The 57,671-nt window shown below is 46.4% G+C and carries 60 protein-coding genes, 3 pseudogenes and 1 riboswitch (2 of these 64 only partly in view); of the genes and pseudogenes, 47 read left to right on the forward strand and 16 right to left on the reverse strand.

What is annotated here, in order from left to right; all coding sequences use genetic code 11:
- The 6 genes from NYE62_RS02180 to NYE62_RS02205 all read left to right on the forward strand — a co-directional run.
- On the forward strand, window positions 1-155 hold the end of the coding sequence (locus NYE62_RS02180) for a putative hydro-lyase (RefSeq protein ID WP_144664508.1). The gene continues 640 nt to the left of window position 1, outside the view; 155 of the gene's 795 nt are visible here — the last part of the coding sequence; its start codon lies off the left edge, out of view; the stop codon is at window positions 153-155.
- Between the two features lie 29 nt (window positions 156-184).
- Window positions 185-916: a 5-oxoprolinase subunit PxpB gene (gene pxpB, locus NYE62_RS02185; RefSeq protein ID WP_033575070.1), complete on the forward strand. Its 732-nt coding sequence runs from the start codon at window positions 185-187 to the stop codon at window positions 914-916.
- Window positions 917-918: 2 nt separating this feature from the next.
- A complete protein-coding gene (locus tag NYE62_RS02190) occupies window positions 919-1,926 on the forward strand; it encodes a biotin-dependent carboxyltransferase family protein (RefSeq protein WP_108702424.1) in 1,008 nt (335 codons plus the stop codon).
- Between the two features lie 17 nt (window positions 1,927-1,943).
- Entirely contained in the window at window positions 1,944-2,693 is a 750-nt protein-coding gene (locus NYE62_RS02195; protein ID WP_076425692.1) for an IclR family transcriptional regulator, read from the forward strand.
- A 64-nt stretch (window positions 2,694-2,757) separates the two neighbouring features.
- Window positions 2,758-3,399, forward strand: coding sequence for a GDSL-type esterase/lipase family protein (locus NYE62_RS02200; protein ID WP_342497199.1), 642 nt, complete (start codon window positions 2,758-2,760; stop codon window positions 3,397-3,399).
- A gap of 165 nt (window positions 3,400-3,564) precedes the next feature.
- A complete protein-coding gene (locus tag NYE62_RS02205) occupies window positions 3,565-3,810 on the forward strand; it encodes a YczI family protein (RefSeq protein WP_003156283.1) in 246 nt (81 codons plus the stop codon).
- Here NYE62_RS02205 and NYE62_RS02210 read toward each other — a convergent pair.
- The gene (locus NYE62_RS02210; RefSeq protein ID WP_144664510.1) at window positions 3,781-4,101 is read right to left on the reverse strand and encodes an antibiotic biosynthesis monooxygenase; all 321 of its coding nucleotides are present in this window, start codon (window positions 4,099-4,101) and stop codon (window positions 3,781-3,783) included. The genes NYE62_RS02205 and NYE62_RS02210 overlap by 30 nt on opposite strands.
- A gap of 156 nt (window positions 4,102-4,257) precedes the next feature.
- Between NYE62_RS02210 and NYE62_RS02215 the strand changes: the two genes are divergently transcribed.
- The 10 genes from NYE62_RS02215 to NYE62_RS02260 all read left to right on the forward strand — a co-directional run bounded on the left by NYE62_RS02215 (window position 4,258) and on the right by NYE62_RS02260 (window position 16,650).
- Window positions 4,258-6,261, forward strand: coding sequence for a penicillin-binding transpeptidase domain-containing protein (locus tag NYE62_RS02215; protein ID WP_025284246.1), 2,004 nt, complete (start codon window positions 4,258-4,260; stop codon window positions 6,259-6,261).
- Window positions 6,262-6,374: 113 nt separating this feature from the next.
- Window positions 6,375-7,277 carry an aldo/keto reductase family oxidoreductase gene (locus NYE62_RS02220; protein ID WP_144664512.1) on the forward strand — a complete coding sequence of 301 codons (903 nt, stop codon included), beginning with the start codon at window positions 6,375-6,377 and terminating at the stop codon, window positions 7,275-7,277.
- Between the two features lie 299 nt (window positions 7,278-7,576).
- Window positions 7,577-9,661 carry a transcription antiterminator gene (locus NYE62_RS02225; RefSeq protein WP_265451323.1) on the forward strand — a complete coding sequence of 695 codons (2,085 nt, stop codon included), beginning with the start codon at window positions 7,577-7,579 and terminating at the stop codon, window positions 9,659-9,661.
- Between the two features lie 222 nt (window positions 9,662-9,883).
- Window positions 9,884-11,398, forward strand: a complete 1,515-nt coding sequence (locus NYE62_RS02230) for a class I adenylate-forming enzyme family protein (RefSeq protein WP_039252750.1) — start codon at window positions 9,884-9,886, stop codon at window positions 11,396-11,398.
- 158 nt (window positions 11,399-11,556) lie between these two features.
- Window positions 11,557-12,417: an SDR family oxidoreductase gene (locus NYE62_RS02235; RefSeq protein WP_265451324.1), complete on the forward strand. Its 861-nt coding sequence runs from the start codon at window positions 11,557-11,559 to the stop codon at window positions 12,415-12,417.
- Window positions 12,418-12,429: 12 nt separating this feature from the next.
- The gene (locus tag NYE62_RS02240; RefSeq protein ID WP_342497200.1) at window positions 12,430-12,933 is read left to right on the forward strand and encodes a D-lyxose/D-mannose family sugar isomerase; all 504 of its coding nucleotides are present in this window, start codon (window positions 12,430-12,432) and stop codon (window positions 12,931-12,933) included.
- An 88-nt stretch (window positions 12,934-13,021) separates the two neighbouring features.
- On the forward strand, window positions 13,022-13,645 hold the full coding sequence (locus NYE62_RS02245) for a GNAT family protein (protein WP_342497201.1): 624 nt from the start codon (window positions 13,022-13,024) through the stop codon (window positions 13,643-13,645).
- Window positions 13,646-13,651: 6 nt separating this feature from the next.
- Complete coding sequence (locus tag NYE62_RS02250) at window positions 13,652-14,074, forward strand: pyridoxamine 5'-phosphate oxidase family protein (protein ID WP_003156270.1); 423 nt, start codon at window positions 13,652-13,654, stop codon at window positions 14,072-14,074.
- A 497-nt stretch (window positions 14,075-14,571) separates the two neighbouring features.
- Complete coding sequence (locus NYE62_RS02255) at window positions 14,572-15,381, forward strand: lipid II flippase Amj family protein (protein ID WP_012116831.1); 810 nt, start codon at window positions 14,572-14,574, stop codon at window positions 15,379-15,381.
- Window positions 15,382-15,499: 118 nt separating this feature from the next.
- Window positions 15,500-16,650, forward strand: a protein-coding gene (locus tag NYE62_RS02260; RefSeq protein ID WP_342497024.1) for an IS3 family transposase whose coding sequence is annotated in 2 segments (ribosomal slippage) — window positions 15,500-15,773 and window positions 15,773-16,650 — 1,152 coding nt in all. Because the reading frame shifts where the segments join, the coding sequence is not laid out codon by codon here.
- Between the two features lie 57 nt (window positions 16,651-16,707).
- Here NYE62_RS02260 and NYE62_RS02265 read toward each other — a convergent pair.
- A complete protein-coding gene (locus tag NYE62_RS02265) occupies window positions 16,708-16,998 on the reverse strand; it encodes a DUF3817 domain-containing protein (RefSeq protein ID WP_003156265.1) in 291 nt (96 codons plus the stop codon).
- A 176-nt stretch (window positions 16,999-17,174) separates the two neighbouring features.
- Between NYE62_RS02265 and NYE62_RS02270 the strand changes: the two genes are divergently transcribed.
- From NYE62_RS02270 to NYE62_RS02345, 16 genes and pseudogenes are all read left to right on the forward strand, one after another.
- Window positions 17,175-17,609: an Lrp/AsnC family transcriptional regulator gene (locus tag NYE62_RS02270; RefSeq protein ID WP_094032328.1), complete on the forward strand. Its 435-nt coding sequence runs from the start codon at window positions 17,175-17,177 to the stop codon at window positions 17,607-17,609.
- Window positions 17,610-17,672: 63 nt separating this feature from the next.
- Window positions 17,673-19,859 (forward strand): DNA topoisomerase III, encoded by a 2,187-nt coding sequence (locus tag NYE62_RS02275; protein WP_094032335.1) that lies wholly within the window; start codon window positions 17,673-17,675, stop codon window positions 19,857-19,859.
- 233 nt (window positions 19,860-20,092) lie between these two features.
- Window positions 20,093-21,178: a lipoprotein YdaJ gene (locus NYE62_RS02280; protein WP_199022349.1), complete on the forward strand. Its 1,086-nt coding sequence runs from the start codon at window positions 20,093-20,095 to the stop codon at window positions 21,176-21,178.
- Window positions 21,159-22,007 carry a diguanylate cyclase gene (locus tag NYE62_RS02285; RefSeq protein WP_032866907.1) on the forward strand — a complete coding sequence of 283 codons (849 nt, stop codon included), beginning with the start codon at window positions 21,159-21,161 and terminating at the stop codon, window positions 22,005-22,007. The genes NYE62_RS02280 and NYE62_RS02285 overlap by 20 nt, the downstream gene beginning before the upstream one ends.
- Window positions 21,997-23,724: a DUF2334 domain-containing protein gene (locus NYE62_RS02290; RefSeq protein ID WP_342497202.1), complete on the forward strand. Its 1,728-nt coding sequence runs from the start codon at window positions 21,997-21,999 to the stop codon at window positions 23,722-23,724. Before NYE62_RS02285 ends, NYE62_RS02290 begins: the two co-directional genes overlap by 11 nt.
- Entirely contained in the window at window positions 23,717-24,979 is a 1,263-nt protein-coding gene (locus NYE62_RS02295) for a glycosyltransferase (protein ID WP_342497203.1), read from the forward strand. The genes NYE62_RS02290 and NYE62_RS02295 overlap by 8 nt, the downstream gene beginning before the upstream one ends.
- Window positions 24,980-24,984: 5 nt before the next feature.
- Entirely contained in the window at window positions 24,985-27,090 is a 2,106-nt protein-coding gene (locus tag NYE62_RS02300; RefSeq protein WP_265451278.1) for a cellulose biosynthesis cyclic di-GMP-binding regulatory protein BcsB, read from the forward strand.
- A 134-nt stretch (window positions 27,091-27,224) separates the two neighbouring features.
- Window positions 27,225-27,371: riboswitch (cyclic di-AMP (ydaO/yuaA leader) on the forward strand.
- 156 nt (window positions 27,372-27,527) lie between these two features.
- Entirely contained in the window at window positions 27,528-29,348 is a 1,821-nt protein-coding gene (locus NYE62_RS02305; RefSeq protein ID WP_342497204.1) for an APC family permease, read from the forward strand.
- A gap of 53 nt (window positions 29,349-29,401) precedes the next feature.
- The gene (locus tag NYE62_RS02310; RefSeq protein WP_342497205.1) at window positions 29,402-29,848 is read left to right on the forward strand and encodes an NUDIX hydrolase; all 447 of its coding nucleotides are present in this window, start codon (window positions 29,402-29,404) and stop codon (window positions 29,846-29,848) included.
- A 57-nt stretch (window positions 29,849-29,905) separates the two neighbouring features.
- On the forward strand, window positions 29,906-31,627 hold the full coding sequence (locus tag NYE62_RS02315) for a pyruvate oxidase (protein ID WP_014304370.1): 1,722 nt from the start codon (window positions 29,906-29,908) through the stop codon (window positions 31,625-31,627).
- Window positions 31,628-31,836: 209 nt separating this feature from the next.
- Window positions 31,837-32,289, forward strand: a pseudogene (locus NYE62_RS02320) (peptidoglycan-binding protein); the annotation flags it as partial.
- A gap of 421 nt (window positions 32,290-32,710) precedes the next feature.
- Entirely contained in the window at window positions 32,711-33,478 is a 768-nt protein-coding gene (locus NYE62_RS02325) for a YiiX/YebB-like N1pC/P60 family cysteine hydrolase (RefSeq protein WP_080760371.1), read from the forward strand.
- A 62-nt stretch (window positions 33,479-33,540) separates the two neighbouring features.
- Window positions 33,541-34,674 (forward strand): hypothetical protein, encoded by a 1,134-nt coding sequence (locus NYE62_RS02330; protein ID WP_341475271.1) that lies wholly within the window; start codon window positions 33,541-33,543, stop codon window positions 34,672-34,674.
- Between the two features lie 75 nt (window positions 34,675-34,749).
- Window positions 34,750-34,953 carry a DUF2651 family protein gene (locus tag NYE62_RS02335; protein WP_228767510.1) on the forward strand — a complete coding sequence of 68 codons (204 nt, stop codon included), beginning with the start codon at window positions 34,750-34,752 and terminating at the stop codon, window positions 34,951-34,953.
- 136 nt (window positions 34,954-35,089) lie between these two features.
- Window positions 35,090-36,220 carry a Rap family tetratricopeptide repeat protein gene (locus tag NYE62_RS02340; RefSeq protein WP_039062639.1) on the forward strand — a complete coding sequence of 377 codons (1,131 nt, stop codon included), beginning with the start codon at window positions 35,090-35,092 and terminating at the stop codon, window positions 36,218-36,220.
- Window positions 36,220-36,354 (forward strand): hypothetical protein, encoded by a 135-nt coding sequence (locus NYE62_RS02345; RefSeq protein WP_254922222.1) that lies wholly within the window; start codon window positions 36,220-36,222, stop codon window positions 36,352-36,354. Before NYE62_RS02340 ends, NYE62_RS02345 begins: the two co-directional genes overlap by 1 nt.
- Before the next feature lie 359 nt (window positions 36,355-36,713).
- Here NYE62_RS02345 and NYE62_RS02350 read toward each other — a convergent pair whose 3' ends face one another.
- The 6 genes from NYE62_RS02350 to NYE62_RS02375 form a co-directional block, all read right to left on the reverse strand.
- Entirely contained in the window at window positions 36,714-36,944 is a 231-nt protein-coding gene (locus tag NYE62_RS02350) for a hypothetical protein (protein WP_094032125.1), read from the reverse strand.
- A 187-nt stretch (window positions 36,945-37,131) separates the two neighbouring features.
- Window positions 37,132-37,311: a hypothetical protein gene (locus NYE62_RS02355; RefSeq protein WP_020955348.1), complete on the reverse strand. Its 180-nt coding sequence runs from the start codon at window positions 37,309-37,311 to the stop codon at window positions 37,132-37,134.
- Between the two features lie 13 nt (window positions 37,312-37,324).
- Window positions 37,325-37,882, reverse strand: coding sequence for a hypothetical protein (locus tag NYE62_RS02360; RefSeq protein ID WP_342497206.1), 558 nt, complete (start codon window positions 37,880-37,882; stop codon window positions 37,325-37,327).
- Window positions 37,883-37,978: 96 nt separating this feature from the next.
- Window positions 37,979-38,557 (reverse strand): hypothetical protein, encoded by a 579-nt coding sequence (locus NYE62_RS02365; RefSeq protein WP_169510081.1) that lies wholly within the window; start codon window positions 38,555-38,557, stop codon window positions 37,979-37,981.
- Between the two features lie 225 nt (window positions 38,558-38,782).
- Window positions 38,783-39,049, reverse strand: a complete 267-nt coding sequence (locus NYE62_RS02370; protein ID WP_007609521.1) for a hypothetical protein — start codon at window positions 39,047-39,049, stop codon at window positions 38,783-38,785.
- A gap of 104 nt (window positions 39,050-39,153) precedes the next feature.
- Window positions 39,154-40,431: an Nramp family divalent metal transporter gene (locus tag NYE62_RS02375; protein ID WP_088005335.1), complete on the reverse strand. Its 1,278-nt coding sequence runs from the start codon at window positions 40,429-40,431 to the stop codon at window positions 39,154-39,156.
- A 656-nt stretch (window positions 40,432-41,087) separates the two neighbouring features.
- Between NYE62_RS02375 and NYE62_RS02380 the strand changes: the two genes are divergently transcribed.
- Window positions 41,088-41,441 (forward strand): hypothetical protein, encoded by a 354-nt coding sequence (locus tag NYE62_RS02380; protein WP_007410203.1) that lies wholly within the window; start codon window positions 41,088-41,090, stop codon window positions 41,439-41,441.
- 58 nt (window positions 41,442-41,499) lie between these two features.
- Here the strand turns inward: NYE62_RS02380 and NYE62_RS02385 are convergent.
- The 3 genes and pseudogenes from NYE62_RS02385 to NYE62_RS02395 all read right to left on the reverse strand — a co-directional run.
- Window positions 41,500-41,715, reverse strand: a pseudogene (locus tag NYE62_RS02385) (DUF2188 domain-containing protein); the annotation flags it as partial.
- 57 nt (window positions 41,716-41,772) lie between these two features.
- Window positions 41,773-42,180: a DUF5360 family protein gene (locus NYE62_RS02390; protein ID WP_080130819.1), complete on the reverse strand. Its 408-nt coding sequence runs from the start codon at window positions 42,178-42,180 to the stop codon at window positions 41,773-41,775.
- Entirely contained in the window at window positions 42,177-42,542 is a 366-nt protein-coding gene (locus NYE62_RS02395; protein ID WP_094032123.1) for a multidrug efflux SMR transporter, read from the reverse strand. The genes NYE62_RS02390 and NYE62_RS02395 overlap by 4 nt, the downstream gene beginning before the upstream one ends.
- Window positions 42,543-42,708: 166 nt before the next feature.
- On the opposite strand from NYE62_RS02395, the gene NYE62_RS02400 reads away from it, so the two are divergent.
- The 4 genes and pseudogenes from NYE62_RS02400 to NYE62_RS02415 all read left to right on the forward strand — a co-directional run bounded on the left by NYE62_RS02400 (window position 42,709) and on the right by NYE62_RS02415 (window position 44,813).
- A complete protein-coding gene (locus NYE62_RS02400) occupies window positions 42,709-43,515 on the forward strand; it encodes an EcsC family protein (RefSeq protein WP_265451279.1) in 807 nt (268 codons plus the stop codon).
- Window positions 43,516-43,615: 100 nt separating this feature from the next.
- Window positions 43,616-43,987: a glucose starvation-inducible protein GsiB gene (gene gsiB, locus NYE62_RS02405; protein ID WP_015416859.1), complete on the forward strand. Its 372-nt coding sequence runs from the start codon at window positions 43,616-43,618 to the stop codon at window positions 43,985-43,987.
- 134 nt (window positions 43,988-44,121) lie between these two features.
- Window positions 44,122-44,479 (forward strand): annotated as a pseudogene (locus tag NYE62_RS02410) (cupin domain-containing protein).
- Window positions 44,454-44,813: a DUF4937 domain-containing protein gene (locus tag NYE62_RS02415; protein ID WP_342497207.1), complete on the forward strand. Its 360-nt coding sequence runs from the start codon at window positions 44,454-44,456 to the stop codon at window positions 44,811-44,813. The pseudogene NYE62_RS02410 and the gene NYE62_RS02415 overlap by 26 nt, the downstream one beginning before the upstream one ends.
- 36 nt (window positions 44,814-44,849) lie before the next feature.
- Here NYE62_RS02415 and NYE62_RS02420 read toward each other — a convergent pair whose 3' ends face one another.
- Together NYE62_RS02420 and NYE62_RS02425 are read right to left on the reverse strand one after the other, a co-directional pair.
- A complete protein-coding gene (locus tag NYE62_RS02420; RefSeq protein ID WP_012116856.1) occupies window positions 44,850-45,671 on the reverse strand; it encodes a manganese catalase family protein in 822 nt (273 codons plus the stop codon).
- Window positions 45,672-45,755: 84 nt separating this feature from the next.
- Window positions 45,756-46,808: a TRAP transporter substrate-binding protein gene (locus NYE62_RS02425; RefSeq protein ID WP_039252664.1), complete on the reverse strand. Its 1,053-nt coding sequence runs from the start codon at window positions 46,806-46,808 to the stop codon at window positions 45,756-45,758.
- Between the two features lie 80 nt (window positions 46,809-46,888).
- On the opposite strand from NYE62_RS02425, the gene NYE62_RS02430 reads away from it, so the two are divergent.
- The 8 genes from NYE62_RS02430 to NYE62_RS02465 all read left to right on the forward strand — a co-directional run bounded on the left by NYE62_RS02430 (window position 46,889) and on the right by NYE62_RS02465 (window position 55,236).
- Window positions 46,889-48,511 (forward strand): sensor histidine kinase, encoded by a 1,623-nt coding sequence (locus NYE62_RS02430; RefSeq protein WP_039252661.1) that lies wholly within the window; start codon window positions 46,889-46,891, stop codon window positions 48,509-48,511.
- The gene (locus NYE62_RS02435; RefSeq protein WP_003156219.1) at window positions 48,486-49,157 is read left to right on the forward strand and encodes a response regulator; all 672 of its coding nucleotides are present in this window, start codon (window positions 48,486-48,488) and stop codon (window positions 49,155-49,157) included. The genes NYE62_RS02430 and NYE62_RS02435 overlap by 26 nt, the downstream gene beginning before the upstream one ends.
- Before the next feature lie 108 nt (window positions 49,158-49,265).
- Window positions 49,266-50,522, forward strand: coding sequence for a C4-dicarboxylate transporter DctP (gene dctP / locus NYE62_RS02440; protein WP_012116859.1), 1,257 nt, complete (start codon window positions 49,266-49,268; stop codon window positions 50,520-50,522).
- A 185-nt stretch (window positions 50,523-50,707) separates the two neighbouring features.
- Window positions 50,708-51,757, forward strand: a complete 1,050-nt coding sequence (locus tag NYE62_RS02445; RefSeq protein WP_007410215.1) for an AI-2E family transporter — start codon at window positions 50,708-50,710, stop codon at window positions 51,755-51,757.
- Between the two features lie 101 nt (window positions 51,758-51,858).
- Window positions 51,859-52,785, forward strand: a complete 927-nt coding sequence (locus NYE62_RS02450) for an ABC transporter ATP-binding protein (RefSeq protein ID WP_342497208.1) — start codon at window positions 51,859-51,861, stop codon at window positions 52,783-52,785.
- On the forward strand, window positions 52,778-53,545 hold the full coding sequence (locus NYE62_RS02455; RefSeq protein WP_007410217.1) for an ABC transporter permease: 768 nt from the start codon (window positions 52,778-52,780) through the stop codon (window positions 53,543-53,545). Before NYE62_RS02450 ends, NYE62_RS02455 begins: the two co-directional genes overlap by 8 nt.
- A gap of 94 nt (window positions 53,546-53,639) precedes the next feature.
- Window positions 53,640-53,975, forward strand: a complete 336-nt coding sequence (locus NYE62_RS02460; RefSeq protein ID WP_007410218.1) for a hypothetical protein — start codon at window positions 53,640-53,642, stop codon at window positions 53,973-53,975.
- Window positions 53,976-54,090: 115 nt separating this feature from the next.
- Window positions 54,091-55,236: an acyl-CoA dehydrogenase family protein gene (locus NYE62_RS02465; RefSeq protein WP_342497209.1), complete on the forward strand. Its 1,146-nt coding sequence runs from the start codon at window positions 54,091-54,093 to the stop codon at window positions 55,234-55,236.
- Between the two features lie 25 nt (window positions 55,237-55,261).
- On the opposite strand, the gene fbpB is transcribed toward NYE62_RS02465, so the two are convergent.
- Entirely contained in the window at window positions 55,262-55,408 is a 147-nt protein-coding gene (gene fbpB, locus NYE62_RS02470) for a Fur-regulated basic protein FbpB (protein WP_241457911.1), read from the reverse strand.
- A complete protein-coding gene (locus NYE62_RS02475) occupies window positions 55,395-55,574 on the reverse strand; it encodes a Fur-regulated basic protein FbpA (RefSeq protein ID WP_003156203.1) in 180 nt (59 codons plus the stop codon). The genes fbpB and NYE62_RS02475 overlap by 14 nt, the downstream gene beginning before the upstream one ends.
- A gap of 213 nt (window positions 55,575-55,787) precedes the next feature.
- Between NYE62_RS02475 and NYE62_RS02480 the strand changes: the two genes are divergently transcribed.
- On the forward strand, window positions 55,788-56,681 hold the full coding sequence (locus NYE62_RS02480) for a cation diffusion facilitator family transporter (protein WP_342497210.1): 894 nt from the start codon (window positions 55,788-55,790) through the stop codon (window positions 56,679-56,681).
- On the opposite strand, the gene NYE62_RS02485 is transcribed toward NYE62_RS02480, so the two are convergent.
- Window positions 56,678-56,995 (reverse strand): thioredoxin family protein, encoded by a 318-nt coding sequence (locus tag NYE62_RS02485; protein WP_003156200.1) that lies wholly within the window; start codon window positions 56,993-56,995, stop codon window positions 56,678-56,680. The genes NYE62_RS02480 and NYE62_RS02485 overlap by 4 nt on opposite strands.
- A 153-nt stretch (window positions 56,996-57,148) precedes the next feature.
- Here NYE62_RS02485 and NYE62_RS02490 point away from each other — a divergent pair, with 153 nt between their 5' ends.
- Window positions 57,149-57,671, forward strand: partial view of a D-alanine--D-alanine ligase gene (locus tag NYE62_RS02490; protein ID WP_003156199.1) — the start only. Its footprint extends 563 nt past the window's final position; 523 of the gene's 1,086 nt are visible here — the first part of the coding sequence; its start codon is at window positions 57,149-57,151; its stop codon lies off the right edge, out of view.

The following is a 57,671-nucleotide window of genomic DNA, read 5'->3' on the forward strand; positions in this document are numbered from 1 at the left end:
TAACGGTGCGGGAAGGCGAAGTTCCCGTATTCTGGGCTTGCGGCGTTACGCCCCAGGCGGTGATCATGGAAGCAAAGCCTGACATCGTAATAACACATTCACCGGGGCACATGCTGATCACCGATATACGAAATGAATCGCTTGCTGTCCTGTAAGTGAGAAAGAATACAACGAGGTGATGACAATGATGCAGTATAGCGGAAATACAGCGCTTGATATACAGCCGTACGGTGATTCCGCCGTTATCATCCGCTTTGGCGGGCACATCAGCGAAGAGGTCAACGGCCGGGTGCATGCGGCGGCAGCCTGTATGGAAGAACGGCCGTTTCCGGGCTTCGTTGAATGTATTCCGGCATTCACAAGCTTAACGATCTTTTATGATGTGTATGCCGTCTCAAACATAAAAAAAGGCGTCTCTCCTTTTGCCCTGGTCAAGAAAGAGGTGACAGAACGTCTCAGCCATATAATGACCGGCCGCAAAGAAGAGCGCCGGGTGATGGAAATCCCCGTTTGCTACGGCGGTGATTTCGGTCCCGATTTAGAAGAGGTCGCTGAGATGAACGATCTGACCCCGGAAGACGTCATCCGCATTCATACTGAAGGCGAATATCTCGTTTATATGCTCGGATTTGCGCCGGGATTTCCGTTTTTAGGAGGAATGTCTGAGCGGATCAGAGCGCCGAGAAAGGCGTCGCCAAGGCCGTCCATCCCGGCCGGTTCAGTAGGAATCGCGGGAATGCAGACCGGTGTGTATCCGATATCCACTCCCGGCGGCTGGCAGCTGATCGGCAGCACCCCGCTCCGGCTTTTCAGGCCGGAAGAACATCCGCCGAGTCTTTTGAGAGCGGGCGATACGGTGAAATTCGTCCGGATCACAGCAGAGGAGTACAGCCGCATCAAGGAGGGAGCCGAATGAGTATGAAAGTGGTAAAGCCCGGTCTCTTGACGACGGTTCAGGACACGGGGCGGACGGGATATCAGAAATACGGTGTGCTGGGAAGCGGCGCAATGGATACGATCTCACTGCGCATCGCCAATCTTCTTGCCGGAAATCAAGAAAAAGAGGCGGGACTGGAAATTACGCTCATGGGGCCCGGGCCTTCCTTTGAATTTTCAGAACCTGCGGTTATTGCCGTCACGGGAGCTGATTTCGCCTTTCATATTAATGGGGAGCCCGCTCCTCTGTGGAAACCGGTTTTGATAAAGGAAAACAGCGTTGTCTCATTCGGGCCATGCAAGATGGGGAGCCGCGCTTATCTCGCCGTCGCGGGGGGATTTGACGTGCCCGCCGTCATGGAAAGCAAAAGCACATATGTCAGAGCGGGGATCGGCGGCTTTTGCGGAAGAGCGCTGCAAAAAGATGATGAGCTGCCGCTCGGCCGTATGACGCCATGTTCGGAATCAATCGCGTACCGTCTGAGCGATTCTTTCGGACAGCATGGTTTCTCAGCGCCTGATTGGTCTGTCAGCAGCAGAGGATTTCTGCCGCTGAAAAAAAATCCGGTCATACGAGTGCTTGAAGGCGCTCAATTTCACGCTTTTACAGAAGAAGCAAAATTGCGTTTTTATCACGAGTCATATATGGTCACGCCTCAATCCGACCGAATGGGCTACCGGCTGAAGGGCGCTCCGCTTGAATTGAGGGAGCCGCTGGAAATGGTATCTGAGGCCGTGACGTTCGGAACGGTGCAGGTGCCGCCGGACGGCAATCCGATTATTCTGCTGGCTGACAGACAGACGACGGGGGGCTATCCGCGGATGGCGCATATCATATCCGCCGATCTTCCTCTCGTCGCCCAAACGATGCCGGGGGAACATATCACGTTCCGGGCCGTTTCGCTGGAGGAAGCGGAAATGCTGCTTTTAGAGAAGGAACAGCAGCTGAAGGAGCTGAAAGCAAGGCTCAAAATGGAATGGCTGATCTGACAAAGGGGCTAAAGACCATGGAAAACAAAAACAAAACCGTCATCAAATCAATGGAACTGCTTCATTTATTTCTGACTGAACCGAGCCTGAGCTTAAATGAGCTGGTTTCTCTATCGGAAATGCCGAAGACCTCGGTTCACCGGATGGCAAGCTCACTGGAGGAAACGGGATTTCTCACCCGGGCAGCGGACGGCCGTTATCAGCTTGGTCTGATCTTTTTACAATTCGGCCAGCTCGTCTCTGAACGTCTGGACATCAGGAAAATAGCCAAACCGATTATGGAAGAGCTGTGCGGCGAAGTGGATGAGGCCGTTCAGCTGATCATGAGGGACGGAGATGAAGCCATTTACGTCGAAAAAATTGAAGGCACTCAAACCGTCCGCCTGTATACGGCAATCGGCCGCCGGTCGCCGCTGTACGCGGGAGCGTGCGCCAGAAGCATTCTATCGTTTCTGCCAAAAGAGGAGATTGACACATACATTCAGAAGACAAAGCTTGCCGCAATCGCCTCAGGCACGATGACGGATCGGGCTGAACTGCTTCACTCCATTGAAAGATCCTTACAATCAGGTTATACGATCAGCTATTCGGAATTAGAAGATTACACGGCGGCGATCGGGGCGCCGATTTTCAACCACGAAGGTAAGGTGGCTGCCGGAATCAGCATCGCCGGCTTCGAAGCCCGGTTTTCAGAGGACAGGCTGCCGTATTTAACCGAAAAGGTCAAAACTGCTGCACAGCATATTTCTGAGAAATTGGGTTATTGACCGAGCCAATTTTTCTTCACTCGCGTACATTACAATATCGATAGTAACGAGTGGAGGAAAGTAAATGGGACTTGTTTATACGGCGCTGGGGGATTCTTTGACGACGGGGAGGGGATCCGGGCCGTTTTCCGCCGGTTTTGTCCAGCGGTTCGGGCGTATGATGGCAGAAGATTTACAGACAAGAACCGACGTATCCATCTTTGCCAAATCAGGCCTTGAGACGGGAGAAATTCTCGGGCTTATGTCCTTGCCGTACATTCAGAGGCGGATTCAGGCTGCTGATATGATTACGATTACAGGCTGCGGCAACGATTTGATCGATTCGGTTCAGGCATATCAGCAAACATCGGACGCTTCGGTGTTCACCGGCGTGTCCGGTCACTGCCATGAGAACTTTGAAAAGATGATTGCCAAGATCGCCGCCTTAAAAGGGCCGCACCCGTCTCCTTATGAGATCCGCGTCTTCAATTTATACAATCCTTTCCCGGGAATCTCCATTGCAGAAAAATGGATATCCTCTTATAATGCGCACCTCAGCACACTCGCATCGGCGCCGTACGTCAAAATCGCCGACGTCCACAGCGCTTTCAAAGGAAAAATGAATGAATATCTCTCTCATGACCGCGTACACCCCAAGAGCAAGGGATATGAAGTCATGGCATGCGTCCTGCGGGGGCTCGGATACGGAAGCCTCGCCCGCTCATAACCGCGCGCTCCTTTTCATCGGGAGCGCGCTTTTCGTGCTCCTTAAAACAAACTTAAAATTGTCCGACTTTCGTTCTATCCGCGCAAAAAATACGCTAGAATAATGGGGGATAAAGACAGAAATAGAATTGTGTTCAAAAAATGATAACAGAAAGGATGGATTGCTTTGCTGCGCGCCTTAAAACTGTCACTCGCGATGCTGATTATTATACTTGCGGCCGCCGCATTTACGTATGCGGAACATACCTCTGTCATACAGCCGGTTATGCTCGTGTTTCTCGGTGCGGTCATGTTCATTCAGGGGCTGGAGGAAAAACGGAAAGAAAACGACGGCTCCGGGAAATTCAATATCTATACCGCCGTTTTTGTATGGTCGATCTCCTTAATCGGTTTTACGCTTCACGCGATCTGAGTCTGATAGATCCTGAAAATGCTCCACAACGGGAAATGGTGAATAAAAACGGTGCAGTAAGGCTTTCCATTCCTGATATTCCGGCGATCCGCGAAAGCCTTTTGTATGATCTTCTAATGTCTCCCATTCCACAAGCAGCAAATATTTATGCGTCTTTTCCATACATTTGGACAAGGAATGGGACAGATAACCTTTCATGCCCTTGATAATCGGCTCCGCCCGGCGGAATGCCTCTTCGAATTCCCCCTCAAGACCTTCTTTTACATACAGCATGGCTGCTTCTCTGATCATCTGAAATTCCCCCTTTTTTTAATAGATACATTGTATAAGAATATGGCCCGTGACGGCAGGAAAAACAAAAAAATTTTAAACAATATGAGAAAAAAATCCTTGCCAGCCTGATTTGGTTTAGGAGAAAATAACAGTTGGAAGGCAGGGGAATAGACAGTGAAAAAAGGGTTATACCTATTACTTTTACTCGCAGGAATCATAGGTTTGATCGGCTGCTCGAAAACGGAATCGGCCGAAGACAGAATGAAAGATTTCGTAAAAGACTGGAACGGCGGTCACTACGATAAGATGTACCAAAGCCTCACCCAGGATGAAAAGAAAAAACGATCCAAAAAGGATTTTGTAAAGCGATATGAAACCGTTTATGAACAAGCAGGGGTCAAAAATCTGAAAGTCACTGCCGAAAAACAGGACGAAGACGACAAGAAAAAAGATGACCTCCAGCACATCGATTATAAAGTCAGCATGGATACAAAAGCAGGGAAGGTCGCTTTTGAAAATACGGCCGTCCTGAAAAAAGAAAAAACAGACGATGGAGAATCATGGAACATCGACTGGAATCCTTCTTTTATTTTCAAACAGCTTTCCGATGACAAAACCGTGCAGATCGCAAATGAAGAACCGAAGCGCGGACAAATTTACGACAAAGACGGAAAAGGTCTCGCCGTGAATACCGAGGTGCCGGAAATCGGCATTATCCCTGGAAAACTCGGCAAGGATAAAGACAGCGTGATCAAAAAACTGTCTGAAAAACTGGACCTTTCTGAAGACGATATCAAAAGCAAACTGAACCAGGGCTGGGTAAAAGACGACTCCTATGTCCCGCTTCAAAAAATCAGACCGGATGATGAAAGCAAGGTCAAAAGCCTGCTCGCATTAGACGGCGTGACGAAAACGAAAGTCAGCTCCCGCTACTATCCGTACGGCGAAAAAGCAGCCCATCTGACCGGCTATATTAAAACCATCACAGCGGAGCAGCTGAAAAAAGCGAAAGACGGCCAATACAGCGATACTTCCAAAATCGGCATCGCCGGCCTTGAGAATGTATATGAAGACAAGCTGCGCGGCACGACCGGCTGGAAAATTTACGTCCCGCAAACAGGTGAGGTCATTGCTGAAAAGAAAGCCGAAAGCGGACAGGATATTCATGTAACGATTGACATGAAAACGCAGACGAAGCTGTATGATTCTATGAAAGATGACAGCGGAGCGGCAGTCGCCCTCGAACCGCAAACGGGAGAGACACTCGCGCTCGTCAGCGCACCGTCTTATGACCCGAACGGCTTTATTTTCGGCTGGGGCGGGAAAGAATGGAAAAAACTAAATGAAGATAAAAACAATCCGTTTTCAGCGAAATTCAACAAACTTTATGCGCCGGGATCAACGATTAAACCGATTGCCGCGGCAGTCGGCCTGACAAACGGCACATTGAAAGCGTCAGAAAAGAAAAAAATCACCGGAAAAGAGTGGCAGAAAGATTCAAGCTGGGGCGGTTACCATGTCACACGCGTATCAGAGCGCCTGAATGAAGTGGATCTCGAAAACGCGCTGATCACATCTGACAACATCTACTTTGCGCAAAATGCCATAGATGCCGGAGCGGACGCGTTTACAAAAGGATTAAAAACATTTGGGTTTGATGAAGAGATTCCGTACCAATTTCCGATTGAAAAGTCTTCAATCGCTAACGGCAAGCTTGATTCCGAGATCCTTCTCGGAGATACGGGCTACGGCCAGGGGCAGATGCTGATGTCTCCGCTGCACTTAGCGGCTGACTATACCGCATTTGTAACAGACGGAAATCTCGTCAAACCGACATTGATCAAAGACGGAGAAAAAACACCGCAAATCTGGCATAAGCAAGTGGTATCGAAAGCCAATGCCGAAGAAATCACAAAAGGGCTGAGAGGCGTCGTTGAAGATCCGCGCGGCTCTGCATATCAGCCGGCCGTAAGCGGCATTACCGTAGCCGGAAAAACCGGTACAGCCGAGCTGAAAACGTCTAAAGAAGATAAAGACGGCAAAGAAAACGGCTGGTTTGTCGGTTACGATTATAAAAAGAAAGACCTCTTGATCGCGATGATGATTCAAGACGTCAAAAAACGCGGCGGAAGCCATTACGTCGTTGAAAAAGCGAAAAAGCAGTTTCAGAATCATTAAATGACGATTTTCGCGGGCTGAAAGGAAAATCGGCCGCCGAAGCAGAATGAAACAGCATGGGCAATTCCTGAAAACAGAGATACAAGAGGCTCTAAGAAAAAGGGGGATTTCACATGCAGCGCATTCAATTGGCTGAAGACCTGGAATTTTCAAGAGTGATACACGGGCTTTGGCGTCTGAACGAATGGAATGTTTCAGACGGAGAGCTGCTGAATTTGATTGAATGGTGTATCAGCCAAGGCATCACCACCTTCGACCATGCCGATATATATGGCGGTTATACGTGTGAAAAGCTGTTCGGCGGCGCTTTGTCCCTTTCGCCTTCAATAAGGGAGCGAATCGAAATCGTCACAAAATGCGGGATTGTCATTGAATCACCGGAACGGCCCGGAAACAAGTCGCATCATTATAATACGTCGAAGTCTCACATTTTAGCGTCGGCGGAGCAGTCGCTCTTGAATCTGAATACGGATTATCTGGATGTGCTGCTCATTCACAGACCGGACCCGCTTATGGAACCAGAGGCGGTGGCTGAAGCGTTTCATGCGCTGAAAAGCTCGGGAAAGGTCAGATATTTCGGAGTATCGAACTTTAAAGCGCACCAGTACAGAATGCTCGAATCCTATTTGGATGATCCGCTCATCACAAACCAAATTGAAATCTCGGCGTACGAGCTGGAAAATATTCATGACGGCACGCTGGATTTCTGTCAGGAAAAACGCATTCCGCCGATGGCGTGGTCACCGCTTGCGGGCGGGAGCGTCTTTACCGGACAATCAGATAAGGACGTCCGTATCCGTGCCGCGCTTCGTTCCGTACAGGAAGAAATCGGTGCCGCTTCCATTGACGAAGTCATGTACGCATGGCTGTTCACCCACCCGGCAGACATCATGCCGATTGTCGGCAGCGGAAAAGAGAACCGCATTTCCGCCGCGGTGCGTGCATCCGCGTACAAAATCAGCCATGATCAGTGGTTCCGGATTTATACCGGTGTCCAAGGCTGCGATATTCCATAAACAGAACAAACGCCCGGAAGCTATCTTCCGGGCGTTTGTTTATGTGGTGTGCAATGTCTAAAAACAAGTAAGGTCACTTTGAAGTATAGCCGTGCGGATCAAGAGTAACAAGCGTCATGGCATATTATCTGACACATTTTTCTTTTTCAATACTGTCACACGGCCCAGTGCCAAATTGCCATTTGAAAATGGTTGAATAATCATTGAAAGCGTTTTATATTATAACTTACACCACTTTCCCCGGCAGCACTCCCCATATGCCATACTTCTCACAACTAGAAAATCTGGAGGCGCGTTTCATGTATATGACAGCGAGAGAACAAAAATTAATGAAACATCTATTACTGCAGAACCGGTACGATACAGTGCATGAACTGGCGGAAGCTTTACAAGTCAGCACAAGAACCGTTCACCGCGAGTTAAAAACAATCAAACCGATAATGGAATCATTCGGTCTGGCACTTGATAAACAGCCCGGCAAAGGACTGAAAGCGGTAGGAAACCCGGAGGACAAACAAAAACTCCTGTCAGACCTGTCTTATGAACAGCATGAATACAGCGCTGAGGAGCGGAAACTTTTAATTCTATGTTCACTATTAGAGTCTCAAGAGCCGATCAAGCTCTACAGTCTGGCGAACGAACTGCAAGTGACAAACGCGACGATCAGCTATGACCTGGATGAGCTGGAGACTTGGATTGCGCCCTTCGGCTTGACGCTGATCCGAAAAAGGGGCTTCGGCATTCAGCTGACGGGGCCGGAAAATGCGAAACGGAAAATCGTCGGCAATCTCATCGTCAACCGCCTTGATATTCAAAGCTTTTTGGAAGCGGTTGAATTGAATATTAAAGGAAAACCGGACGATGCTGAAAAAATGTTCGGCGTCGTAAATAAAGCGGAACTTTTGAAAATGGACCGGCTCTTAATTCAGCTCAAGGAAAAAATCGCGATCGCCTTATCTGACAGCTCATACATGGCGCTTGCGGTTCATTTAACCTTTGCGATGGACCGGATCAGGCTCGGAGAAACCATCACGATGGAGGCTTCGGAACTAAAAGCGCTGCAGCAGACGAAGGAGTACGGCTCTGCGCTGGAAATGGCAAAAGAGCTTGAAAAAGCGTTCGGTGTTTCAATTCCGGAAGCTGAGATCGGATATATCACCATTCATTTGCGGAGCGCCAACCGCAAATACAAAACGGAATTCAAACCGGAAGACATAGAGGTTGAAACGGCCTTGCAAACGAAGCAGCTGATCGGCTTCATTTCTGAAAAAATTAAAATTGATCTGACGGAAAACGGTTCTTTATACGACGGTTTAATCGCCCATCTGGAGCCTGCGATCAACCGGGTAAAAGAAAATATCGACATGTACAACCCGATGACCGAGCAAATTAAACGCGACTACTTCCTGCTGTACATGGCCGTAGAAGAAGGAATGGAAAAATTCTTTCCGGGGCTTCTTTTCTCTGATAATGAGATCGCTTTCATCGTTCTTCACTTCGGCTCTGCTTTGGAAATCAAACGGGAAGAAGCGAAGATCAAAGCGCTGATCGTCTGTTCAAGCGGCATCGGGTCGTCCAAAATGCTCGCATCCAGGCTGAAAAAAGAGCTTTCGGAAATCCGTTCCTTTGATATGTCTTCCCTCATCGAACTGAAGGATCGAGACATCACCGCGTATGACATGATCGTATCCACCGTTCCGATCCCGTATGAAAACATTGATTACGTCATGGTCAGTCCGCTTTTAAACGAAGAAGACGCTGATCAGGTCAAGCAGTACATCAAAAGAAAAATTCCGCTGATTCTTGACAAAAAAAGAAACGGTAAAAGAGAGGAGAAGCAGCCGGAGACGCCTGATATGCTGGAAGCGGCCGGCCGTATGGCGCATTACGCGGCGGTTATCCAAAGCGTGCTGCGGAACTTTTCGATCAAATCCATTGATTCAAACACGGCGTATGAGCTGTTTTTGAACCGTATGTTTGACATGCTGGAGCAAGAAGGATTGGTTCATAATGCCCAAAAAACCGCACAGCGCCTTGCTGAGCGTGAACGACAGGGCGGACTCGGCATTCCGGGAACGGCGATGGCGCTGTACCATCTCAAAAATGAAGAAATTGTCACGCCTTTTTTCAAAATTTATGATTTGACAGCTCCATGCAGTGTCAAAGGCATGGACGGAAATTCCCTGACCGTCGACCGCGGTTTGGTGATGATGGCGCCGGCTGATATGCCCGCTGAAGGATCGGAAATACTAAGTGCGGTCAGCTCGGCCATCATCGAGTCCGAAGACAGTATAAAAGCCTTCCAGACTGAGGATGAGGCCGATTTATACAAACGTTTAAACAAGCTGTTTTATCATTTCATTCAGGAGAAAGGACAGCGGTAAACAGGAAGCGCACACCTCATGTGGGGTGTGTTTTTTTGTGCATGTATGAGGGTAAGGGGAAGGGAAGAAACTAAAAACACGGGACTATTGTATCATTCACTGATGGAATAGTTCTAAAACAAAATAGTTTTACAAGTTATATTTTTTGGTTTAAAATGGGTTGCGTGAGAAAGAAAATCTGACAGAGTTTTTTTGTGATTTATCATTATGGGAGATGAAAATATGGAGACATTACAGCATCTGATTCTGCATGACATTTCAAATAGCGAAGAGATCGAAGCTGTAAAAAGCGGTGCGTATACCCTGACCTACGCGGAATATCGAAAACGAATCAACCAGCTTGCACAAGCGCTTCTTGATAAAGGAATAAAAAAAGGCGACAGAGTGGCGATGCTTTGCAAAAACGGCCACGCGGCATCCATTGTCATGTTTGCGGCACTCGAAATCGGCGCGGTGGTTGTGCCCGTCAGCTGGCAATTAACACCTTACGAAATGAAAGGCATTTTAGCAGCCTGTGAACCGAAAGCTGTTTTTTACGGCACTGAATTTAAAGAGATCATGGAAGAAGTGCTTCCTGCGCTGGTATCTTCTCTTAAACTGAAGGTCGAGACCGGAACAGCTGCGGAGACAACGCCTCAGTTTGACGCTTTATTGACAGGCTCCGGTGATACACCGGATGTCGAAACGGTGTCTGAAAACGATACGGCATTGCTGATGTTTACCTCAGGTACAACCGGCAATCCGAAACGCTGCATGATCACTCACGGCGGTATATACAACTACGTAAACGCGACATTGGCATACACGGGGAGAATGCAGCATGTCCGCTTCTTAGCATGCCATCCGAATTACCATACGAGCGCGATTATCTGCCAGATGGTCGGCACGATGAGCGGAACGACATTCATTATGACAGACAATCAGGACCCTGTGGAAAACCTGAAGCTCATCGAAAAAGAAAAAATTCAAACCATCATGGCGCTGCCAGTCTATTTCACATACCTGCTGAAAGCATGGGAAACGCATCAGACTGACATGTCTTCTATCGTTTATATGATGACGGGAGGCACAAAGGTGCCAAGCAGCCTGATCCAGCAGTATCTCGATATCGGCATTCCGCTCATGCACGGATACGGAAGCACGGAAGCGTGGGGCATCAGCTCTTGGAATCCGCAAATGGGAATGGATAAAGCCGCTTCCGCGGGTAAACCGATGGAAGAAGTGGACGTCCGCGTTGTAGATCCGGAAACAGGTGAATTCCTTCCGCAAGGCTCAATCGGAGAAGTCGTTGTGACAAGTCCGTTTTTATTCAAAGGCTACGAAGGTAACGAAGAAGCGACACGAAAAGTGCTGAAAGACGGCTGGTTCCATACCGGCGATTCCGGATATGTGGATGAAGACGGATTTATCTTTATCACCGGACGTTACAAAGATGTCATCATCTACGGCGGCGACAATATTTATCCCGACCAGATTGAAGAGGTCATTCAGCAAGTGCCGGGCATTCTCGAAACGGCGGTTGTCGGTATCCCTGATCCGCTCTACGGCGAAAAGCCGAAAGCGTTCATCGTGACAAACGGCAGAGAAGGCCTGACAGAAGAAGAAGTGACCCGATTCCTTCAAGAACGTCTTGCCGCCTTTAAAATTCCGGAAATTGAGTTCGTCAGCGAACTTCCGAAAAACAACCTTGGAAAAGTGAGAAAAGACGTGCTCCGCAAACAAGCGGTCCGTTCATAATTGAAAACAAAAACCCGGCTGCCAGCCGGGTTTTTTTCTTGCGTTCCATGTGAAACATTTTTCTCCGAAAACGTTTTGAACTGTCTCATTCATGTTTATCCAAAAGACAGCCGAGGTAGACAAGAAATATGACATCGAACTAGAAGGAGGAACTTGACATGGAAAACTATCCGAAGGAATTCCCGGCGGAATCACAAAACCGCCAGCCGGGCATTGAAAGCGAAATGAATCCGGCGCCTGTTTATGAATACAAAGAATATAAAGGCGCTGATAAATTAAAAGGGAAAACCGCACTTATCACAGGGGGCGACAGCGGTATCGGACGCGCCGTAGCGGTTGCTTACGCGAAGGAAGGCGCAAATGTCGCGATCGTCTATTTTGATGAACACAGTGATGCGGAAGATACAAAAAAACGAGTGGAAGAAGAAGGCGTAAAATGTCTGTTAATCCCCGGCGATGTCGGTGAGGAAGACTTTTGCAATGAAGCGGTTGAAAAAACGGTTGAAGAATTCGGGCGTCTTGATATTCTCGTGAATAACGCCGCGGAACAGCATCCGAAAGAAAGCATTAAAGACATCACAAGCGAGCAGCTTCACAGAACCTTTAAAACAAACTTTTACTCACAATTTTATTTGACTAAAAAAGCGATTGATTACATGAAGCCGGGCAGCGCGATCATCAATACGACATCCATTAATCCTTACACAGGCAATCCGCAGCTGATTGACTACACGGCTACGAAAGGCGCGATTAACGGTTTTACGAGATCCATGGCGCAAGCGCTCGTCAACGACGGTATCCGTGTCAACGCCGTGGCGCCGGGGCCGATCTGGACACCGCTTATTCCGGCGACATTCTCAGAAGAAACAGTCGCTTCCTTCGGTCAGACTACGCCGATGGGCCGGGCAGGCCAGCCTGTTGAACATGTCGGCTGCTATGTGCTCTTGGCCTCAGACGAATCATCTTATATGACCGGACAGACGCTGCATGTCAACGGCGGCAAATTTGTAACCACATAAGGGGGCTGAAGCATGACGATATCGAAACATGATGTGAATGCATACTATCAAAAAGCGGGAATCGTTCTGACTGATAATGAAGTCGAAGACATTCAAATCATGGATTACGGCTTAGGCAAGCTTGAGGAAACCGGGCTTCAGCTGTTTATTTACGTGAATACCGACCGCTACTGTTCGAAAGAATTGGTGCTCTTCCCGCGCCAGACGTGTCCGGAACACCGCCATCCGCCGGTGGGCGGCGAGAAGGGAAAACAAGAGACATTCCGCTGCCGCTGGGGGAAGGTGTATCTCTACGTGGAAGGCGAAAAGACAGAGAACCCAAGCGTCCTCCCGCCGGAAGAAGACAAGGAATACTACACCGTTTGGCATGAGGTTGTGCTTGAGCCGGGCGGACAATACACCATTCCGCCGGATACGAAGCATTGGTTTCAAGCGGGAGAAGAAGGGGCGGTCGTCACGGAAATGTCATCGACAAGCACGGATGATCACGACATTTTCACCGACCCGCGCATTTAAGGATGAGGCTGCACGCCTCATCTTTTTTTTGTATGGAAAAAAATGAATTTACCTGTATAATGGCTAATAAAGGAAAGAAGGTGCGGTCGTGTTTTCCTGTCAAATCCGGGAACATCTGACGATCAGATTGCTTGCCAAAGAAGATACGGACGAATTGTATTCTGTTATGAAGCGAAATCAAAACCATCTCAGCGAATGGCTCAGCTGGGCGGAAGAACTGGCTGATATCGATACGTACCGCGATGTGATCATCCCCGAATGGCGCTATAAATACGCGGAAGAGAATGGGTTTGACGCCGGAATTTTTGTGAAGGGCCGGTTTTGCGGCATGATCAGCATCCATAATGTCGATACAGCCAATCAAAAAGCAGAGATCGGCTACTGGCTGGATCGAGAGCATGAAGGGTTCGGCATTATCACCGCAAGCTGCCGGGCGGTCATCACCCATGTATTTCAGGATCTCGGCCTGAACCGTATTATGATCAGCGCGGCTGAAAAAAACACGAAAAGCAGGGCGGTGGCGGAACGGCTCGGATTTCAGAAAGAAGGACTGACGAGAGAAGGCATTTTCGTACAGGGCGCCTATCATGACACGGTGAACTACAGCATGCTGAAGCGGGAATGGAGCGAAGATCGGCAGAAGAGCACATTTCTTGGTTTAAATGTCTCCCCAATGTGGAAAAGTAAAAGCGGAGACGTTAAAAAGGAGTGATTCTTCATGAATCAAAATGAAATCAAAGAAAAAGTGCTTGAAGTACTGGATCATCATAAAGTCGGTTCGCTTGCGACGGTAGAGCAAGGCAAACCGCATTCACGCTACATGACATTTTTCCATGACGGCTTAACGATTTACACGCCGACGAGCAAAGACACTCATAAAGCGGAAGAAATTGAAAACAATCCGAATGTTCATATTCTGTTAGGGTATGACTGTGAAGGATTCGGTGACGCTTATGTGGAAGTGGCCGGAACCGCCAAACTGAACAACTCAGCCGATTTAAAAGAAAAGCTGTGGGATCCGAAACTGGAACGCTGGTTTGACGGAAAAGACGATCCGAACCTGGTGATTCTTGAAATTGAACCGAAGCAGATCAAGCTCATGAACGCGGGTGAAAAAACGCCGGCCGAGCTGGAACTTTAATAAATCATTTGATTATTCAGGGGCAATCTGTTATACTTAATTGCTAAGTGACAACATGCAAATAAAAAAGAAAGTAAACTTCTTTTTTCTGTTTTGATATAGAAGCTTCAGGCTTCAACGGACAGCTTGAAAAAAAGCTGAGCTTATTCTTTTCCTTCTGACATTCGCCCCTAACGAAGAGATGGAAAAAAGACTTTTTGTTTTACAATTCACACCGGCGCGGCTTCGGAGCCGCAGTGACGATTGAGAGGTAGGGCTTTCGTTGTCTTGTGTTCAAGAACTTCCATGGTGTTTACTTTCGAAGAATGATTCTGTCGGAACTGTTAATACGAATCACCCGCGGGCTAAGGCGGGCAACCATATATTATTTATTTGCGTAAGAAAAGAATAAGACAAAACCGCGCCGGACATCCGGGCGGTTTTTTTATGTAAACGGCCGAAACCTCGCCGCAGTCTGCAGAGTCTAATCAGTAGAAAAGATTTGGAGGAATCATACATTGCACGTTATTACTTCACAAGTACTGTTTATCTTCTGTTTTCTGCTGCTGATACATTCGATTGAAACGCTTGCCTATGCAACACGGCTTTCCGGCGCGAGAGTCGGTTTTATCGCGTCCGCGCTGTCATTATTTAATGTCATGGTCATCGTGTCGCGCATGTCAAACATGGTTCAGCAGCCGTTTACCGGACATCTGATTGATGCCGCCGGATCAAACGCCCTGTCTCTTGTGGGCGCCCAGTTTCGATTTTTAATATTCGGCTCCACGGTCGGAACGATGCTCGGCATCTGTCTTTTGCCGACATTCGTCGCGTTATTCTCCAGGGCGATTATACACTTGGCGGACGGAGGAGGCTCCGTCATGCAGGTATTTAAAAAAGGATTTTCACTGAACGGGCTGAAGCATGCGCGTTCTTATATCAGACTGCCGTCAGTCTCCTATTTAAAAGGGCTTCAATTCCGAATGATTCCGAAACGCTTGTTTGTCATTAATATGGTCATTACGTCTATTTACACGATCGGTGTTCTGTCCGCTCTGTACGCCGGCCTTCTGGCGCCTGAGCACAGCACGACCGCCGTGATGGCATCAGGCTTAATCAACGGAGTTGCGACTATGCTGCTGGCTGTGTTTGTTGACCCGAAAGTCTCCGTACTGGCAGACGATGTGGCGAAGGGCAAGCGCAGCTACGTCTCCTTAAAATGGACATCATTGACGATGGTCACATCAAGGGTCGCTGGTACGCTTCTCGCCCAGCTCGTATTCATCCCCGGCGCTTATTATATCGCCTGGGTGACGAAATGGATGTAACGCATGAAAAAAGCTCCTCTGCAGGGGACTGACCCCATAATATGAGACAAACAAAAAACACCTTCAAGTTTGAAAACGGATCGTTGTTATCCGAAATTAGACTTGGAGGTGTTTTTCTATGAGGGCAAGAGTGAGTTATCCGGTTGAAGTCAAACAGAAGGCTGTAGAAATGAGATTGGCGGGCGTGCCTGTGAAGGAGATCATGCAGGAATTGAATATAAAGAATAAGACGCAGGTGCAGACATGGGTCAGGTGGTATAAAGCTGGGGACACACATCGATTCGAACAACCTGTCGGAAAGCAATATTCTTATGGAAAAGGTCCAGAGTATTCTTCCGAATTAGAGAAACTGCAGGCAGAAAATCGTTATCTGAGACAACAGAATGAAGTGTTAAAAAAGTACAACGAATTGGAAAGGAAGCTGATAGCGAAACGCCAGTCGAGCTTGTAGAAGCATTGCGCGGCACAATGACCATACAGGATATCTGTATTCATTTAGGTATCTCACGAGCATCTTATTATCGTTGGAAGAAGAATCTGATGAAAGATAACCCTAAATACCATTTAGAAAAACAAATCGGCACGTTGTGCCGAGAACACAAGTATCGATATGGCTATCGGAAAATCACAGCCATATTAAAAAAGGGAATGCGTATTAATCATAAAACGGTTCAGCGCATTATGAAGAAAAATCAGTGGCAATGCCGGGTTAAGGTGAAAAAGCGCAAGAAGAATGGGCAGCCATATGCCGTGGCCGAGAATATATTAGATCGGAACTTTCAGTCTGATCGCCCTCTGGAAAAGCTAGTAACGGATATCACATATTTGCCTTATGGGCAGAAACAATTGTATCTTTCCAGTATATTGGATTTATACAATGGAGAAGTGATTGCTTTTACGATTGGCGATAGACAGGACACAGATTTTGTCTTACACACACTTGATCAGCTGCCCGTACTGCCAGAGAACTGCGTGTTACATAGTGACCAAGGTTCTGTTTATACATCTTATGAGTATCAGAAAGCTGTTAAAACAAAAGGCATTACCATGAGCATGTCCCGCAAAGGGACACCCGCTGATAATGCCTCCATCGAATCGTTTCATTCCTCACTAAAGTCTGAAACGTTCTACCTCGACAGGTTGGAAAGCACTACGACGACCATCGTAGAGCAAACTGTCGAAACCTATATATACTATTATAACAACATTCGTATTCAAACGAAACTAAACAACCAGCCGCCGGTCACATACCGACAGCTGGCTGCTTAAAGGTGTTTTGATCCCTGTCTCAAAAACGGGGGTCAGTCCCGCAGAAGAGGAGCTTTTTTATTGATAATTTCTCAGGCCGCGATCATAAATAAAATTACCGAACGGAATAAAGGCCGCGATAAAACCGGCGGCTGACCATTTCACATGCCATTTGACAGTAAACGCCGCATACGCCAGCACCGCCAGATAAATGATAAACAAACCGCCGTGAATGGAACCGGCAATGGTGACGGCGAGCGGATGATGAGCCCAATACTTCAGCGGCATCGCGATAAACAGCAGCACCAAAAGCGACATTCCTTCAATAAACCCCATCGTGCGAAGTCTGCCGATAGGCGTGTGTAACATACAGCTCCCTCCTGTCGGACATCTTTTTTCCTCTATACTATAAGCAAAGGGCAGTCCTAATATGACCATTTCGCGTCTGTTCCTGAAAAAACCTTCATGATTTCAGCCTGTTGTTCTTGTCATTTTTCGGATTTCTCTTGATAATATAGCCAAAAGGGTAAGGAAGGACTACAGTCATGAAACTAGATAATGTGGATCTGAGCATCATCAAAGAGCTCCAAAGGGACAGCCGCCTGTCCATGCGGGAACTGGGCAGAAAAATCAAATTGTCAGCTCCGTCCGTCACAGAGCGTGTCAGACAGCTTGAATCCTTCGGCGTCATTAAGCGCTATACATTGGACATTGATCAAAAAAAGATCGGGCTTCCTGTTTCCTGCATTGTCGAAGCGACAGTGAAAAACGGAAAATACGATCAATTTAAAACCTACATTCAATCCATTCCCAACATTGAATTTTGTTTTCGGGTCGCCGGGGCGGCGTGTTATATGCTGAAGATGAACGCGGACAGTCTGGAAACGATCGAACACTTCATCAACCGCACCTCTCCGTATGCCCAAACCGTGACCCACGTCATTTTCTCAGAAATTGACACAAAAAACGTCCTCAATTAGAGAGAGCGTGAGGAAGTCTGTTATAATAACAGGATGAGTGTGAAAGAAAGAGAAGTGAAAAGCATGTCAAAAACAGTTGTATTAGCTGAAAAACCTTCAGTCGGCCGGGACTTGGCCCGCGTTCTGAAGTGTCATAAAAAAGGAAACGGATATCTTGAAGGCGACCGCTACATCGTCACATGGGCGCTCGGGCATCTGGTAACGCTCGCTGACCCTGAAGGATACGGCAAAGAATTTCAATCATGGCGGCTTGAGGATCTGCCGATTATTCCGGAGCCTTTAAAGCTCGTCGTCATTAAAAAAACAGGAAAACAGTTCAATGCGGTCAAAGCTCAGCTTGTCCGGAAAGACGTCACCCAGATCGTAATCGCTACAGACGCAGGACGGGAAGGGGAGCTTGTGGCCCGCTGGATTATCGAAAAGGCAAACGTCCGCAAACCGATTAAGCGGCTGTGGATTTCCTCTGTGACGGATAAGGCGATTAAAGAAGGATTTCAAAAGCTCCGCAGCGGCAAAGAGTACGAAAACCTGTATCATTCCGCCGTTGCCAGAGCGGAAGCGGATTGGATCGTCGGCATCAACGCGACCCGCGCCCTGACGACGAAATTTAACGCACAGCTGTCATGCGGACGCGTCCAGACTCCGACATTGGCGATGATCGCCAAGCGTGAAGCGGACATTCAGGCGTTCAAACCCGTTCCTTATTACGGTCTCCGCGCGGCGGCTGATCAGATGACGCTGACATGGCAGGATAAAAAAACAAAGCAGACAAGAACATTCGATCAGACGGTGACCGGCCGTTTGGTAAAAGATCTCCAAGGAAAGCCGGCAGTCATTTCAGAATTGAAAAAAACGGCGAAGAAAAGCTTCGCTCCCGGTCTTTACGACTTGACGGAATTGCAGCGGGACGCTCATAAGCGCTTCGGTTTCTCCGCAAAAGAGACGCTGTCCGTGCTTCAAAAGCTGTATGAACAGCATAAGCTTGTCACTTACCCGCGGACGGATTCCAGATTCCTTTCCGCAGACCTCGTGCCGACTTTAAAAGACCGTTTAAACGGCATGGAAGTTAAGCCGTACGCACAGTACGTCAATCAAATACTGAAGCGGGGCGTCAAAGCGCATAAAGGATTTGTCAATGATGCGAAAGTATCGGATCACCATGCCATCATTCCGACAGAGGAGCCGCTGATCCTTTCAAGCCTCAGCGACAAAGAACGAAAGCTTTACGACCTGATTGCCAAACGTTTTCTCGCCGTGTTAATGCCGGCGTTCGAATACGAAGAAACAAAGGTCACAGCCGATATCGGCGGCGAAACATTTACCGCAAAAGGGAAAACGGTTCAATCGCCTGGCTGGAAAGCCGTGTATGATATGTACGAGGATGACGACGATCATGAGGAAGACAAAGACCAGACCCTCCCGGATCTTCAGCAGGGTCAGCGCCTCACTGTCTCATCACTGAAAGAAACGAGCGGACAGACGAAACCGCCGGCGCGCTTTAATGAAGGCACGCTGTTATCCGCGATGGAGAACCCAAGCGCCTTTATGCAGGGAGAAGAGAAGAACCTTGTGAAAACATTGGGTGAAACCGGCGGACTCGGAACAGTGGCCACCCGCGCTGATATTATTGAAAAACTGTTCAACAGTTTCTTGATCGAGAAAAAAGAAAAAGATATTTTCATTACGTCAAAAGGGAAGCAGCTCTTACAGCTCGTCCCGGAAGATTTAAAATCACCGGCCTTAACCGCTGAGTGGGAGCAAAAGCTCTCCGCCATCGCAGCGGGCAAACTGAAATCCGCCGTGTTCATTAAAGACATGAAAACATATGCGGGCAAAACGGTGAAGGAAATCAAAAACAGCAGCCAAACCTTCAGACATGACAACATTTCAGGCACCGCCTGCCCTGATTGCGGCAAGATGATGCTTAAAGTCAACGGCAAACGCGGCACGATGCTCGTATGTCAGGATCGTGAGTGCGGCAGCCGGAAAACGCTGGCAAGAAAAACAAACGCCCGCTGTCCGAACTGTCATAAGAAAATGGAGCTTCGCGGCCAGGGCGAAGGCCAAACCTTCGCATGTGTATGCGGCCACCGGGAGAAACTGTCCGTCTTTGAAAAGCGCAAGGCGAAAGATAAATCCGGACGCGCATCCAAGCGGGACATCAACTCTTATATGAAAAGCCAAAACAAAGAGGAGCCGATGAACAACGCGCTGGCAGAACAGCTGAAAAAACTCGGCCTGGATAAATAGATCAGAGAAAGGCAGCATTTGTAAAGAAATGCTGCCTTTTGTTGTGTTTTTAACTGTAATGGGAATACGATCCAGACGAAGAGGGAAAAGGTGAGCAGACGGCGCTCCCATTTAAAATTTCCCAATGTGAAAAAATGCTAGTATTCTTTTATCGTTTCCTATATAGTAAAAATACTTTGTGAAAAAATAAGATATGGGTCTAAAAAAGGATTTATAAAATAGGAGGATGGACTGTGAAGCAATTCGTTTTTCGTCTGATGATCCTTTTGATTTCGATCGTTCTGACGGCGGGGTGCGCGGAGGCCGGCACTAAAAAACAGGCGGCAGCCGAACCGTCCGTGCCGCTTCAGCCCGCAGAGCATTTTATTTATCATAAATTGATGAACGGGCGGGGGATGATCCGGACGAACATAACCGGTGAGCCGGAATATTTATCAGAGTCTCTCGGACTATGGATGGCATTTTTGCTGAACAGGAAAGATGAACGGCAGTTTCAAGCGCAATATCAGCTTCTCACCGATTCGTTTCTGACGAAAAACGAGCTCGTGTCGTGGAAGATTGACGGGAATAAAGCGAGCGGCACCAATGCCTTAATTGACGATTTCAGAATCATGAACTGTCTGAATGAGGCCGGAACCCTATGGGGAAACAGTGAATACGGGAAAACAGCGGTGCAGATCGGGAAGGCGCTGGAAAAATACAATACGAATGACGGGTATTTTACGGATTATTATGATGCCGTTTCAAATGCCGCATCAAAGACCGTGACGTTGTCCTATGTCGACCCCGGCGCCTTACAGATGCTCAGAGAACAGGGGATTATCGATGAGAAAACGGAAAACCGGAACCTTGATGTTCTCAATCTTGCGCCCCTGAAAAATGGTTTTCTGCCGAAGTCGTTCAATACCGAAACAAAGGAATACAAATATGACAGCGAAGTGAATGTCATCGACCAGCTGTATGCCGCCGTGAATCTGAAGCGGGGCGATGGCAAAGCCGCTGTGCTGTCGAAATGGATGATAAAGGAATTTAAGTCGCGCGGACAGCTGTACGGACGATACAGCGCAGACACGAAGGAGCCGGCGGTTCAATACGAATCACCGTCCGTTTACGCCCTGGCCGTTCTTTTTTTAGCAGAACAAAAAGCTGATCCGGCTGTCATCAAGCCGCTTTATGAAAGAATGACTTCATTTGAAACACTGGACACGCTGAAACCTGATTACGGCGGCTATATGAGCGGGGGCGATACACATTCTTTCGATAACCTGCTGCCTCTTCTGGCTGAAAGGAAATTGTTTAATGAAAATATCATTCAATGAATCACAAAAACTGTGCAGCTACACAGCAGTTATGCTGGTGCTGCTGTCTTTTTTTATTTACTATGCGTCTCAGCAATCCGCAGGGCTTCTGATAACCTGCATCACATTGCTTGTCACGGGAGCCGGCATATGGTTCGGGGCAATCTACGCGCTCGTCATTACCTTACTCGTCTTATTTGTTCTCGGCAGCCTGCTCCTGTGGTTTCAGACCGGGAGCTTTATGGCGTCTGCCGGTGCCGAAAGTCTGCAGGTGCTGGTCATTTGGGGGATTGCGCTGCTGCTCTTTTCTTACATAGCGGGAAGGATTCACGAGTTGGCGAAGGGGCTTGAGCGCTCAGTGAAACAGCTGCGTGAAGAGATTACGAGCTTTGTCGCCGTCGACAGGGTGACCGGCTTTGACAACCATCTGCGGATGAAGCTGGAGCTTTCTGAGGAAATCAAGCGGGCGGAACGCTACGGCAATTCCTTCGTCTTTTTGCTGCTGCACATGCATTATTTCAAGGAATTCAAATCCCTCTACGGAGAAAAAGAGACCGACCGCCTGCTGGCATTTATCAGCCGCCAAATCCGGTCAAGCGTTCGGGAAACAGACAAAAAATTCAGGCCGTCCGCCGAACGATTCGGCATCGTGCTGACCCATACGCCTGAAGAACACATGCCGGCCGTTCTGTCGAAGCTGAAAAAGGAATTGGATACGTACCGGCTGCAAAACGGTAAATACGTCTCCATCACCTTCCGTGTATGTTACTTGGCGTACCGAAAGGATTTACAAACGGCCGAGCAATTTTTAAATGAACTGGAAAACGAGATGATGATGAATGAACTCTAAATGGATACGTCTCTTACTCTCGGCGCTCTTCATGATTTCGGCGGTTTATGTTCCCCTTACGGCGGAAGCAAAAGACAAAAAGGACGGCATTCTCATTATTTATACAAGCACGGACGGCAAAGAAACCGCTGAGGTCAAAATGCTTGATCTGACCGCGGGCCATTTCTCATCCGCCGTCACCGTGAAAAGCGACGGAGACATCACAGCCGCGGACCTCAAAAAGAATCGGCGGGTCATCTATTACGGCGTCACGAAAAAAAAGCTCAGCACATCATTTGTGTCTCTGATCAGCAGCATGCCGCAGCAGCTTATCACCATCGGCTATAACGCCGGACAGTTCCGCCAATTTGCGGGTTTGTCCCTGACAGAGAAAGAAACGGTATACCGCATTTACGGCAAAGAAGAAAAAACAGACATGCCGCTTGAAAAAGGGATGTCCGTGCTCGGCGTATCGGGAGTAAAAGGAAAGTCCCTTTATACATACCGGTCCGGTGACGGCAGCACCCGCCCTTTTATGTGGAAAACGGCGCGCTCTGACTATTATTTCGGTGTGACGAGCCTGTTAAATGATTCGTTTCTGACGGCGAAAGCGCTGCGCAACGCATTCGGAGAATCAGCGGGCGGCACCCTCCTTTATTTACGGCTTGAAGACATCAGTCCGATGTCAGATGAAACATTGCTTTACGAAGCGGGCGCTTACCTGCATAAAAGACACATTCCGTTTATTCTGGCGGTCATTCCGGTCTATCTCAATCCGGAAAACGGAGAAAAAGTATACCTGGCGGACAAGCCGAAAATGGTCAGCGTCCTGAAAAAACTTCAGCAAATGGGCGGCAGCATCATTATTCACGGCTACACGCACGCATACCGATACAGCGAAACGGGAGAAGGCTTTGAATTTTGGGATGCCAAAGCGGATCAGCCGATTACGTCAGAAAATGCGGATGATACTCCGGTCAAGCTTGAAAAGGAACAGGATTTTCCGAATGAAAAAGCGTACCGGGCGTATGTGAAGCCTTTCCGTGAAAAAGAAAACATCTACACGAGAACGAAGCTGGAGCAGGCGATTGACGATCTGACAGAGCTCGGCCTTTACCCGCTGTCATTCGAAGCGCCGCACTATACGATGTCTGAAGAAGGCTACAAAATCGCATCTTCTTATTTCTCCAGCATTTTCGGACAAGTGCAGCTCAGCGGCACGACGTGGAAAACCTCGGGCGCCCCTCTGTTCGTCTCAAAGCCGGCTATGCTGGACGGGATGACGCTGTATCCTGAAACAATCGGTTATGCCGATAACTCAAAGGAAAATCCGCTCGGAGATATGGAGAATCATATTTCGCAGATGATTGATTTCGGCGGCGGAGTGGCGGGCGGTTTCTACCATCCGTATCTCGGCATGAAATACCTCCCCGAGCTCGTCAAGCAGATGGAGCGGATTCCCGGCGGCGAGTGGCTCGATCTGAAGAAAACGAAGCAAACGGTAACGTCGGACAGCGTCAGCATCAAAACGGACGGAGACGGAACCATTCATGTGGAAAACAAGATTCATCCGATAACGGCCTTTTTCAATCACCATCAGCAGACGCCTCTGGAAAAAGCGCTTTGGGTTCTCTCCGGCGTGGTGTTATTGTTTATCATCATGTTCGCCTGCTACGTCCTTTATTTGCGCGCCACATTAAAAAAACGAATCTTTAAGGAGAGAAGGAGCCTTGAGTAACATTCTGTTTTTTATCTCATTAAGTTTAATATGGGTGATGCTTCTCTATCACATGTTTCTGATGCAGGGCGGATTCAGGCATTATATGACCTTCGAACGGGACATTCCGAAATGGCGCGCAAAGATGGGGGAGCTCCCGAAGGTCAGCGTGCTCATTCCCGCGCATAACGAGGAGGTCGTCATCAGGCAGACGCTGAAGGCGATGGTGAATCTGTATTATCCGAAAGACAGGCTTGAGATCATCGTCGTTAATGATAATTCCTCCGACCGGACGGGAGACATCGTCAATGAATTTTCCCGTCAGTATGACTTCATTAAAATGGTCATCACAAAGCCCCCGAACGCCGGAAAAGGAAAATCTTCGGCGCTGAACTCAGGGTTCGCGGAATCGAACGGAGACGTGATTTGCGTGTATGATGCGGACAACACGCCGGAAAAAATGGCGGTGTACTACCTGGTTCTCGGTCTGATGAATGATGAGAAGGCGGGAGCGGTTGTCGGGAAATTCCGTGTCATCAACGCGGCCAAAACGATCCTGACGAAGTTTATCAATATTGAAACCATCTGCTTTCAGTGGATGGCGCAGGGCGGCAGATGGAAATGGTTCAAAATCGCCACCATCCCGGGGACGAACTTCGCGATCAGACGGAGCATTATCGAACAGCTCGGCGGCTGGGATGATAAGGCGCTGGCGGAGGATACCGAGCTGACCATCCGCGTGTATAATCTCGGTTATCACATCCGCTTTTTCCCGGCGGCTGTGACATGGGAGCAGGAGCCTGAGACATGGAAGGTCTGGTGGCGTCAGCGGACAAGATGGGCGCGCGGCAACCAATACGTGGTTCTCAAGTTTTTATCCCAATTTTTCAAGCTGAAACGCAAGCGGATCATCTTCGATCTGTTTTATTTCTTTTTTACATATTTTTTGTTTTTCTTCGGTGTGATCATGTCAAACACGATTTTTATCATCAATCTTTTTTACGACCTGCATCTGGCTGTCGGGTTTTTGGCAATGATTTTGTGGATACTGGCCTTTTTCCTGTTTATGACTGAGGTCATGATTACTTTAAGCATTGAAAAAACAGAAATGAACAAACAAAACTTCTTTATCGTATTTCTGATGTACTTTACTTACTCCCAGGCTTGGATCGTGCTCGTCATCTGGTCATTATTCATAGAGATCAAGCACCGCTTGTTCAAGCAGGAAGTCAAGTGGTACAAAACGGAGCGATACAATCAAAATAAAAGCGGGTGACCTTTTTGAAAAAAGCGATCATATTGATAACTGGCCTTTTGCTATTGATGTATAACGGGCAGGCGGCCGCGGCCCGGGAACTGAAAACGGACGGTTCCGCCCTCGGAACAAGCGCCGGCGCAAAAGAGCAGCAGGCGCTGACTGGCGATCTGATGACACTGTACGGGGCGAAAGACAGCGCAGAGCTGACCTATCAGATTCCTGCGGGAGCTTCGAATGCCGATCAGTCGCTTCTGATTGATTACGAGGCGTCAAACTTATTAATTGCCCCGTCTTCTTTAACCATCGCCATTGATGATGAACCCGTCAAATCCATAAAGCTTGACGGCAGTTCCAAGCGGAAAACGGTGAAGCTCAATCTCAGCAAAAGCCAATCCGCCCAAGGCTATCACAACGTATCATTGCAATTTTACGGCGTATTAAAAGAGGGCGTCTGCGTCAGGCAGGATACGTCAGGCAACTGGATAAAAATTTATCCGGACAGCCGCCTTGTGCTTTCAGAAGCAAGCAAGTCAAAGGGAGCGGATCTCGGCCATTTCCCGTATCCGTTTGCCCAATCAGGCAATACGGGTGAAGAAACCGATATTATTCTTCCTGACAAACCGACCTCGGCGGAAGCTGAAGCCGCAGTAAAAACAGAAGCATTTCTGAAAACGGCAGACAGCAGGCTGAAGGTATCCTATGTAAAAGAATCCGACGCCGGCAAAATCAGCAATCCGTCAATTGTCATCGGCGCTGATCAGCATTGGAACGGGAAAATAAAAGAGCTTTTCGAACGCGGGAACATCAAAGCGAAAGGAAACAGACTTCTTCTCGCTGAACGGGTTCTGACATCAGGGGACAAACGGCAGCCCGTCCTGTTTGTCACGGCGCAATCAGACAAAACGCTGGCGGATAAAATCCGCGTCATCACAGACAGCGCTTATTCAAGCCAGCTGGGCGGAGATACTTTGACAATCGGCCGCCTTCAGCCCGCTGCGGAAAAGACAGGCAATAAACTGACACTAGAGGACTTCGGCGCGGGAAATGTAACGGTTGGATCAAACAAAACGGCGTCAGAGCACTTCTTTTACCCTGCGGCGGCCGCTGTTGATAAAGACGGTAAGGTCAAGCTTTCACTTACGTTAAAAACGTCGGAATCGATCCGGACGAAGGCGGATTCAGCAAATGACGCCGAGAGAGCGGAGCTGAACGTCATGGTCAACGGACAGCCGAATGCGGTGCGTCTTGATGATCTCGGCAATCAAGATAAAGACGGCTTTTACCACGTCTCAATCCCGATTGATCCCAAGCTTTTGCGAAGCAGCAGGTACATTGATCTGCAATTTGTCACATCAGGTTTGAAACATAACAATCCGTGTATCGACCGTGACGAAAACAAATGGGTCTATATTGATAAAAGCAGCACGCTGACGTATCCGGTAAGCGATGCGGCGCAGAAAGCTGATTTCGGGCAATGGCCGCTCCCGTTTGCGGGCGGCGGGAAAGAGAAAACAGTGATCGTCATCCCGGATGGCGTAAACATGCAGACACTGAAAGAGCTTTCTCTGGTGGCGGATTCATTCGGAAACGGCTTTACCGTAAAGACGGCATCAGACATGAAGGAAGCGGATGCCAAAGGCCGGAATGTTGTGTTTATCGGAGGCCTGCCGCAAATCCCGCTTTTAAAGTCAAACGCCTCTAAGCTTCTCGTGCCGTCAGACCGCAGCGGCGCGTACGATGTTTCTTCGTTTCAGATGCTGAATGAGACGACGAAACAAGTCGCGTTTACCCAGGAATCACCTTGGGACTCCGGCCGGAGCATCGCTGTTTTTGCTCCGTTATCAGGAAGCGGCGCGTCTGTCACAAAAGAGCTGATCAGCTTTTTAGACAGCACAAGCGATGCCGCAACCGTCATTAACGAAACAGCCGGCCGGCAGCTGTTTTCGAATCATCAGCAAATCAAGTCCGATGACAGCAGTCCGGCGGCTGATACGAAGAGCCCGTCCGCAGCACTGAACGTTACGTATATTGCTGTTTTCGCGGCACTTATGATCATTGCGGCCGGTCTGATCTGGCTGACGGCAAGAAGGAAAAAAAGAAAAGCGGATCATGAAAAAAGCGAAGAGTAATGAAGGAAAAAGAGGCCGTTCACAGGCCTCTTTTTTTGTATTTTTATTTCCATTTTTGGCGGTGATTTTTTTATTTTTGAAACAGCATAAAAGCCCCTTTACAACTGAACGGGACGGGAGTATGATCTCTTTTATAATCTATATCGCTTAATCTGTAATCAGAGCGGGGGAACCAATTTGCGGCGCGTAATGCCGCTTGGGGTGAATCCTTTTTCAGGTAGGGCCAACTCTCATCAGCCCGAATCCGACAGCTAACCTCGTAAGCGTTCATGAGAGGAGATGAATGAAACCTGTGCACGATTATGGCGCAGGGGCATCCGTTTGCCTCTGTGTCTTTTTGCTGTGCTGAAATATGGCATGCAATCAGCATTCGGAGACATCATAGCAGTAAGGGTTTGTAAATCAAACGGAAAATGAAAAAAAGGGGAAGACAACAAATGTACCATTCAATCAAAAGATTTTTGATTGGGAAACCGCTGAAATCACAGGCGGCCGGAGAGCAAAAACTCACGAAACTCAAGGCGCTCGCCATGCTTTCTTCAGACGCGCTGTCATCAGTTGCTTACGGAACGGAACAGATTCTGATCATTTTGGCTGCGGTAAGCGCGGCCGCGTTTTGGTATTCCATTCCGATCGCAGCCGGTGTTCTCATTTTGCTGCTTGCTTTGATTCTGTCCTATAGACAGATTATTTACGCTTATCCGCAAGGCGGAGGCGCTTATATGGTTTCTAAAGAGAATCTTGGTGAGAAGCCCGGCCTGATTGCGGGCGGCTCATTGCTTGTTGATTATATTCTGACGGTGGCGGTAAGCATTTCTGCCGGAACTGACGCGATTACATCGGCATTTCCGGCCCTGCACCCGTATCATTTGCTCATTGCTGTTTGGCTTGTGATTCTGATTATGATTTTAAATTTGAGAGGACTGTCAGAGTCGGCGTCCATTTTGGCGTATCCCGTCTATCTGTTTGTGGCGGCGCTTGTCCTTTTGATCGTCGTCGGGCTGTTTAAACTCATGACGGGTCAGGTTCATCCGGCCGAACACACGCCGATCGGCACACCTGTGGCGGGCATCACGCTGTTTTTATTGCTGAAGGCCTTTTCTTCGGGCTGTTCGGCACTGACCGGTGTTGAAGCCATTTCAAACGCGATCCCGGCCTTTAAAAATCCTCCGGCAAAAAACGCGGCCCGCACTTTGGCCATGATGGGGATTCTGCTGGCGATCTTATTTACGGGGATTACGGTGCTGGCGTACGGCTACGGCACGGGTCCGAAGCCTGACGAGACCGTTATTTCACAAATCGCCGCGGAAACCTTCGGCCGCCATACGGTGTATTATTTCATTCAAGGCGTTACATCATTGATTCTCGTGCTTGCGGCGAATACGGGCTTTTCCGCATTTCCGCAGCTGGCGTTTAATTTAGCGCGCGATCAGTATATGCCGAGAATGTTTACGGTACGAGGCGACCGGTTAGGCTTTTCAAACGGCATCATCTTCCTCGGTATCGCGTCCATCCTGCTCATTCTTTTATTCGGCGGCCGCACGGAACATTTAATTCCGCTTTATGCCGTCGGCGTGTTCATTCCGTTTACGCTGTCGCAGACGGGAATGTGCATCAAGTGGATCAGGCAGAAGCCGAAGGGCTGGGCGGTAAAAATGCTGATTAACTCATGCGGCGCCGCCATTTCATTTATGGTGCTGTGTATTTTATTCGCAACGAAGTTCAATCTTGTCTGGCCGGTGCTGTTATTCATGCCTGCTGTCGTGATGCTGTTTTTCGTCATTAAAAATCACTACACCGCGGTCAGTGAACAGCTGCGGGTCGTTGATCAGCAGCCTGAGGAAATCAGGGGAACCGTCGTCATCGTGCCTGTCGCCGGTGTCACCACCGTCGTCCAAAAATCGATTCAGTATGCGAAATCATTATCGGATCAGGTCATTGCGGTTCATGTTTCCTTTGACAGAGAAAACGAAAAAAAGGTGGAAAAACGCTGGGAAGAACTTCATAACGGCGTCCGCCTCGTCACCCTGCATTCCTCATACCGCAGTCTGGTTCATCCGTTTGATAAGTTTTTAGAAACGGTCGAACAGAAAGCGAAAAAAGAACAGTTCTCCGTGATGGTGCTGTTTCCGCAATTTATTACGAAAAAACGCTGGCAGACCATCCTTCACAACCAATCAGCCTTCTTGCTCCGCGTCCGGCTGTTTTGGAAGAAGGACATCATCGTCGCCACCCTGCCGTATCATTTTAAAAAGTAACGGCAAAGACCGCAGGCTAAAATGCCGCGGTCTTTTTTGTAAAGGAGGACGACATGGCACAAGGCGCTTTTGTCATCATACAAAATGACGGGCGGGACATATTGCTCGTAAAACGAAAAGACGTTCCACTATGGGATTTGCCCGGGGGCAGGATTGAAGATGGTGAAACACCTGAAGCCGCAGCCATCAGAGAGGCCTTCGAAGAAACCGGGTATAACGTGACCATCCTGCAAAAATCCGGTGAGTATGAAAGGCCGGCATTTGAAGATACACAGCACGTTTTCATCGGAGCCATTACCGGAGGAACACCGCTGATGAACGGATCGGAAACCGCCGATTTACGCTGGTTTTCCCCAAACCGGCTGCCGCTGTTCATGGTGCCGAACAGAAAACGGCAAATAAAAGACGGACTCAATGGGGCGGCAAATCGTAAGGCAGTCCTTAAAGACCGAAATCTGTTATCCATCCTTGATCTGCTAAGAAAAAAGCTGAGAGCATAGCCCGTGTTTCAACCCGTATGAAAAAGGGGATGAATACAGGTAAAAGGAGGATGCAGTATGCCAAGTAAAACAGCAGGACACGTAATGACGGAGCTGCTTGAACAATGGGGAGTCGGTCATATATACGGCATTCCCGGAGACAGCATTAATGAATTTATCGAAGAACTGAGACATGAACGAAATAACCTGACATTCATCCAAACCCGGCACGAAGAAGTCGCAGCTCTGGCAGCCGCGGCTGAGGCAAAACTGACCGGGCAGATCGGTGTCTGCCTTTCAATCGCAGGACCGGGGGCCGTTCATCTGCTGAACGGTTTATACGACGCCAAAGCGGACGGCGTTCCGGTGCTGGCGATTGCGGGACAGGTGGCTTCCGATGAAATCGGCCGTGACAGCTTTCAGGAAATCAAGTTAGAGCAAATGTTTGAGGACGTGGCGGTATTCAACCAGCAAGTACATACGGCAGAAGCGCTGCCCGATCTTCTGAATCAGGCGATCCGCACGGCTTACAGCAAAAAAGGCGTTGCCGTTTTGACCGTTTCTGATGATTTATTCGCGCAAAAAATCAAACGGGAGCCGGTTTACACATCGCCGATTTACCTCAAAGCCGATATAGAGCCGAAAAAAGAACATCTCGTGACATGCGCGCAATATATTAACAACGCAAAAAAACCGGTCATTCTCGCCGGCCAAGGGTTAAAATCAGCAAAAGAGGAGCTGCTCGCATTCGCCGATAAAGCGGCCGCTCCGATTGTCATTACCCTTCCGGCAAAAGGCGTCGTGCCTGACAGCCATCCCCACTTTCTCGGGAATCTCGGGCAAATCGGCACAAAGCCCGCCTACGAAGCAATGGAGGAATGCGATCTGCTGATCATGCTCGGCACATCGTTCCCATACAGGGATTATCTCCCGGATGATACGCCCGCCATTCAGCTTGATTCGGATCCGGCGAAAATCGGGAAGCGCTATCCCGTCAATGCGGGAATTGTCAGTGATGCGGCTCTGGGGCTGAAAGAGCTGACGGAATACATTGAATATAAAGAAGACAGAAGATTTTTGGACGCCTGCACCGAGCACATGAAGCATTGGTGGAAGGAAATCGAAAAGGATGAAACCGAAGCGACTCATCCGCTCAAGCCGCAGCAGGTCATTGCCCGGCTTCAGGATGCGGCCGCAGAGGACGCCGTCCTGTCGGTGGATGTCGGAACGGTTACGGTGTGGATGGCCCGCCATTTTAAAATGAAGAAGCAGGACTTTATCGTCTCAAGCTGGCTCGCCACGATGGGATGCGGGCTTCCGGGAGCGATTGCCGCAAGCCTTGCCGAACCTGAGCGGCAGTCCATCGCCATTTGCGGAGACGGCGGATTTTCAATGGTGATGCAGGATCTGCCGACGGCTGTTAAATACAAACTGCCGATTACGGTTGTCGTTTTAAACAACGAAAATTTAGGCATGATTGAATATGAACAGCGGGTCAAAGGCAACATTGACTACGTCACCCAGCTGCAAAATATGGATTACGCCGCTTTTGCAGAAAGCTGCGGGGCAAAAGGCATCAAAGTGACGAAACACGAGGAATTGGCTCCCGCTTTTCATGAAGCGCTCAACTCAAATGAGCCGGTCGTCATCGACGCCGTCATCGGCGACGAGCCGCCGCTTCCGGGAAAAATCACTTACGGCCAAGCGAAGGGCTTCAGCAAATACATGCTGAAAAACTTCTTTGAAAACCAAAAAATCGAAATGCCGTCACTCAAGAAAAGCTTAAAACGGCTGTTTTAAGAAGGCGGCGCTTTTAAAAAATAAACAGGCAGCATGCCTGTTTATTTTTTTGTTGGGCGGCTTGCTTGCATATAGCCGTCCTAAACGAAAACGGAGATTGTGAAAAGCCACAGCTGGCGAGCGATGGCTGATCAAAAAACTTATGAAGGACCAGGACAGTTCATAACAAACGTGGTTCGCACATCAGCATCGCCCAGCCCTTATCAGCAAAAACAGAAACCAAGACAGGCGGGGCGACGTACACCGTCAAGAAAGGCGATGCTCTTTCTGTCATTGCACAGGAAACTGGCGTGAGCATGGCGACCCTGCAAAGGTTGAACAGTATCAAGGACCCGAATTTTATCAAAGTCGGCCAAGTATTAAAGCAGACGGACTCGGCCAGCTCTCCAACAAAAGGCAAAAAATCATCTTACACGCTGCCATCAGGCGTTTTTAAAGTGACAAGCCCCTTAACTAAGGGAACGGCCGTGAAACAGATCCAGACAGCTTTGGCGGCTCTTTATTACTATCCGGACAAAGGAGCAAAGAACAACGGAATAGATGGCTATTACGGTCCGAAAACAGCAAACGCAGTCAAACGATTCCAATCTATGTACGGGTTAACTGCTGATGGAATTTACGGACCGAAAACGAAAGCAAAAATGTTGTCTCTTCTGAAATAAATGAAACAGCCCTTTAATAGGGCTGTACCACAAATCTATATATTTCATAAAAATAAAGAAGTATATAGAATTGTGGTTCGCATCAATGGTAGAATGTGTTTGTTGGAAAAAAAAGTATTTCAAATACTTGTAAATTTGTATAAAATTTGAAGGATAACCTTACGAAGAAATAGTGAAACAACACATTGCCTGATAAACATTGTGCAAAACCCAAATCCTATAGTTCAGTTGGCACTGCATATCCCGATTTTGTGTCATTATGCACTAGATAGAAATGATTAAAATATCCTAAATAATTCAAAAAAGGTGTTTACAACCTTATTTGTATCCTATATCTTAGGAAAGAAGGAAAAATATTCAATAAGGGGATACTGACGTGAAAAAGAGTAAATTTTTACTTACCACCATGTTCTCTACAACTATGTTGATTTCCGGTTTAGGATTGGGATTTGGGAAAAGTGCACATGCTGAAGGGTTTCCGCAACTTACTAATGAAAAAGTCCAAACGGAAATACAGGAAATGAAAGATGCCGGCATGACAAGTGAGGAAGTACAGAAATTCTATGAAATGAGTAAAGAAGAGTATGCATATGTACAAGAACATGCAGAAGACTTGTATAAGGATTCCCAAAAAGAAATCAAAGAATTGAAAGCCTCTGGTCAAATTGATGAAGTTCTTCCTAAATACAAGGAGCCTGAATATCAGCCCAAGAACCAAATTGCAGCAAAAGCGTTAGGTACAAAAGGTGATGTTCTTACAAGCTATGAAATTAATTCTGGAAGTTGGTCTATTGGTGTAGGACATGCTGCGATTGTTTCAACTAACAAATCAAAAACAGTTGAAGCATGGGCGAAAAGCTGGAGCCCTATAAACCAAGATGGAGTTCGCAGATATAATAATAACTGGGGAAGTAAAAAGAAAGTTTATGGTCTATGGGTTAAAGGATCAAATAACAATAAGTATATAAACGCTGCAAAATATGCGGAAAAGCAAGCAGATAATAAAAAGAAATATAATTTCAACTTTTTAAATAAAAAGACAACTGCTAAATTTTATTGTTCTCAATTAGCTTGGCGTTCTTGGAAAAACCAAGGTATTGATATTGACAATGTCAAATGGGACACCGTTGTAACACCAATGGAGCTTGTAAAATCCAATAACACAACAATCTTTTATCACAAGGGTTAAACAAATTGACAAAAACAATCGGTGCTGCACCGGTTGTTTTGTCATTTCAAAGGGAGGAAAATATGAATAGACTTAAGCCCCTGTTAATTTTCATTTGCATACTGATAGTCACAACCTCTTGCGGTCTCATCCCAACTGGGAATGAAAAAGAGGAAAGAAGCAGCAATCAAAAGACTGTATTAAAGGATATTGACAATGCAAAATTTATTGTTGGTTTTTCTAACACTTTAGATAGGGGAAGTGAGATTGGGGTTTACGGTGAAGATGGTATTAAAATGGATAGCTTGGAATTGAAAGATGGTATAAATTTCACGATGTCTTCACATAACAAAAATAATACGTTCTTCTCATCAAATAGAAGCAATAATCACTTGATGATAGACAATAAAACCGGAAAAATAAACAAAATAAATGAAAAGAGTTTGTCAAAAACAACTGAGGATGAAGGTGCTTTCTTTATAAATAGTTCTGACGGTTATATCATCCATGACATTAACGTTGGATATACAGACAAAGGGCTGGAAAGTGAACTGGTATATTGGAAGGGAAACAGCCGAAAAAACAAGAAACAAATAAAGCTTGACGGAGAACTTGGATCAGCAATCGTCGCTAAAAATAAAATTTATGTCATTTCAAGTGATGAAGAAAGTATGTCCATCCTTTCAATTAACCCAGAGACAAATAAGCAAGAGAACAAGGCATCCATACCGAATAAAGGGATATACTTCATGGATGAAAAGGATGCATTCCAAGCTCTAGATGAAAATACATTTGTACTGGCAGTTAATGATAACGTGAATGAGAAAGAGAATTCTAAGCTCATATTAATAGACAGAGAGACTCTTAAGGTAAAAAAAGAAGTCGAGATGGAGAAAGGGTTTCATCCTGCAAAATTGAAAATATTAAAAGATAGCATCTTAGCTGTTTCTTTTGAGGGGAAGCTGCAGGTGTTTGATAAAAAAATGGTTAAGAAAAAATCTTTTGATTTTTATGCTGGGGATGATAACAAATTAATGAATGATGTTCAATTCAATGACAGAGAGATGTATGTTTTACTCAAAAACTTTGATATCCAGCGTGATAACAAGCTTGGAGATATCACGTCTTATGATTTGAAATCAGGCAAAAAGGTAAAAACAATCCCGCTAAAAGCAAAAAAAGAGTGGGAAATTGCCCGGTTCGAAATTTTAAAATAAGTAGGAGGTGTTTATATTAGCCCGTTTTTGAGCCCTGCATATATCATACTCATTATTCTTCCGGCAGCTTCTTTTATGCTGGGGATAATAGGGTATTTCATCTTTAAAAAAGTATGGACTATGGTTGTCGTCGTATTGATCCTGTCATTGATATTTATGTTTGTTGTGATAGGGGCAGAGCCAACATTTTTAATTTGGGTGTTTATCATGACGGGAGCCTGCCTTATCTCCGGTTCAATCACTAAGACTATAATGAATTTTACAAAGCGAAAATATTAAATGGAATAATCAAGAGTGTACATCAAAACCATAATCCCAAAAATCCCGCGACGAAAATTGCGGGATTTTTTCGTTTGTGTTTATTGTAGGAAAAGTTATAATATTACAAAAATAGTGATTAGAGGGAGGGATAAGTGTGGACCAAGTTTTACCGTCGTCCCAAGTTGGTGTCAAGATCAATGAATGGTACAAAATGATTCGCCAGTTCAGTGTGCCTGATGCTGAGATTTTAAAGGCTGAAGTAGAACAGGAAATAGAGGAGATGGAAGAGGATCAGGATTTGCTTGTCTTTTATTCATTGATGTGCTTTCGTCACCAATTGATGTTAGATTCCTTGGAGCCGGAAGACAGATATAGAGATCGCCCTACAGTCGACGAACTGCTTGAAAAAATAGAAAAACCACAAAAAAGACTTACAGGCCTCTTGAAATATTACTCATTGTTTTTTCGTGGAATGTATGAATTTGATCATAAAGAGTATGTTGAAGCGATAAGCTATTATCGCAAAGCAGAGAGAGAGTTGAATGCTGTATCAGATGAAATGGAGCAAGCTGAATTTCATTACAAAATAGCTGATGCCTATTATCAAATTGATCAGCATTTTGTTTCCCTCAATCATTTAAAAAAAGCCAAGCAATTGTTTGAAAAAAGTCAACTATACAAAGTGAAAGTGATTGGCTGTAATATGATGGTCGGTGCTAACATGTACGATATGTACAGGCTGACGGAGGCAGAATCATATTATCGGGAAGCATTAAGTATCGCCCGTGGCTTGGATGAGGAAAAAGTGAAAAGAATTATCGGAGTGATCTTTCATAACTTAGGCTTAGTTTATTTAAGAGGGAAAAATTTGATTGCTGCTGAAGAGAATTTCAAAAAGGCAATAGACGTGAAAGAACATATTGATACAGTGTATGGAGTGAGATCATTATATATGATGGCGAATGTCCTGTACCAATGTGATAAAGCCAAGGAAGCACGTTTCTTTTATGAAACGGCTCTAAATCGTGCTCGGACTTCTAATGAAGAAGAATATTTGGCTAAATTAAAAATCATTAATTCATTATACGAAGAATATAATGAAACAGAAGTGAAACAAAGCTTAGGTTACTTGGAAAAGAAACGCCTTTGGTCTGATTTCGCAGAGCTAACCGAAAAATTAGGTGACTTTCATTTTGAGAAGAGAAACTATGTAGAGGGAAGAAACTTTTTAAAGAAAACCATACATGCCCAAACACAAATACTTAAGGTTACGGAGGCTATATAATGAAGAAACTTATAATCAGCTCCGCTTTAATCGGTATTCTTTTTACTGGATTATTAAGTGTGACAAATGTTTATACTGCTGAAATGAGTGACTCTGGAACTTTTTATATCGCTGAAAAAGCTATAAATATTTAAGTGTTCTCCAATTTTTGACCTCCACCTTTTAAGACTGGGGGATTTCTTTTTCTTATCCAGTAATCAACATACGCTGCCTCATAAGGTTCTTAACCGTTACTTATATTGCGTTCACCTTTCCGTTTTGCTGTGAAGTGTTTTCTTGAACGATGCATGCATGAGAAAGACGCCGTCCATTTTTAAGCCTATCTTCAATCATTCAAGGACAAACAAAAGAGCTATCGAGAAGATCTCGACAGCTCCTTTGTTTGTTGAGCGGCTTGCTTGCATATAGCCGTCCTAAACGAAAACGATGATTGTGAAAATCGGCAGCTGGCGAGCGATGGCTGATCAAAAAACTTATGAAGGACCAGTGCAATTCATCTCAAGAACAGCCAGAGAGCGGTCACAACAGCGATCATAAAGTAATCTCCCTCATTCAGTGTAGTTCCATTTTTGACAAACACAAGTGCCGTCCGGTTTGTCTTTGTCCCTTTCGGGGTTTTAAGCGCAATGTTCTTCCCTATATTGTAATAAACAATTTTAAACAAATGATACGCCAGCGAACAGAGTAAAAAGAGCAACATGAACTTGCCAATAAACAATATCATGTTTCATTACTCCCTATTGCAGTTTTTTCGTATGAATATATGACGGAAAAGTCAGGATGTTATATAAAAGAAGAAGTATTTTAAAGAGGCTGGTGTTATTCATTAATGAATGGCTCACCGTAACATCTCTAGATCCGGAATCATTTCAAAACGAAAGAGAAGCCCGAGGATTATTAAAAAACAGTCCCTAATTTGTCCGCTTATTTTTGAACATTTGATCCAAGATGAACATAAAGAGGGTGAATAAGAAGGACACCGTAATCATATCTATCAGAAATATATTAGAGGTTCTTTTTATTAATAGCAGCCATACCACCTGCAAAACTAAAGAAATAGAAAAATAGGATATATATGTCATGATTCTCATATTTGTTACCCCCTTAGCCTAATTTCTCTTTTGTGATCTTATCCAAATTAGTGAAAAGGATATCCAATCCCGAAAATAAGAAAGTAATGAACAATGAAAGAAGAATTTCTCCACCTTGAAATATAGATATGTTCTCAATGATATGATTGGAAACGTATTGGATTGAGAAGTAAACAGCAGCCCATGCAAAAATGAATTCAAGGATATAGGCTGACCAAGCAGGCAATGTCAAAACATGAGTCATTCCTTTTACAATTGCTGTAAGGATAAGCATATAAACTAAAGCTAAAATACTGACGACGACAGAAAATATGTATAAGTCTGAAAGTGAACCATAGATGATATATTCTCCGAAAAAATGATTTACAGTTACAGCTGCAAAATAAATAAACAGGCTAGGTACAGTTATAGCGAAGAACAGGGAGAATCCAATAAGCCCTATGAATGCTGCATGAGCTAAGCGGTTTGGCGGTGTATCCACGATCTCTTTTTTTAATAGAATCATAAAAATAAGAGATGAAATCACAAGGCAGCATAAGAAAGTGAGCAAAACAGTAAAAAAGACAGTCATTTTGACATCTCCAATGAAAAAGTGCTATTAGAGTGAATCTAACAGCACTTTGCATTACTTTATACGTATTTTCCTGACGATCATTTATGAATGATTTTAAAATGCTTTCATTGCTAAAGTTGTCAAATGAGCGAGGTTTTTAGCCTGGCTGTCAGAAAGTCCGGACTTTTTAAGTGAAAGATAAAGATTCTTTTCCACGTCAGTCCAGCTTAAGGCGACATACTCGTTCAGCATTTTCTTTAAAACCGGTTCTATGTGTTCATTGAAAACGGATTCGAGTTCATTTCTTATTTTCTTTCCTGCTAATTTTTCAACAAGATTGAATAATTTTGTTTTATTTTTCAGCACTTCTCTGATTACATCTTTGACTGGTTTTGACACAGACGCATCGCTTTGTGCTTTAAGTCCGTAGGAAAATTGCGTATCAGTCTGATAAAAAAATGATTTGGTCGTTCCAGTGGCATTGGCAGTATTATTATGATTTTCTTTAGCTAAGGATGCGGGGACAAAAGCAGTAGTTACAAGGGCTAAAGATGCGGCAAACAGAATGCCTTTAGCTGCGTGTCTAATGGGAAATCCTCCTTTAGAAATGTAGTGTAGAGAGAAATGAAAGACTATGTATTTAGGCGGGACCGATATGATCCGCTTTGAACATTTTCCCCTCTCAGATACCATTCTATCAATAGGTATTTTTGGGGTAAATAGGATTTTAATACAGTATTTTTCTTATAATTCAAAATCTTCTTTAGCAGGATTCATTTTGGCTGCAGTTTCGACGAGATGGGACATGGGCTGGAGCCTATATAACACATGTACAGGCTGATTGAGGCGGAATCACATTATCGGAGCGGTTTTATAATTTAGGGTTAATGAATAAAAATAAACAGGCGGCATGCCTGTTTATTTTCGTTTGCGTGAAAGAGCGAAGAAAAACGGGAAGGCGGAGCCGGCCAATAACGTACCGAATAAAAACATGCCCCCGATGAACACATGATAGTTCACCCCGCCGATCCAAAGCCCCGTGATTAAGGAAACGATGCTTAATGCGATCATGAAAAAGCCGGGAATCAGACGTTTCTTACCCGTTGTCCGATAAGCGATAAGAGAACAGAAGATGCCGATGACAATCGGCACAATCCACAGATAAAAAAGGATAAATACTGACATAAGCAAAACTCCGATTTTTCTTCTATCATACCAAAAACGCCCGGAAAAAGATACGAACGGCACCCGGCGTCAAAAGAAAAACCGGCCGCAATGGCCGGTTTTTTCTAACGGAATGAATCGTAGATCACAAACAGATTAAGCGCGATCACCAAAACCGCAATCAGCCAGGCGAGAGCCGTCACCCATTTTCGGTTCGTCAGGGCGCCCATCAGGCGTTTGTTGCTTGTAAACATAATCAGCGGCACGAGCGCAAAGGAGATGCCGAATGAAAGAACGACTTGGCTCCATACGAGCGCTTCTGTGGCGTTGACCCCCGAGATAATGATGATCATCGGCGGAATGATGGTAATGAAACGCCGCAAATAAAGCGGGATACGGTAACGGATGAAGCCCTGCATGATAATATCGCCTGACAATGTGCCGACAGAAGAGCTTGAAAGCCCTGCGGCCAGCAGCCCGATCCCGAAGAGAATGGCTGAAGCCGGTCCGATATAGTGGCCGAATTGCTGATAAGCCACGTCTAAATCTTCTACATACAGCCCGTTCTTGAAGAAAAGCGCGGCAGCGACGATGAGCATGCTTGCGTTAATCGCCCCGGCGATCACCATCGCGATGAGAATATCAATCGTCTCGAATCTAAAAATCTTTTTCCGCTCACTATCCGTTTTTCCGACGACACGGCGCTGTGTCAGTGCGGAATGTAAGTAAATGGCATGCGGCATCACGGTTGCGCCGAGTATCCCGGTTGCCAGAAGCACACTGTCCATTCCGTCAATTTTCGGGATAAACAGCCCTTCGAGAACGGAAGCGGCGTCAGGTTTGGCAAAGAAGGTTTGCAGAGCGAAGGCGATCACCACGACAAACAGAAGTCCGGCAATGCCCGCTTCCAGCGCCCGGTAACCCCGGCGCTGCAGCTCTAAAATCGCGAATGATCCGATCGCAGCGATAATGGCCGCTTCAACCATCGGTATGCCGAACAGCAGGTTGAGCCCGAGCGCCGCCCCGATAAATTCTGCCAGATCAGTTGCCATAATCACCAGTTCACCCTGTATCCACAGCCCGGCTGATACCCATTTCGGATACCGGTCTCTGGCGATTTCCGGAAGGTTTTTACCCGTGGCAATGCCGAGCTTCGCGGAAAGAACTTGGATTAAAAAAGCCATCAAGTTTGAAAAGAGGATGACCCACAGCAGCATATACCCAAATTTCGAACCAGCTGAGATATTCGTAGCGAAGTTTCCCGGATCAATGTAGGCAATCGCCGCGATAAAGGCTGGGCCTAAGAAAGGCAGAAGCCGCTTGAATCCCTTGCTTTTGCCGTCAAGTGCATCCTGCACGGCTTTTGCTTGCAGTGATTGTGCTGAGATGTCTTTGCTCATTATGTCTCACCTAAATTCCGATAGATTTTTAGCTATATAACAAAAAGTTTCCTAGATGCAAATTATTTTATCTACATCATAAATCCGCTATTATAAGATGTCAAGTTCTTTATGTTCAATAAACCGGCACATTGATGCCCTGTTTTATCTATGATATGTATCCCGCCGAAGAAAGGTCCGAAAATGAAAACGGCATCGTTCCGGGAAAGAAGCGATGCCGTTCGCAAAGCGTGTTTCCGCGTCCGATCATGCGCGGATGCGTGGAGCGTTCTTTTAAAAAGGTGAAAAGAGGACACTTGCCCATATCACTTCACAACTTTCTGTCCGCCCAACCGATTTGAGAAAAAGACGCTGTATTTCCTCCGTTTTCCCGGGTAAATAGAATAATAATGTTTCTTTCCATTGGAAGATAAAACCTTTCTGTACCATTCAAATGACCTCCGGAAAAACTCCGGCCGCTCTGAATAAACGTTTGAATCAACGATATATCAGTGATTCCAGTCCAATAAACCGCTGTTATCTATCAAAAAAAAGAATCGGCATGGTCACTTGCGAAGAAAAGAAGTTGGAGCATTAGACTTATTTCAGTCTCCCGGGCGAAAAAGTATAATAACGTCAGGAAAGCTTTCCGGCCATATGATAAAAGAGGGGGAATTTTCTTGGTACGTCGTTTGTCGATCATTTCTTTAGCCATGATTTTTGCTGTTTCTTTATTCGCTTTTGGCGGCTCTGCATCAGCAGCAGCTTTCAAACCTAAAGCTGAACCGGACGTTTCCATTTTAGCCAGCGGGGGCACAGTCGGTATTTACGGTGCTAATATGCGCTCATGCTCTAAGGTCAGCTGTTCAACGATCACAACATTCTCAAGCGGTAAAAAAATTACAGGTTCTTGGGTAACCGGAGAATATGTTCAAGGCCACTACACCAATTCCAATAAATGGCTGAAGGTCACGTATGCAGGAGCGACAGGCTACGTTTCAGTCACCACTTTATCCTATTATTACGGTTTATAATCAGAAAAACCTCGTTCTCTTGAGAGCGGGGTTTTTCCTTTATTCCGATTCAATTTCCGCGTTTCGTTTCATCATCGTGTTTCATCAGCTGATCGATTTCTTCCTTAGAAGCGTTTTTTTTCCACTCTTTCGCCTGACTTGTCGCAATGGGAATGGCCCGTCCTTCTTCATAACCCTCATCTACCATCGCATTCGCGATTTCGATCGCTTTTTTCTTCACAGGTTCCTCGAGATTCTTCAATGATTGCGGATAATCCTTCATAGACCAAGGCATGTCTATCACTCCTTTATGAAAAGTGTTTCCCGCCTGAAGAAAAAGAAAACCGCCTTATCAAAAAGAATGACAGCTAGTTTTACGAGAGACCAGCAATTTCCGAATAAAATATAAAGGATAAAGAAGCAAGTACAGATTGAATGCCCACCACATAAAATCAAAATCACCGATAAATACCCAAAAGGCAATCGCTTGCAGGCCTGAACAAAAGGTCAGCACAAGTGATATTAATGCGAAAGAGCGCCATAACGCATGTTTCCGTTTATAAAGAAACAAGCTGTACAGCCCGGTTATCGAAATGAAAATATCTAAGGGAAAGAATGACCAGTTCCAGGCCATGATCATGGCGTTATCATAATCTTTAAACACCATGTTTTTTGGAATCCACTCAAAAAAAGTAACAATCCAATAAACGATAAATCCAATATCTGTAATGAGGAAGAGAACCTTTAACCCTTTCATCATCTGTTTCTGTCCGTATGAACGCTGCTGCCGTTTAATGACGTTTCACTTTCAGAAATAAAGTTTAAGGAAACAACACCGATGATGATCAAAAGAACAGAGACAGCTTTTATGACAGAGAACTGTTCATGAAAGAAAAAAATTCCGATCATGGAAATCAGCACGATCCCCATTCCCGACCAGACCGCATACGCGATGGAGACACTTATATATTTCAAAGTCAAAGTAAGAAAACAAAGGCTGCCGATATAAAACAATAATAATAAAATACTTGGGACAAGTTTTGTAAATCCATTTGATAATTTCATGCTGACCGTACCCAATACTTCAAAAATGATCGCTAAACTTAAATAAATCCATTGCATTCAACATTCTCCTTCAATCGTATTATTCAAAATTATACAATATACAGAATTTGAAGAAAATTAAACAATGGAATGTTTTCCGGATAAAAAATTCGGCCGGGTGTAAAAAGAAAACGCCATAAAGGTATACTATGAACAAAGAAATCAGAAAGGACGTGCAGGACGGGTGACAGAAGAGCGGACAGACCTGGAAAGACAACTGAGAGACATTCAAAAATGGGAAAAGGCGCAGCAGAGGGTGATGTTCTGGCAAACATTCACCCGCTTGCCGTTTCAGCTTTTGGACAAGCTGACACCGCAATTTATTCAGAGGAAAATCGGACTCATTCTCGATGAAACGGGAACGTTTATTCAGTCAGGCGGACAGTACCTGACATCAGAAAAGCGCATCACGAAAAAGTTTCAAAAACGGCTGCCGCACGGTACATGTCAAACGCTTCACGACATCCGCATTGCGCCGCTTGCCGTCATGGACGAAATCGCAGAAGCCATAGCGCGTACAAGCGTAAAGGCCGCGACGGTGCAGGGAGCCGCAACGGGAGTCGGCGGCGTATTCACGCTGGCGGCAGACATCCCGGCGATGCTCGGCCTGTCCTTAAAGACGCTGCAGGATATCGCGGTTGCTTACGGCTTTGATCCGAAAGACAAAAAAGAACGCGTGTTTATCGTCAAATTGCTCCAGCTTGCATCCAGTGACGTCATCGGAAAAAAAGCGATCCTGCAAGATTTACGGCAATATGATCAAAACGACCGCGCCTATCAGCGCGTCGCCTCGCAAATCCAAGGCTGGCGGGAAGTCGTTTACAGCTATCGCGATACGTTCGCCGCGAAAAAACTGCTGCAAATGGTTCCGGCCGCAGGCATCATCTTCGGCGCGTCCGCCAACCGTTCAGCTTTAGAAAGCATCGCGGAAACAGGCATCATGCTCTATAAAAAACGCCGGATTCTAAAACGCATGAAGGATACAGAATGATAAAAAACCACCCGAAAACACATTCAATGTGTTTTCTTTGTTTAGCAGTTCTGAAATCGGGAAACCAACAACCAACACCAATTAAAGGAGGAATTCAAAAATGGCACAAGATAATAACAAAATGAGCAGAGAAGAAGCAGGTCAAAAAGGCGGAGAAGCGACAAGCAATAACCATGACAAAGAATTCTATCAGGAAATTGGTCAAAAAGGCGGAGAAGCCACTAGCAAAAATCACGACAAAGAATTCTATCAGGAAATCGGTGAAAAAGGCGGAGAAGCCACTAGCAAAAATCATGACAAAGAATTCTATCAGGAAATCGGTGAAAAAGGCGGAGAAGCCACTAGCAATAACCATGACAAGGAATTCTATCAAGAAATCGGCCAAAAAGGCGGAGAAGCCACAAGCAAAAATCATGACAAAGATTTTTATAAGGAAATTGGCCAAAAAGGCGGAAACAGACGAAGCAGCTAATAAAAGCATAAAAGGCAGACAACCTGCAGATCAAAAGCGATCCGGCGCATCAGCTGGATCGCTTTTTATTTTGGGAAAATCTTAATCTGAGCCGCCGTTGCGATACAATAAGATGAAAAAGGGGTTTTTCACTCGTGTCTGACATGCTGAATTTGCTCGCTATCGCCAATAAAGTTAAAGAAAAACACGACAATTTTTCAATCGCGGAGATCAATGACCACTGTGTGCGCCTCGCAGTGTTTACGGGAGAATATGACTGGCACCATCACCCTGACTCATGAATGGTTCATCGTTCTGGAAGGGGAGCTGCTGATCGATTTTAAGGACAAAGAAACCGCAGTGCTCAAGGCAAATGACAGCCTGCTCATCCCGAAAGGCACGATTCACCGCACCCGCTCTTACGTCAGAACCGTGAATCTGTGTGTTGAGCATACGCGTGCGAAAACAGTCATCACAGAGGAACGTCATGCTGATCAAAAAGATAGTATGTGAAACAGACGCTGCAAACGCTGAAGCATTTGCGCAAGCACAGTCAAGGCGGGGAGCATTATCATGTGTAAATGGCTTCGTCAAACAGGCCGGCGGGTGGCGGAAAAACGCAGACGGCCTGTTCATCGCAGAGATCATCAGCGTTTGGGAGAACAGACAGGCCTATGATGATTTTATGGAGAACGAACATGACCGCATATACGAAGAAAACGAGCAGAAGGCAGCGATTCTTTCAATAGAAGTGATGCTGTATGAAGAGGATGAACCTGTCATTCACGAGCTGTTACATCACCCGGACATCCGATACGAACCGGACTGGACGGTTCAGAAGGCATAATGAAAGCCCAAAACAGTTTGTTTTGGGCTTGTGTCTTTACTCGCGTCCGGGAAGCGTGTTGTGGACATACGGCGGGACAGGATCCAGCTTAGCTATTTCGCCGTGCGCTTTCGGTTCCTTTTCGTATTCAAATGGTTCTCCGTCCGGCGCTGTTTCCTTCAGCCAATTTTGTTCAGCGCTTTCTCCGCCATCTGAGAAATGAATAAGCTTATGGGAGAATGACTGTTTTTCCAGTGCCTTCGGGAATGTGGAAGGAACGATCGGGCCTTCCTGTTCTTCTAATTCTTTAATGGCCGCAAGCCATTGGTTTTGATGCATGGTATCGCGGGCCAATAAAAAGCTGAGCATATCTTTCACGCCTTTATCATCGGTCATTTCATACAGGCGTGCGACTTGAAGTCTTCCTTGTGATTCGGCGTTCAGATTGGCGCGGAAGTCTGCCAGAAGGTTTCCGCTTGCGACGATATAGCCTGCGCTCCACGGAACGCCCGTGCTGCTCTCCGGCATTGCGCCGAGTCCTGAGACAATTGCATGATGCGGATTCATCCCGCCTAAAATGGACCCGATGACCGGATCATCAGCCGCTTTTTCCTGCTCTGCCAGCGGGGCGTCTTCTAACAGTCTCGCAATCATCGTCGCGATCATTTCGACATGGCCGATTTCTTCCGTCGCGGTATCCATCAGAAGATCCTTATATTTTTCATTGCCCCGTGTATTCCATCCTTGGAACAAATATTGCATGGCGACGGATATTTCCCCGTATTGTCCCCCTAAAATTTCCTGCATCTTTTTTGCGAACAGCGGGTCAGGACGATCCGGTTTAGCCGGATGCTGCAGTTTTTTCGTATGTGTAAACATGTCTCCATCTCCTTTTTTTGCTCTGTCCCTATTTACTTCCCCGGCGGGAAAAGGGATGAAACGGAGATGGGCGTATTGGTCCTGCTAAGGCTCGCGGCGCAAGGATAACAAATCCTGCACAAGCCCGCGGCCGATTACCTGTTCATATTGTCCGTAAATCGGGTCGAGGCGTTTCATCCATGTGTTCTTTTCCGCTTTGCTCAGCACATGAATATGAATGGATGAATTCTTCTTTATCTCTTCAAGCTGGTCTTTATTCATTTTCTCAGCGGAGGCTTCGTTCCATTCCGTCGTTTCTCTCATCGCCTCCGTTAAGATGGTTCTCGTTTTTTCTGTCTGCGAATTCCAGAAATGCTCGTCGGTCATCACGGCATAACCGAGGTACCCGTGATTGCTGATTGTCAAATAATCTTGAACATTATAAAATTTTTTAGAATAGATATTTGAAATCGTATTTTCTTCTCCGTCTACGAGATTGCTTTCCAATAGCTGAAACGTGGAATTAAAGGAATCCTGCCGCGGGCGCGCGCCGAGCAGACGGTACTGGTCTTCGATCACGCTACTCGGCATGATCCTGAGCGCCTGTCCTTTCAAATCGTCCGGAGTGAAGATCGGTCCTTTATTTGACGTAAGCTGCTTAAACCCGTTCGTCCAGTACGCCAGACCTTTCAAATGATGCTTTTCTAAAGAAGCGAACAGGCGTGTGCCGATTTTGCCGTTGAGGCCTTCTTGCACGGCTTTATAGTTTGTAAACGCGTACGGCAGATCCAAAACACCCCATTCGGGAGACAGTGATCCGAGCTTTGAGGTGGAGGGAGCGATGAATTGCACGTCCCCGTTTTGGAGGGCGTTTATTTCTTCATTATCCGAATAGAGGCTCCCGTTTGGAAACACCTCTACTTTAATGGTGCCGCCGGATTTTTGATAGACAAGTTCGGCAAACTTATTCGCCGCCCGCCCTTTTGGCGTGTTTTCAGCAACGACATGGCTGAATTTGAAAACGATTTGATCTTTCAGGCCTTCCTGTTCGTCATCATAATACGGTTCTTCCGTTGAGAAACGATCATGAAAGCCGATGAATAAAGCGGTTCCGATACCGAGTACCATCAGGCTGAGACAAGTCAGCAAGCTTTTCATCGAAAACCCCCTCCGCCATTTTCTATAACAAGCATAATCGGGCGGGCCGTTTTCGTAAAGAGACGGAAAGGAAGAGGCCAATGACGAAAAAAAAGCTCACCATCCGCTGGAAAATCACCATACTTTCGTATATCGTCGTGCTTTTTACCTTTTTGATCGTCGGCATCGTGCTGATCGGCAATATTCAGCATACAGAGGAGCGCGAGCTGAAAAAACGGCTGATGAATACCGCGCGGACGGTATCTGAGATGACCGATGTCAAACGCGCCCTGGAGCAGAAAAAACAAAGGGAAGACGTGCGCCATGCGGTCGAAGAAATAAGGATCATCAATGAAGCGGACTACATCGTCGTCATGGATATGGATCATATCCGCTATTCACATCCCGTCAGCACAATGGTCGGAAAGCGTTCAAGGGGTGAGGACGAAGCCGCGGCGTTCGCCGAGCACATTTATTTTTCCGAAGCAAAGGGAGAAATCGGCACCGCCGTCCGCGCTTTTTATCCCATCAAAGACCGGGGTTTGAATCAGATCGGCGTCGTTCTGGCCGGTAAAACGCTGCCCGGATTCGGTGAAATTCTTCTTCAGCTGAAACATGAAATACTGTTTATCGTTCTGCTGGCGCTCGGGTTCGGACTGGCCGGCTCCTTTTTGCTGGCCCGCCACATCAAAAAACAAATGTTTTGGCTGGAGCCCCATGAGATCGTGAGAATGTATGAGGAACGGACCGCTACGTTTCATTCAATGAATGAGGGCGTCATCGCGATTGATAATCAGCATCACATCACCATTTTTAATGAAAAAGCGAAGCAGATATTCAATGTCAGACAAGAGACCGATGGCAGGCTGATCTGGGACGTGTTAAAAGATTCCCGCCTCCCTGAGATCGTCGAGCGGAACCGAGCCGTATATAATGAAGAAATCCAAGTCAGCGGAAAGGTGATCATGAGCAGCAGAATTCCGATCGTCATGAAAAAGAAGGTCATCGGAGCCGTCGCCATTTTTCAGGACAGGACGGAAGCGGCGAAAATGGCGGAAGAACTGACAGGTGTGAAAAATTTTGTCGATGCGCTCAGAGTTCAAAATCATGAACATATGAACAAGCTTCACACCATCGCGGGACTGATTCAGCTCGGAAAATCAGAAAAAGCGCTCCAGCTTGCTTTTAAGGAATCATCAGAACAAGAAAGCGTCACCGATTTTCTTCATCAGGCCATTCAGAATGACGCTGCGGCGGGGCTGCTGTTAAGCAAAATCAAAAGAGGAAAAGAGCTTGGCATTTCTGTGAAAATTGATGAAAACAGCAGTTTCTCGGCATTTCCGGAGCATGTCGACCAGCATGACATCGTCGTCCTGCTCGGCAATTTAATTGAAAATGCGTTCGGCGCATTCGAAACAGCGGATACGGAGGACAAACATATTGACATCAGTATCGAGCAAAATGATGAAGTGCTTGCTATATTAATAGAAGACAACGGAAGCGGGATTTCCGATCAGCACATCCCGCACCTTTATGACAAAGGGTTTACCGTCAATAAAACGGGAGGAACGGGATACGGCTTGTACCTCGTCAAACAAATCGTCGACAAAGGGATGGGCATTATTGAAGTCGACACACGGCAGGGACAGGGAACGGCATTTTCTATTTTATTTCCGATGAAGGGGGAGGAATCATTCGATGGACATCAAGGTGCTGCTTATTGAAGATGATCCGATGGTGCAGGAGGTGAATAAAGAATTTATCACCGGTGTTTCGGGGTTCAGCGTCATCGCCACAGCCGCTGACGGAGACGAGGGAATCAGGCTTATAAAAGATCTGAGGCCCGGGCTCGTGGTATTAGACGTATACATGCCGAAAAAAGACGGAATTAAAACACTCCAGGAAATCAGAAAACAAAAGCTCGAAGTGGACGTCATCATCGTCTCGGCCGCAAAAGACAAAGAAACAATCCAGCTTATGCTGCAAAACGGTGCGGCCGACTATATTTTGAAGCCGTTTAAGCTGGAGCGGATGAGACAGGCGCTCGAAAACTATAAACAATATAAACGGAAAATTGAAGAGCATGACACCATGTCGCAAGAGCAGCTTGACATGCTGCTTAAAATTCCGCAAAATCCGTCCCGGGATCTGCCGAAGGGGTTAAATCATTTTACGATGAATGAAATTTTGACCTATATGAAACAGCAGACGGAGCCGCTTTCAGCTGAAGAAGCCGCCAAAGCGCTCGGAATCGCCAGGGTGACAGCGCGGCGTTATCTTGATTTTCTTGAAAAAGACGGCCAGATTAAGCTCGACATTCAATACGGGGGAGTGGGCCGGCCGGTTAATCGCTACAAATTCGTCCGCTAGCCGAGACCAAAAAGACCAAAATGTCCGTTATGATCATAAGCTTCCCCTCTTTGTTTGAAAACGCTATCATTTTTGTATAGACGCAGCGAGAGGCAAGGGGGAGTAGGGATGAAAATTTTCAAAAATCTTACGGTGCAGGTCATCACGGCGGTTATCATCGGCGTCATTGTCGGACTTGTATGGCCTGAGGCCGGGAAGCAGATGAAGCCGCTCGGCGATACATTTATCAATGCGGTAAAAATGATTATCGCACCGATCATATTCCTGACGATCGTGCTTGGCATCGCCAAGATGGGAGACATGAAAAAAGTCGGCAAAGTCGGGGGAAAAGCATTTATTTATTTTGAAGTCGTGACCACCATCGCCCTTATTATCGGACTTCTGGTCGTCAATATCATGAAACCCGGTGAGGGGCTTGATTACAGCAAGCTTGAAAAAGGGGATGTCTCTCAGTACACGCAAAACGGGGGACAGGGGATTGACTGGATTGAATTTATCACTCACATCGTTCCGTCAAATATGGTTGACGCTTTCGCAAAAGGCGACATTCTTCAGGTCTTATTCTTTTCTGTTTTATTCGGTGTCGGCCTGGCGGCGCTCGGTGAAAGAGGCAAAAGCATTATTGATTTCTTCGATAAACTGTCGCACGTTTTTTTCAAAATCATCGGCTACATCATGCGCGCGGCGCCGATCGGCGCATTCGGGGCCATGGCCTATACGATCGGGCACTTCGGCCTTGATTCCATCAAGCCGCTGGCGAGTCTGATGCTGTCTGTATACGTTACGATGTTCCTGTTTGTATTTGTCGCTTTGAATATCATTTGCAAACTATTCGGTTTCAGCTTGTGGAACTATCTCCGTTTTATTAAAGATGAACTGCTCATCGTTCTCGGCACAAGCTCTTCTGAGTCCGTCCTTCCGCGGATGATGGATAAAATGGAGCGCTACGGCTGTTCCAAATCGGTTGTCGGCCTTGTCATTCCGACGGGATATTCTTTTAACCTGGACGGCACCTCGATTTATCTGTCCATGGCGACGGTTTTTCTGGCGCAGGTGTTCGGCGTTGACCTTACCATCGGCCAGCAGGTTACGATCATTCTCGTGCTGATGCTGACATCAAAAGGCGCGGCGGGCGTAACCGGAAGCGGATTTATCGTGCTCGCCTCCACTTTATCGGCGCTTCAGGTTATTCCGCTGGAGGGGCTGGCGCTGCTCCTCGGCGTCGACCGCTTTATGAGTGAAGGAAGGGCGATCGTCAACCTGATCGGAAACGGAATCGCCACCATCATCGTAGCCAAGAGCGAAAATGAGTTTGACGAAGCGAAAAGCACACAGGCCGTAAAAGAAATGAAAACGGCGGTATAAAAGGAAAGGAACGGTATGCATCGGGCATGCCGTTCTTTTTTTCGGCCGCCATGAGTAAAAAAGATAAATTTGTTTAAATTTATTAGGAGGTGGACAAAGACCTTAGCGTCATTTTGTTATATAATTTACAATTAGAGAGTGAAAGATGAAATCTAAGGGCTTTTTGTCCTAGCAGGAGTGTATAAATGGCGGCTATTTTTAAATTTTTTCAGCATCCGGGTGTCAGACGTTTTTCCGTTTTTCTTGTTTTGACTGGGGTGTTAGTTGTATTCCGAAGTATGATTAATTTGATTTTGCTTACGTTTATTTTTACTTTTCTGATGGATCGGCTGGAGACTGTCATCCGGCACGTGTTGAACCATTTTTTCCGGATCAGCCAGAGGGTGGTCATCACCGTTTTATATATTGCGCTGGCTGTCGGGGCGACTGTCGGAGGCTTTGTCTTTTACCCGATTGTTGCCAAGCAGATTGAACAGCTGATTAAGCAGATCAAGCACATCGCGTATCATCCCGATGTCATTCCGTTTTATGATGAGATATCGAGCGTGTTCGGCGATATCAATATCGGTTCCTATGTAAAAGAAGGTTTTAATGTACTGTATACATACTTGGCCGATATCAGCACTTTCGGTTTGCAGGTCGTGATGTCACTGATTCTCAGCATGTTTTTCCTGTTCGAGAAAAAGCGGCTCACGGAGTTTATGAAAAAATTTCAGCACAGCAAGCTGTCTGTTTTTTACTACGAACTTGCTTATTTCGGCAGCAAGTTTGCGAGAACATTCGGCAAAGTGCTTGAAGCCCAATTTATTATCGCGCTGGTGAACTGTATCCTCACCTTGATCGCATTGGCGATTCTGCATTTTCCGCAGCTGTTCGGCCTGTCAATCATGGTCTTTTTCCTCGGGCTCATTCCCGTTGCGGGTGTGGTGATTTCGCTCATTCCGCTCAGCATCATCGCATATACGACGGGCGGCGCAGCGTATGTCATCTACATCGTGCTGGTCATTTTCGTCATCCATGCGATTGAGACGTACTTCCTTAATCCGAAACTGATGTCAGCGAAAACGGAACTGCCGATCTTTTTTACTTTTACAGTTCTGATTTTCTCGGAACATTTCTTCGGCATTTGGGGCTTGATTATCGGAATTCCGATTTTTGTGTTCCTGCTTGATATTCTGGATGTCGTCAATAATGAAGAGAAGGAAAAAAACGGACCGGTCCCGGATAAGACATAACGTCGGCTCCGGCTCTTCACGAATATATGACTAATGTTATAATGCAGACAGTGCCTATGTACGGGCACTGTTTATTTTTTGTGAAAAAGGAGGAAGGCTGTATGACTGAGCCGATTTTACATATTGAAGGCCTTGACAAAACAATAGGCAAAAAGCACATTTTAAAAAACATCAGCATGGATGTCAGGCAGGGCGAGATCATCGGTTTGCTCGGTCCGAACGGGTCGGGAAAAACCACACTTATCCGAATCATCGTCGGTCTTTTAAAGAAAAACAGCGGCACGATTACAATTAACGGCTTTCAGCACGATGCTGATTTCGAAAAAGCGCTTGAATCCGTCGGAGCGATCGTGGAAAATCCTGAATTCTACCCGTACCTGACGGGGTGGGAGAATCTGAAGCACTTTGCCAACATGCACAAAAACATCAAAGAGGACAGGCTTCAGGAAGTCATCGAGCGGGTCGGGCTCACCAATGCCGTTCATGACAAAGTTAAAACGTATTCCCTTGGCATGCGTCAGCGTCTCGGAATTGCGCAGGCCATTCTTCACCGTCCGAATCTGCTCATTTTAGATGAACCGACAAACGGGCTTGATCCCGGCGGAATGAAGGATTTCCGCGATCACATAAAGGAACTCGCGGAGCTTGAAGGGACGAGCATCCTTTTTGCGACGCATTTATTGCGTGAAGTGGAGGACCTTTGCGACCGTGTCATCATCATTCAAAAAGGTGAGATTAAAACAGAGGTTGTTCTGCGCGGCGCTGAGGAAAAAGAAGAAAAAGCCGTCCTCGACATTCAGCCGGCTGACGAAGCATTCGAATGGCTGTCCCAACAGCAATTTGCTCCGGAGAAAAACGGCGGGGGCATTACCGTCACCGTAGCGAAGAAAGACATCCCGGCATTAAACCGTGCGCTCGTCGGACAAGACTTTCTCGTGTATTCCATCATGCCGTATGCGGAATCGCTGGAGGATGAATTCATGAAAGTGACGACGGCGCTTCAAGAGGAGGGGGAGACGAATGTTTAAATTGACAGCGAATGAGCATATGAAACTCTTTAACCGAAAAGTCTCATTAGTGGCGCTGATTCTGATGGCCGTTCTCCAATTTATTATGGCGCTTGTCATTAAACGGCTTGTCATCAGTTCCGGAACGGATGAGAATTTCATCGGCTATATGGCGTACGCGCCCGGGCTGAATATTCTGCTTGAGGCATTAACGATCGTGATCGCGGCAACGATCATTTCCGCTGAATTTGATAAGAAAACGATCAAATTTTTGTTAATCCGCCCGGTAAAGCGGGAGCGGATTTTTGTATCTAAACTCATTACCGTATTTTTGGTCAGCTTGTACCTGTATGCGGCGTACTATATTCTGTCTCTGCTGTTCGGCATGGCTTTCTTCGGCGTGTCGGTGACATCTGAATCAGGGACGCTTCTTATGAACACCCTGAAAGTAATCGGCACGAACTGGGTCGAGGCGTTTGCGATGGCATGCTTTGGCTTGCTGTGTTCTTCTGTATTCCGAAACAGCGCAACGGCCGTCATTTTGTCATTTATCGTGCTGTACGGCGCAAAATCACTCGTTACGATTATGTCGCTCTTCCAAAACAAATGGGGAAGTTTTCTGCTGTTCGCAAATACTGACCTGACGCAATATATGAGCGGGGCGAAACCGCTGTTTGCGGGAATGACGCCGTTATTTTCCGCAGGCATTATCATTATCCATATCGTATTCTTCTTAGCCGTCGCTTGGTGGAGCTTTTGCAAACGCGATGTTCGGGTATAAAGTAAAGGAATGACATTTTTGTGAAAAAGATCACGATAAATCAATAATTTATGCTATTTTGATTTATAATAAAGGTAATGACGGAGGTGCTCACTTGAGAAATTTTATTACCGCATTACCGATTGTGTTATTGCTTGGTTTTTCCTTTGTGTCATTCATGTTCCAATTCGAACATCTTGTTTATTTCAGGCTTGCGCTGGGTTTGTTTTCTACAGTGGGGCTGTTTCTCTTATATAAAATGAAGTCGGGATTCCGTTATTTCATCATCTACCTGTATGCAAGCTGGATCGTGCTTGCGGCAGTTACCGCGTTTGAAGAGCCGATTTTTTCAAGCTTTTTCTTTGGCGGGCTTGTGATGACGATGGGTTATCTCACATATATGCTGATTTATCTCGGGCTTAAGCAGGACCGCGGCCCGGAAGCAGTCTGAACGCGCTATTCCATGGAATAGCGTGTTTTTTTTGTACAGCCTCACAGTTGCGAAACGAGACTTGAATCTCTATAATACTTATTAACTTTATCGGAATTATAATGGGGGGATTCCAGTGTCTTTATGGATACAGAATGAACGGCAGAGGGAATGGATGGAAAAAATCGGCCTGCTTGCAGACGAATTTCAAAAAACAGCCGCGCTTGATGATGAGGCGGGCCGTTTTCCCGCGGAGAAAATTCAAAGACTGCGCGACGCGGGATATACGGCGTTAACGGTACCTGAGGTATTCGGCGGTGCAGGCATTTCCGTTTATGATATGGTGCTGTTTCAGGAACGGCTGGCGCGGGGAGACGCGGCCGTTGCTCTCGGAATCGGCTGGCATTTATCCGTCATGGGTGAGCTCGGAGAAGGAAACAGCTGGGATGAAGATGTCTTTTCATTTATCACAGAAGAGGTGAAAAAGGGAGCTGTCCTGAACAGGGCAGCGACGGAACGGCAGACCGGCAGTCCGACGAGGGGAGGAAGACCCGGCACCTCCGCTGTCAAAAAAGACGGAAAATGGGTGCTGAACGGCCGAAAAACCTTTACAACCCTTTCGCTGACTTTGGATTATATGCTTGTGACGGCATGGATTGAAGAAAAACAAACGACCGGTGTTTTTCTCATTCATAAAGATCAGTCAGGCGTTTCAGTCGAAGAAACATGGGATATGATTGCCATGAAGGCGACCGGAAGCCATGATCTCCTTTTAGATCATGTCACGGTCCGTGACGAGCGGCTTGTGGAGCTTATCAGCGGGCCGAGAGCGGCGAAAGTGAATGGCTGGCTGCTTCACATTCCCGCTGCTTATCTGGGCATCGCTCAAGCGGCAAGGGACTATGCCGTCCGGTTTGCATCCGAATATTCGCCGAACAGCCTGAACGGACCGATTAAAGACGTGCCGGCCGTTGGGCAGCGTGTCGGGGAAATGGAGCTTGAATTGTTAAAAGCGAGACAGTTTCTCTTCACGGCGGCGCAAATGTATGATGACCCGAAACGCCGCCCTTTCATCAAAAGCGAGCTCGGCGCGGCAAAACATATTGTGACAAATGCCGTCCTTTCTGTTGTTGATAAAGCAATGAGAATCACCGGCGCAAAAAGCCTGGAGCGAAACAATCCGCTTCAGCGGTATTATCGGGATGCCCGGGCCGGCCTTCACAATCCGCCGATGGACGATGCAGTCATCGGCAAATTAGCGGCGGAAGCCTTCAAGCAATAAAAAAAGAGCCTGAAAAAGGCTCTTTTTATGTATGGCTGTTGGGCCGGAGCAGTTTTTGATGCTTGCGGTCAATTCTGTCATAGATCACATTCATCAGCTTTTGATTATTCATAATGGCCGCCTTGTTTTCTTTTATCAGCTGTTCGTATGTTTTTATTTTACGTTTCGCCATGAGCCCGCACCTTCCTTACATATTTGTATTCGCTTTCTAATTCTCCGAGCGATAATTCATATAAATGCCGTTCCGACTTTTTGTATATTCCGTTATTGATCAGCAAATGGATCAGATGTTTTTTTCGTCCTTCAACTGATGATCTGAGCTGAGGAGAAGACCTCATGATTACCCTCCTAATCAAATGATATTGAGAATCATTATCATTTAATGAAAGTATACAATGGGCATATTCATATGTAAAGGGAAAATACCGCCAATTTTTCGACAAAAAGTTTCCCGGGGAATAATGCTGTCGAATATTGCACTTGCTCAGATCAAAGCTGCTATTTTTCCGCTTTTCCATCCATACTATGAATGAGAATGGAGGAGTCCTTACATGAATGATCAAACGGCAAACTTAAAACGGGGTGAGAAAGGCGCGATTCTTAATATCGCCGCGTACCTCATCCTTGCCGCCGTCAAACTGGTGATCAGTCTTATTTATCATTCCGAAGCGCTTAGAGCGGACGGGTTAAATAATGCCACGGATATTGTCGCATCACTGGCTGTGCTGATCGGGCTCCGGATTTCCCAGCGCCCCGCGGACAGTGATCATGCCTACGGACATTATCGGGCTGAAACAATTTCTTCATTAATTGCGTCTTTTATTATGATGGCGGTCGGTATTGAAGTGCTGATCGGAGGAGCAAAGGCGATTGTCAGCGGAACGGAGGCCGAGCCGAGCTTCATTGCGGCATGGACGGCGCTCGGAAGCGCGATTGTAATGTACGGCATGTATGTATATAACAGCCGTCTTGCGGATCGGGTTAAAAGTTCTGCGCTTCATGCGGCGGCGAAAGACAGCCGTTCTGACGCCTATGTCAGTATTGGGGCGTTTATAGGCGTCTTAACCGCCCGGCTTCATCTGCCGTGGGTTGATCCGGTCATTGCTTTTCTGATCGGAATCATCATCTGTAAGACGGCATGGGACATCTTCAAAGATGCTTCCCACTCATTGACGGACGGGTTTGATCTGAAAGATTTGGAGCCGTATAAACACACGGTGAAAGAAATAAAAGAGGTCAGCAGGCTGAAGGATGTGAAAGCAAGGTATTTAGGGAGCACGGTTCATGTGGAAATGGTCATTACGGTAGATCCGGGACTGTCTGTGAAAGAAGGCCATGAAGTAGCCGATGAGGTCGAATATGCAATAAAACATGAACATGATGTGACTCATGTCCATGTTCATGTAGAGCCTGAAGTCATAAACAAAGATCGTGAAACGAATTAAATATGCTGTGATAAAAACTCTGTGACTTCTTCGGGCGTTTTCGCGTTTGCGCTGTGAAGATGCGCTTTCTTTTCGCCGTTTTTAAAGATCAGAAGGCTCGGTATGCCCATTACCTGATATTTGTCGGCAAGCTCAGGGAGCTCGTCTCTGTTCAGTTCATACCAATCATTTTGATTATATTCTTCCAAAATATCGCCGATGAACATATTCATGCGCGTGCAGTCAGGGCACCAGTCAGCGAAAAATTTCACGATGATTTCCTTGTCGGATTGAATAAGTTCATTAAATTGTTCTGTTGTACTGATTTTTTTCATATGACACATCTCCTTTTCCATGCCATTTTAATATAAAATAAAAAGGAATTACATACAAATGCTTTCATATTCAGAATGCCCAAAAATAATTAGATCATTTTCTGAGGAAAGTGATAAGATAGTAAAGATGAATTGTTGTGGGGGGAATATCCATTGAAAACAAGTCTAGGATTGGTGTACGGCGGAAAGTCAGCCGAACACAATGTATCGCTGCAGACAGCATTAGCTGTAACAAAAGCGCTTAATACTGAGAAGTTTGATATACATCCGATTTACATCACTGAAAAAGGAGAATGGCAAAGAGGCCCGCTGCTGACTGAGCCGGTTTCCAACGTGAAAATGCTTCAGCTGGAACAAAACGGTGAAAGTTTCGCTCTATCAGCATTGAACCGGGAAATGTTTCCTGAAGCGTCGCCTGACGAAAAGGCGCCGATCGATGTCGTATTTCCGCTTCTCCACGGACCGAACGGTGAAGACGGCACCATTCAGGGTCTGCTGGAATTGCTGAACGTTCCTTATGTCGGCAACGGGGTGCTTGCATCATCAGCCGGCATGGATAAAGTCATCATGAAGCATTTGTTCGCTCAAGCGGGGCTTCCGCAGGCGAAGTACGCCGCTTTCTTAAAAAAGGACTGGAAACAGACGCCGGACAGCTGCTTACAGCAGGTTGAAGAAG

Source organism: Bacillus sp. FSL K6-2861, from assembly GCF_038630725.1.
Lineage (GTDB): Bacteria > Bacillota > Bacilli > Bacillales > Bacillaceae > Bacillus > Bacillus velezensis.

Bases quoted from the DNA above. Each gene is read 5' to 3' on its own strand.
- NYE62_RS02270 (WP_094032328.1), top strand. From the start codon at position 17,175: ATGAAACTAGATAATGTGGATCTGAGCATCATCAAAGAGCTCCAAAGG.
- NYE62_RS02435 (WP_003156219.1), top strand. From the start codon at position 48,486: ATGGACATCAAGGTGCTGCTTATTGAAGATGATCCGATGGTGCAGGAG.
- NYE62_RS02390 (WP_080130819.1), bottom strand. From the start codon at position 42,180: ATGATGAAAGGGTTAAAGGTTCTCTTCCTCATTACAGATATTGGATTT.
- gsiB (WP_015416859.1), top strand. From the start codon at position 43,616: ATGGCACAAGATAATAACAAAATGAGCAGAGAAGAAGCAGGTCAAAAA.
- NYE62_RS02195 (WP_076425692.1), top strand. From the start codon at position 1,944: ATGGAAAACAAAAACAAAACCGTCATCAAATCAATGGAACTGCTTCAT.
- NYE62_RS02225 (WP_265451323.1), top strand. From the start codon at position 7,577: ATGTATATGACAGCGAGAGAACAAAAATTAATGAAACATCTATTACTG.
- NYE62_RS02395 (WP_094032123.1), bottom strand. From the start codon at position 42,542: ATGCAATGGATTTATTTAAGTTTAGCGATCATTTTTGAAGTATTGGGT.
- NYE62_RS02285 (WP_032866907.1), top strand. From the start codon at position 21,159: ATGAAAATATCATTCAATGAATCACAAAAACTGTGCAGCTACACAGCA.
- NYE62_RS02355 (WP_020955348.1), bottom strand. From the start codon at position 37,311: ATGAGAATCATGACATATATATCCTATTTTTCTATTTCTTTAGTTTTG.
- NYE62_RS02370 (WP_007609521.1), bottom strand. From the start codon at position 39,049: ATGTCAGTATTTATCCTTTTTTATCTGTGGATTGTGCCGATTGTCATC.
- NYE62_RS02475 (WP_003156203.1), bottom strand. From the start codon at position 55,574: ATGAGGTCTTCTCCTCAGCTCAGATCATCAGTTGAAGGACGAAAAAAA.
- NYE62_RS02190 (WP_108702424.1), top strand. From the start codon at position 919: ATGAAAGTGGTAAAGCCCGGTCTCTTGACGACGGTTCAGGACACGGGG.
- NYE62_RS02485 (WP_003156200.1), bottom strand. From the start codon at position 56,995: ATGAAAAAAATCAGTACAACAGAACAATTTAATGAACTTATTCAATCC.
- NYE62_RS02450 (WP_342497208.1), top strand. From the start codon at position 51,859: ATGACTGAGCCGATTTTACATATTGAAGGCCTTGACAAAACAATAGGC.
- NYE62_RS02240 (WP_342497200.1), top strand. From the start codon at position 12,430: ATGACGATATCGAAACATGATGTGAATGCATACTATCAAAAAGCGGGA.
- NYE62_RS02415 (WP_342497207.1), top strand. From the start codon at position 44,454: ATGCTGATCAAAAAGATAGTATGTGAAACAGACGCTGCAAACGCTGAA.
- NYE62_RS02425 (WP_039252664.1), bottom strand. From the start codon at position 46,808: ATGAAAAGCTTGCTGACTTGTCTCAGCCTGATGGTACTCGGTATCGGA.
- NYE62_RS02430 (WP_039252661.1), top strand. From the start codon at position 46,889: ATGACGAAAAAAAAGCTCACCATCCGCTGGAAAATCACCATACTTTCG.
- NYE62_RS02210 (WP_144664510.1), bottom strand. From the start codon at position 4,101: ATGATCAGAGAAGCAGCCATGCTGTATGTAAAAGAAGGTCTTGAGGGG.
- NYE62_RS02235 (WP_265451324.1), top strand. From the start codon at position 11,557: ATGGAAAACTATCCGAAGGAATTCCCGGCGGAATCACAAAACCGCCAG.
- NYE62_RS02305 (WP_342497204.1), top strand. From the start codon at position 27,528: ATGTACCATTCAATCAAAAGATTTTTGATTGGGAAACCGCTGAAATCA.
- NYE62_RS02220 (WP_144664512.1), top strand. From the start codon at position 6,375: ATGCAGCGCATTCAATTGGCTGAAGACCTGGAATTTTCAAGAGTGATA.
- dctP (WP_012116859.1), top strand. From the start codon at position 49,266: ATGAAAATTTTCAAAAATCTTACGGTGCAGGTCATCACGGCGGTTATC.
- NYE62_RS02360 (WP_342497206.1), bottom strand. From the start codon at position 37,882: ATGACTGTCTTTTTTACTGTTTTGCTCACTTTCTTATGCTGCCTTGTG.
- NYE62_RS02480 (WP_342497210.1), top strand. From the start codon at position 55,788: ATGAATGATCAAACGGCAAACTTAAAACGGGGTGAGAAAGGCGCGATT.
- NYE62_RS02365 (WP_169510081.1), bottom strand. From the start codon at position 38,557: ATGGTATCTGAGAGGGGAAAATGTTCAAAGCGGATCATATCGGTCCCG.
- NYE62_RS02315 (WP_014304370.1), top strand. From the start codon at position 29,906: ATGCCAAGTAAAACAGCAGGACACGTAATGACGGAGCTGCTTGAACAA.
- NYE62_RS02265 (WP_003156265.1), bottom strand. From the start codon at position 16,998: ATGTTACACACGCCTATCGGCAGACTTCGCACGATGGGGTTTATTGAA.
- NYE62_RS02200 (WP_342497199.1), top strand. From the start codon at position 2,758: ATGGGACTTGTTTATACGGCGCTGGGGGATTCTTTGACGACGGGGAGG.
- NYE62_RS02350 (WP_094032125.1), bottom strand. From the start codon at position 36,944: ATGATATTGTTTATTGGCAAGTTCATGTTGCTCTTTTTACTCTGTTCG.
- NYE62_RS02345 (WP_254922222.1), top strand. From the start codon at position 36,220: ATGAAGAAACTTATAATCAGCTCCGCTTTAATCGGTATTCTTTTTACT.
- NYE62_RS02250 (WP_003156270.1), top strand. From the start codon at position 13,652: ATGAATCAAAATGAAATCAAAGAAAAAGTGCTTGAAGTACTGGATCAT.
- pxpB (WP_033575070.1), top strand. From the start codon at position 185: ATGATGCAGTATAGCGGAAATACAGCGCTTGATATACAGCCGTACGGT.
- NYE62_RS02290 (WP_342497202.1), top strand. From the start codon at position 21,997: ATGAACTCTAAATGGATACGTCTCTTACTCTCGGCGCTCTTCATGATT.
- NYE62_RS02455 (WP_007410217.1), top strand. From the start codon at position 52,778: ATGTTTAAATTGACAGCGAATGAGCATATGAAACTCTTTAACCGAAAA.
- NYE62_RS02330 (WP_341475271.1), top strand. From the start codon at position 33,541: ATGAATAGACTTAAGCCCCTGTTAATTTTCATTTGCATACTGATAGTC.
- fbpB (WP_241457911.1), bottom strand. From the start codon at position 55,408: ATGGCGAAACGTAAAATAAAAACATACGAACAGCTGATAAAAGAAAAC.
- NYE62_RS02275 (WP_094032335.1), top strand. From the start codon at position 17,673: ATGTCAAAAACAGTTGTATTAGCTGAAAAACCTTCAGTCGGCCGGGAC.
- NYE62_RS02445 (WP_007410215.1), top strand. From the start codon at position 50,708: ATGGCGGCTATTTTTAAATTTTTTCAGCATCCGGGTGTCAGACGTTTT.
- NYE62_RS02310 (WP_342497205.1), top strand. From the start codon at position 29,402: ATGGCACAAGGCGCTTTTGTCATCATACAAAATGACGGGCGGGACATA.
- NYE62_RS02325 (WP_080760371.1), top strand. From the start codon at position 32,711: ATGTTGATTTCCGGTTTAGGATTGGGATTTGGGAAAAGTGCACATGCT.
- NYE62_RS02420 (WP_012116856.1), bottom strand. From the start codon at position 45,671: ATGTTTACACATACGAAAAAACTGCAGCATCCGGCTAAACCGGATCGT.
- NYE62_RS02335 (WP_228767510.1), top strand. From the start codon at position 34,750: ATGCTGGGGATAATAGGGTATTTCATCTTTAAAAAAGTATGGACTATG.
- NYE62_RS02230 (WP_039252750.1), top strand. From the start codon at position 9,884: ATGGAGACATTACAGCATCTGATTCTGCATGACATTTCAAATAGCGAA.